The 56913-nt window shown below is 66.0% G+C and carries 52 protein-coding genes, 2 tRNA genes and 6 pseudogenes (2 of these 60 running past the window's edge); 24 read left to right on the top strand and 36 right to left on the bottom strand.

The annotated features are described in order from the left end of the window. A protein-coding gene (locus M5I08_RS05510) for an aldo/keto reductase (protein WP_370328617.1) crosses the window boundary here: on the top strand, positions 1 to 111 show its end. 732 nt of this gene lie to the left of the window's left edge; only the last 111 of its 843 coding nucleotides appear in the window; its start codon lies off the left edge, out of view; the stop codon is at positions 109 to 111. A gap of 6 nt (positions 112 to 117) precedes the next feature. After that, positions 118 to 963, top strand: coding sequence for an aldo/keto reductase (locus tag M5I08_RS05505; protein WP_219067221.1), 846 nt, complete (start codon positions 118 to 120; stop codon positions 961 to 963). A 32-nt stretch (positions 964 to 995) separates the two neighbouring features. Here M5I08_RS05505 and M5I08_RS05500 read toward each other — a convergent pair whose 3' ends face one another. The 3 genes from M5I08_RS05500 to M5I08_RS05490 are packed head-to-tail and all read right to left on the bottom strand — an operon-like array spanning position 996 to position 5577. After that, on the bottom strand, positions 996 to 1709 hold the full coding sequence (locus tag M5I08_RS05500; protein ID WP_219067185.1) for an HNH endonuclease family protein: 714 nt from the start codon (positions 1707 to 1709) through the stop codon (positions 996 to 998). Next, positions 1706 to 3928, bottom strand: coding sequence for an ATP-dependent DNA helicase RecG (gene recG / locus M5I08_RS05495; RefSeq protein WP_219067186.1), 2223 nt, complete (start codon positions 3926 to 3928; stop codon positions 1706 to 1708). Before recG ends, M5I08_RS05500 begins: the two co-directional genes overlap by 4 nt. A 2-nt stretch (positions 3929 to 3930) precedes the next feature. After that, positions 3931 to 5577 carry a DAK2 domain-containing protein gene (locus M5I08_RS05490; RefSeq protein WP_219067228.1) on the bottom strand — a complete coding sequence of 549 codons (1647 nt, stop codon included), beginning with the start codon at positions 5575 to 5577 and terminating at the stop codon, positions 3931 to 3933. A 280-nt stretch (positions 5578 to 5857) separates the two neighbouring features. Here M5I08_RS05490 and rpmB point away from each other — a divergent pair, with 280 nt between their 5' ends. Further along, complete coding sequence (gene rpmB, locus M5I08_RS05485) at positions 5858 to 6052, top strand: 50S ribosomal protein L28 (protein ID WP_219067187.1); 195 nt, start codon at positions 5858 to 5860, stop codon at positions 6050 to 6052. Between the two features lie 72 nt (positions 6053 to 6124). Here rpmB and M5I08_RS05480 read toward each other — a convergent pair whose 3' ends face one another. Beyond that, complete coding sequence (locus tag M5I08_RS05480; RefSeq protein ID WP_219067188.1) at positions 6125 to 6808, bottom strand: uracil-DNA glycosylase; 684 nt, start codon at positions 6806 to 6808, stop codon at positions 6125 to 6127. A 60-nt stretch (positions 6809 to 6868) separates the two neighbouring features. After that, the gene (locus tag M5I08_RS05475) at positions 6869 to 7783 is read right to left on the bottom strand and encodes a thiamine-phosphate kinase (protein WP_219067222.1); all 915 of its coding nucleotides are present in this window, start codon (positions 7781 to 7783) and stop codon (positions 6869 to 6871) included. 75 nt (positions 7784 to 7858) lie between these two features. Between M5I08_RS05475 and M5I08_RS05470 the strand changes: the two genes are divergently transcribed. After that, a complete protein-coding gene (locus M5I08_RS05470; RefSeq protein ID WP_219067189.1) occupies positions 7859 to 8389 on the top strand; it encodes a DUF3515 domain-containing protein in 531 nt (176 codons plus the stop codon). A gap of 70 nt (positions 8390 to 8459) precedes the next feature. Here M5I08_RS05470 and M5I08_RS05465 read toward each other — a convergent pair whose 3' ends face one another. Next, positions 8460 to 9581: a D-alanine--D-alanine ligase family protein gene (locus tag M5I08_RS05465; protein WP_219067223.1), complete on the bottom strand. Its 1122-nt coding sequence runs from the start codon at positions 9579 to 9581 to the stop codon at positions 8460 to 8462. Between the two features lie 68 nt (positions 9582 to 9649). Beyond that, the gene (locus M5I08_RS05460) at positions 9650 to 10651 is read right to left on the bottom strand and encodes an NAD(P)H-dependent glycerol-3-phosphate dehydrogenase (RefSeq protein ID WP_219067190.1); all 1002 of its coding nucleotides are present in this window, start codon (positions 10649 to 10651) and stop codon (positions 9650 to 9652) included. A gap of 100 nt (positions 10652 to 10751) precedes the next feature. Here M5I08_RS05460 and cofC point away from each other — a divergent pair, with 100 nt between their 5' ends. From cofC to mutT1, 3 genes are all read left to right on the top strand, one after another. Next, a complete protein-coding gene (cofC, locus tag M5I08_RS05455) occupies positions 10752 to 11408 on the top strand; it encodes a 2-phospho-L-lactate guanylyltransferase (RefSeq protein ID WP_219067191.1) in 657 nt (218 codons plus the stop codon). Positions 11409 to 11599: 191 nt separating this feature from the next. Beyond that, the gene (locus M5I08_RS05450; RefSeq protein WP_249763145.1) at positions 11600 to 13831 is read left to right on the top strand and encodes an RNA degradosome polyphosphate kinase; all 2232 of its coding nucleotides are present in this window, start codon (positions 11600 to 11602) and stop codon (positions 13829 to 13831) included. 100 nt (positions 13832 to 13931) lie between these two features. After that, the gene (gene mutT1 / locus M5I08_RS05445; RefSeq protein ID WP_249763144.1) at positions 13932 to 14834 is read left to right on the top strand and encodes an 8-oxo-(d)GTP phosphatase MutT1; all 903 of its coding nucleotides are present in this window, start codon (positions 13932 to 13934) and stop codon (positions 14832 to 14834) included. A gap of 76 nt (positions 14835 to 14910) precedes the next feature. Here mutT1 and M5I08_RS05440 read toward each other — a convergent pair whose 3' ends face one another. From M5I08_RS05440 to leuC, 3 genes are all read right to left on the bottom strand, one after another. Next, entirely contained in the window at positions 14911 to 15504 is a 594-nt protein-coding gene (locus tag M5I08_RS05440; protein WP_219067194.1) for an HU family DNA-binding protein, read from the bottom strand. Positions 15505 to 15714: 210 nt separating this feature from the next. Further along, entirely contained in the window at positions 15715 to 16311 is a 597-nt protein-coding gene (gene leuD, locus M5I08_RS05435) for a 3-isopropylmalate dehydratase small subunit (RefSeq protein ID WP_219067195.1), read from the bottom strand. A gap of 17 nt (positions 16312 to 16328) precedes the next feature. Next, positions 16329 to 17762, bottom strand: coding sequence for a 3-isopropylmalate dehydratase large subunit (leuC, locus tag M5I08_RS05430; protein WP_219067224.1), 1434 nt, complete (start codon positions 17760 to 17762; stop codon positions 16329 to 16331). An 81-nt stretch (positions 17763 to 17843) separates the two neighbouring features. On the opposite strand from leuC, the gene M5I08_RS05425 reads away from it, so the two are divergent. Next, on the top strand, positions 17844 to 18545 hold the full coding sequence (locus tag M5I08_RS05425; protein WP_219067196.1) for an IclR family transcriptional regulator: 702 nt from the start codon (positions 17844 to 17846) through the stop codon (positions 18543 to 18545). A 20-nt stretch (positions 18546 to 18565) separates the two neighbouring features. After that, entirely contained in the window at positions 18566 to 19075 is a 510-nt protein-coding gene (locus M5I08_RS05420) for a PPOX class F420-dependent oxidoreductase (RefSeq protein ID WP_219067197.1), read from the top strand. A gap of 72 nt (positions 19076 to 19147) precedes the next feature. Here M5I08_RS05420 and M5I08_RS05415 read toward each other — a convergent pair. The 4 genes from M5I08_RS05415 to M5I08_RS05400 form a co-directional block, all read right to left on the bottom strand. Next, a tRNA-Glu gene (locus M5I08_RS05415) sits at positions 19148 to 19220 on the bottom strand. A 141-nt stretch (positions 19221 to 19361) separates the two neighbouring features. Then, positions 19362 to 19433 (bottom strand) — tRNA-Gln (locus M5I08_RS05410). A gap of 108 nt (positions 19434 to 19541) precedes the next feature. Further along, positions 19542 to 21026, bottom strand: a complete 1485-nt coding sequence (gltX, locus tag M5I08_RS05405; protein ID WP_219067198.1) for a glutamate--tRNA ligase — start codon at positions 21024 to 21026, stop codon at positions 19542 to 19544. Beyond that, complete coding sequence (locus M5I08_RS05400) at positions 21023 to 21811, bottom strand: fumarylacetoacetate hydrolase family protein (RefSeq protein ID WP_219067199.1); 789 nt, start codon at positions 21809 to 21811, stop codon at positions 21023 to 21025. The genes gltX and M5I08_RS05400 overlap by 4 nt, the downstream gene beginning before the upstream one ends. A gap of 62 nt (positions 21812 to 21873) precedes the next feature. Between M5I08_RS05400 and M5I08_RS05395 the strand changes: the two are divergent. Beyond that, positions 21874 to 22902, top strand: a pseudogene (locus M5I08_RS05395) (MFS transporter); the annotation flags it as partial. A 181-nt stretch (positions 22903 to 23083) separates the two neighbouring features. Here the strand turns inward: M5I08_RS05395 and M5I08_RS05390 are convergent. After that, entirely contained in the window at positions 23084 to 24094 is a 1011-nt protein-coding gene (locus M5I08_RS05390; RefSeq protein ID WP_219067200.1) for a 3-isopropylmalate dehydrogenase, read from the bottom strand. A 49-nt stretch (positions 24095 to 24143) separates the two neighbouring features. Continuing rightward, complete coding sequence (gene serA / locus M5I08_RS05385) at positions 24144 to 25730, bottom strand: phosphoglycerate dehydrogenase (protein WP_219067201.1); 1587 nt, start codon at positions 25728 to 25730, stop codon at positions 24144 to 24146. 166 nt (positions 25731 to 25896) lie between these two features. Here serA and M5I08_RS05380 point away from each other — a divergent pair, with 166 nt between their 5' ends. Next, positions 25897 to 26373 carry a DUF4262 domain-containing protein gene (locus M5I08_RS05380; protein ID WP_249763143.1) on the top strand — a complete coding sequence of 159 codons (477 nt, stop codon included), beginning with the start codon at positions 25897 to 25899 and terminating at the stop codon, positions 26371 to 26373. A 6-nt stretch (positions 26374 to 26379) separates the two neighbouring features. On the opposite strand, the gene ilvC is transcribed toward M5I08_RS05380, so the two are convergent. From ilvC to M5I08_RS05365, 3 genes are read right to left on the bottom strand one after another with little or no spacing between them, the layout of a single operon-like run. Further along, complete coding sequence (gene ilvC, locus M5I08_RS05375; protein ID WP_219067225.1) at positions 26380 to 27381, bottom strand: ketol-acid reductoisomerase; 1002 nt, start codon at positions 27379 to 27381, stop codon at positions 26380 to 26382. A gap of 36 nt (positions 27382 to 27417) precedes the next feature. Further along, the gene (ilvN, locus tag M5I08_RS05370) at positions 27418 to 27930 is read right to left on the bottom strand and encodes an acetolactate synthase small subunit (RefSeq protein WP_219067202.1); all 513 of its coding nucleotides are present in this window, start codon (positions 27928 to 27930) and stop codon (positions 27418 to 27420) included. After that, a complete protein-coding gene (locus M5I08_RS05365; RefSeq protein WP_219067203.1) occupies positions 27930 to 29783 on the bottom strand; it encodes an acetolactate synthase large subunit in 1854 nt (617 codons plus the stop codon). Before M5I08_RS05365 ends, ilvN begins: the two co-directional genes overlap by 1 nt. 390 nt (positions 29784 to 30173) lie before the next feature. On the opposite strand from M5I08_RS05365, the gene M5I08_RS05360 reads away from it, so the two are divergent. Continuing rightward, a complete protein-coding gene (locus M5I08_RS05360; RefSeq protein WP_219067226.1) occupies positions 30174 to 30512 on the top strand; it encodes a PH domain-containing protein in 339 nt (112 codons plus the stop codon). 6 nt (positions 30513 to 30518) lie between these two features. On the opposite strand, the gene M5I08_RS05355 is transcribed toward M5I08_RS05360, so the two are convergent. Next, the gene (locus M5I08_RS05355) at positions 30519 to 31376 is read right to left on the bottom strand and encodes a DoxX family protein (RefSeq protein ID WP_219067204.1); all 858 of its coding nucleotides are present in this window, start codon (positions 31374 to 31376) and stop codon (positions 30519 to 30521) included. A gap of 168 nt (positions 31377 to 31544) precedes the next feature. Here M5I08_RS05355 and M5I08_RS05350 point away from each other — a divergent pair, with 168 nt between their 5' ends. After that, positions 31545 to 32666: a PQQ-dependent sugar dehydrogenase gene (locus tag M5I08_RS05350; protein WP_370328579.1), complete on the top strand. Its 1122-nt coding sequence runs from the start codon at positions 31545 to 31547 to the stop codon at positions 32664 to 32666. A 23-nt stretch (positions 32667 to 32689) separates the two neighbouring features. Here the strand turns inward: M5I08_RS05350 and M5I08_RS05345 are convergent, their stop codons facing one another. The 6 genes from M5I08_RS05345 to gatC form a co-directional block, all read right to left on the bottom strand. Then, entirely contained in the window at positions 32690 to 33199 is a 510-nt protein-coding gene (locus tag M5I08_RS05345) for a flavin reductase family protein (RefSeq protein ID WP_219067205.1), read from the bottom strand. Between the two features lie 247 nt (positions 33200 to 33446). Then, entirely contained in the window at positions 33447 to 34970 is a 1524-nt protein-coding gene (gatB, locus tag M5I08_RS05340; RefSeq protein WP_219067206.1) for an Asp-tRNA(Asn)/Glu-tRNA(Gln) amidotransferase subunit GatB, read from the bottom strand. Between the two features lie 48 nt (positions 34971 to 35018). After that, on the bottom strand, positions 35019 to 35948 hold the full coding sequence (locus M5I08_RS05335) for a MinD/ParA family ATP-binding protein (RefSeq protein ID WP_249763142.1): 930 nt from the start codon (positions 35946 to 35948) through the stop codon (positions 35019 to 35021). Between the two features lie 352 nt (positions 35949 to 36300). Then, positions 36301 to 37332, bottom strand: coding sequence for an ATP-dependent 6-phosphofructokinase (locus M5I08_RS05330; protein ID WP_219067208.1), 1032 nt, complete (start codon positions 37330 to 37332; stop codon positions 36301 to 36303). Positions 37333 to 37432: 100 nt separating this feature from the next. Continuing rightward, entirely contained in the window at positions 37433 to 38911 is a 1479-nt protein-coding gene (gatA, locus tag M5I08_RS05325) for an Asp-tRNA(Asn)/Glu-tRNA(Gln) amidotransferase subunit GatA (protein ID WP_219067209.1), read from the bottom strand. Next, entirely contained in the window at positions 38908 to 39207 is a 300-nt protein-coding gene (gene gatC / locus M5I08_RS05320) for an Asp-tRNA(Asn)/Glu-tRNA(Gln) amidotransferase subunit GatC (protein WP_219067210.1), read from the bottom strand. Before gatC ends, gatA begins: the two co-directional genes overlap by 4 nt. A 94-nt stretch (positions 39208 to 39301) precedes the next feature. Here gatC and M5I08_RS05315 point away from each other — a divergent pair, with 94 nt between their 5' ends. From M5I08_RS05315 to M5I08_RS05300, 4 genes and pseudogenes are all read left to right on the top strand, one after another. Continuing rightward, a complete protein-coding gene (locus M5I08_RS05315) occupies positions 39302 to 39961 on the top strand; it encodes an ACT domain-containing protein (RefSeq protein ID WP_219067211.1) in 660 nt (219 codons plus the stop codon). A gap of 225 nt (positions 39962 to 40186) precedes the next feature. Then, positions 40187 to 40800, top strand: a pseudogene (locus M5I08_RS05310) (IS66 family transposase); the annotation flags it as partial. A 380-nt stretch (positions 40801 to 41180) separates the two neighbouring features. Beyond that, a complete protein-coding gene (locus M5I08_RS05305; RefSeq protein ID WP_370328565.1) occupies positions 41181 to 41993 on the top strand; it encodes a transposase in 813 nt (270 codons plus the stop codon). Positions 41994 to 42206: 213 nt separating this feature from the next. After that, positions 42207 to 43604, top strand: a complete 1398-nt coding sequence (locus M5I08_RS05300; protein ID WP_219067214.1) for a ribulose-bisphosphate carboxylase — start codon at positions 42207 to 42209, stop codon at positions 43602 to 43604. Between the two features lie 59 nt (positions 43605 to 43663). On the opposite strand, the gene M5I08_RS05295 is transcribed toward M5I08_RS05300, so the two are convergent. The 4 genes and pseudogenes from M5I08_RS05295 to M5I08_RS05280 all read right to left on the bottom strand — a co-directional run bounded on the left by M5I08_RS05295 (position 43664) and on the right by M5I08_RS05280 (position 46685). Continuing rightward, positions 43664 to 43849 carry a hypothetical protein gene (locus M5I08_RS05295; protein WP_249763141.1) on the bottom strand — a complete coding sequence of 62 codons (186 nt, stop codon included), beginning with the start codon at positions 43847 to 43849 and terminating at the stop codon, positions 43664 to 43666. A gap of 40 nt (positions 43850 to 43889) precedes the next feature. Continuing rightward, a complete protein-coding gene (locus M5I08_RS05290; RefSeq protein WP_249763288.1) occupies positions 43890 to 45116 on the bottom strand; it encodes an IS110 family RNA-guided transposase in 1227 nt (408 codons plus the stop codon). A 272-nt stretch (positions 45117 to 45388) separates the two neighbouring features. Beyond that, a pseudogene (locus M5I08_RS05285) lies at positions 45389 to 46066 on the bottom strand (sensor domain-containing protein). A 43-nt stretch (positions 46067 to 46109) separates the two neighbouring features. Beyond that, positions 46110 to 46685 carry a sensor domain-containing protein gene (locus tag M5I08_RS05280; RefSeq protein WP_219066667.1) on the bottom strand — a complete coding sequence of 192 codons (576 nt, stop codon included), beginning with the start codon at positions 46683 to 46685 and terminating at the stop codon, positions 46110 to 46112. A 244-nt stretch (positions 46686 to 46929) separates the two neighbouring features. Between M5I08_RS05280 and M5I08_RS05275 the strand changes: the two genes are divergently transcribed. The 3 genes and pseudogenes from M5I08_RS05275 to M5I08_RS05265 all read left to right on the top strand — a co-directional run bounded on the left by M5I08_RS05275 (position 46930) and on the right by M5I08_RS05265 (position 48278). Next, positions 46930 to 47148, top strand: a complete 219-nt coding sequence (locus tag M5I08_RS05275) for a hypothetical protein (protein ID WP_219066668.1) — start codon at positions 46930 to 46932, stop codon at positions 47146 to 47148. A 461-nt stretch (positions 47149 to 47609) separates the two neighbouring features. After that, positions 47610 to 47705, top strand: a pseudogene (locus tag M5I08_RS05270) (amino acid-binding protein); the annotation flags it as partial. Positions 47706 to 47768: 63 nt separating this feature from the next. Further along, positions 47769 to 48278, top strand: coding sequence for a hypothetical protein (locus M5I08_RS05265; protein WP_219066738.1), 510 nt, complete (start codon positions 47769 to 47771; stop codon positions 48276 to 48278). A 7-nt stretch (positions 48279 to 48285) separates the two neighbouring features. Here M5I08_RS05265 and ligA read toward each other — a convergent pair whose 3' ends face one another. After that, positions 48286 to 50349: an NAD-dependent DNA ligase LigA gene (ligA, locus tag M5I08_RS05260; protein ID WP_219066669.1), complete on the bottom strand. Its 2064-nt coding sequence runs from the start codon at positions 50347 to 50349 to the stop codon at positions 48286 to 48288. A gap of 9 nt (positions 50350 to 50358) precedes the next feature. Continuing rightward, complete coding sequence (locus M5I08_RS05255) at positions 50359 to 50829, bottom strand: hypothetical protein (protein ID WP_249763140.1); 471 nt, start codon at positions 50827 to 50829, stop codon at positions 50359 to 50361. Between M5I08_RS05255 and M5I08_RS05250 the strand changes: the two genes are divergently transcribed. Further along, a complete protein-coding gene (locus tag M5I08_RS05250; RefSeq protein ID WP_370328578.1) occupies positions 50753 to 51394 on the top strand; it encodes a hypothetical protein in 642 nt (213 codons plus the stop codon). The genes M5I08_RS05255 and M5I08_RS05250 overlap by 77 nt on opposite strands. Before the next feature lie 227 nt (positions 51395 to 51621). Here M5I08_RS05250 and M5I08_RS05245 read toward each other — a convergent pair whose 3' ends face one another. Beyond that, positions 51622 to 52635 (bottom strand): uroporphyrinogen decarboxylase/cobalamine-independent methonine synthase family protein, encoded by a 1014-nt coding sequence (locus M5I08_RS05245; protein WP_219066670.1) that lies wholly within the window; start codon positions 52633 to 52635, stop codon positions 51622 to 51624. Positions 52636 to 52830: 195 nt separating this feature from the next. Here M5I08_RS05245 and M5I08_RS05240 point away from each other — a divergent pair. Then, positions 52831 to 52911 (top strand): annotated as a pseudogene (locus tag M5I08_RS05240) (sensor domain-containing protein); the annotation flags it as partial. Here the strand turns inward: M5I08_RS05240 and mnmA are convergent. From mnmA to M5I08_RS26590, 3 genes and pseudogenes are all read right to left on the bottom strand, one after another. Then, positions 52908 to 53990, bottom strand: coding sequence for a tRNA 2-thiouridine(34) synthase MnmA (gene mnmA / locus M5I08_RS05235; protein WP_219066671.1), 1083 nt, complete (start codon positions 53988 to 53990; stop codon positions 52908 to 52910). The pseudogene M5I08_RS05240 and the gene mnmA overlap by 4 nt on opposite strands. Next, positions 53987 to 55168, bottom strand: coding sequence for a cysteine desulfurase family protein (locus tag M5I08_RS05230; RefSeq protein WP_219066672.1), 1182 nt, complete (start codon positions 55166 to 55168; stop codon positions 53987 to 53989). The genes mnmA and M5I08_RS05230 overlap by 4 nt, the downstream gene beginning before the upstream one ends. A gap of 33 nt (positions 55169 to 55201) precedes the next feature. After that, positions 55202 to 55774 (bottom strand): annotated as a pseudogene (locus tag M5I08_RS26590) (lysophospholipid acyltransferase family protein); the annotation flags it as partial. Between the two features lie 50 nt (positions 55775 to 55824). On the opposite strand from M5I08_RS26590, the gene M5I08_RS26585 reads away from it, so the two are divergent. Beyond that, positions 55825 to 55986, top strand: coding sequence for a hypothetical protein (locus M5I08_RS26585; RefSeq protein WP_370328676.1), 162 nt, complete (start codon positions 55825 to 55827; stop codon positions 55984 to 55986). A gap of 234 nt (positions 55987 to 56220) precedes the next feature. Further along, positions 56221 to 56913: the start of a glycogen debranching protein GlgX gene (glgX, locus tag M5I08_RS05220; RefSeq protein ID WP_219066739.1), read on the top strand. 1425 nt of this gene lie beyond the right edge of the window; only the first 693 of its 2118 coding nucleotides appear in the window; it begins with the start codon at positions 56221 to 56223; its stop codon lies beyond the right edge, outside the window.

Raw genomic sequence — 56913 nt, 5'->3', positions numbered from 1 at the left:
GACGTGTTCGATTTCGAACTCAGCAGCAAGGACCTGGCGTCAATCTCTTCGCTCGACGATGGCAACCGGCTCGGTCCTGATCCACGAACTTTCGACTTCACAGGTAGGTGAATGACCTTGACGGGCAAGTCGGGCCCTGCGACTCCCAACGTAACGCTCAATGACGAGAACACGATGCCGGCGATTGGCCTTGGCGTTGCCGAATTGTCCGACGCCGAAACCGAGGGCGCGGTCTCGGCGGCGCTGGAAATCGGTTATCGGCTGATCGATACCGCCGCGGTGTATGCCAACGAAGCCGCGGTAGGCCGGGCTATCGCGGCGTCGGGGATCCCCCGTGCCGAGCTGTTCATCACCACCAAGCTGGCCAATGCCGACCAGGGCTTTGCCTCCTCGCAGAACGCCTGCAAAGCCAGCCTGGAGCGACTCGGCCTGGACTACCTCGACCTATACCTAATCCACTGGCCGGCACCACAATTGGGCAAATACGTGGATAGCTTCGGCGGTATGATCCAGTCACGCGGCGACGGCTATGTGCGCTCGATCGGCGTGTGTAACTTCACCGAGGAGCACCTGTCGACGGTCATCGATCTGACCTTCGTCACTCCCGCGGTCAACCAGATCGAGCTGCACCCGCTGCTCAACCAGGCCGAGTTGCGCGCCGCCAACGCCGCCCACCATGTCGTCACCGAGGCTTACAGTCCGCTGGCGGTCGGCAGGTTGCTGGACCACCCAACCGTGACGTCGATCGCCGCCGAATACAGCCGCACCACCGCGCAAGTGCTGATCCGGTGGAGTCTGCAGCTGGGCAATGTGGTGATTCCGCGATCGGCAAACCCCGAGCGCATCGCAAGCAACATCGATGTCTTTGATTTCGAGTTGGCCGACGAGCACATGGACGCGCTGGGCGGGCTCAACGACGGCACCCGAGTGCGCGAGGATCCGCTGACCTACACCGGAATCTAGCTAAGCGAGCTAGCCCCTGGCGCGCAGAAAACTTATCCGGCCGGGCAGGTGGCCGTGGCGTGGCGCAGTACATCGGCCGAAGCCTGGTCGATCGCAAGCGCATAACCGCGCGACACCGCGATGTATTGCATCGCGTATTGGCACCAAAACGCATTGTTGGGGGGCATCCACAGCGCCGGCTGAGAGTCGCTTTTGTCCTCGTTTGCCTTACCCGACACCGCCAGCAGGTTGGCCGGATCGTTGGCGAAGCGCACCCGCTCGGATTCCGGCCAGTCGTAGGCGCCCATGTCCCACGCCAGCGCCAACGGCACGATGTGGTCGATTTGTACCGACGCCCCGATGCCGGCGCCGCGATGAAAGTTGATGGTGGCGTTGGTATAAGGGTCGTGCAGGGTGCCGGTTTCGACGGCGTCGGGGCAGCGTTTGATGAACACGTACGTCTTGTCGACCAGGTCGCGGCCGAGAATGTCGTCGCGAGTGTCGCATCCGTTGCGCCCGCCGGGTGCATCGTTGTCGTCGGTCCAGGCGTCGCCATAGGCCGCACGACGATAGTCGTAGCGGTGAATTCTGCTCGGCACCAAGGTGGTTCCGCTCAGCGCATCGACGCCAGGTGGCACGGTCGGAACGTCTGCCCGCGCCGCGAACTCCCGGGCACGCTCCCCCGCTGACGTCGCCGCCACCTGATAGGCGACCAGCACCGCGAGCGCGGCGGTCGCCGACAGCCACAGCAGAGTCTTCCGGGTCATGACTTGTCCAGGTAGGCGATGCGTTCCGTGCCGGTGAACGGTGCCGCCAGCAGCGCCAATCCCGGATTGGCCGCGTCGTCGTCGTAAACCTGCTCACAGAACTCCCGGGCCGCTTCGATGACGTGCTGGTGGTCGATGAGCGACAGCAGTTGCAACGTGATCGCACGCCCGGACTGGCTGCGGCCCAGCACATCTCCTTCCCGGCGCTCTTTGAGATCCAGGTCGGCCAAGGCGAACCCGTCAAGGGTGGCGGCGACGGCCTTCAATCGCTGGCCTGCCCGCGAACCAGGCGCCACCCAACTCGCCAGCAAACACAGGCTCGCGTGCGCGCCCCGGCCAATGCGGCCACGTAACTGATGCAACTGGCTGATTCCGAACCGGTCGGCGTCCATCACCAGCATCACGGTCGCGTTCGGAACGTCGACGCCGACCTCGATGACGGTGGTGCACACCAGCACATCGATGTCGCCGGCGCGAAACGCCGTCATCGCGGCGTCCTTCTCCTCGGCGGACAGCCGGCCGTGCATGAGTCCCAGCCGCAGACCGGAGAGTTCGTTACGGCGGAGCCGGGCGTATAGCTCTTCGGCTGTGGCCGAAGGCCTGCCGTCTTGCTCGGTCTGGCCGCGGTTATCGGTCTCGTCGATTCGTGGCGCCACTACGTAAGCCTGGTGCCCCCACGCAACCTCCTCGATGATCCGCCGCCAGGCCCGGTCCAGCCATTTCGGCTTGTCCTTGACGAAGACGGTGGCCGTGGTGATCGGCTGCCGGCCACGGGGCAGCTCACGCAGCGTAGACGTCTCCAAGTCGCCGTACACGGTGAGAGCCACGGTCCGCGGTATCGGCGTCGCGGTCATCACCAGCAGATGCGGTGTGATGTCGGCAGGAGCCTTGGCCCGCAACTGGTCTCGCTGCTCAACACCGAACCGGTGCTGCTCGTCGACGACTACCATGCCCAGCCGGTGGAACTCGACCGCGTCTTGCAGCAGCGCGTGGGTGCCGACGACGATGCCGGCCTGACCGCTGGTGATCTCCGCCCGAACTTGGTTTTTCTGAGCCGCTGACATCGAGCCGGTCAGCAGCGCCACCCGGGTGGCGTTGTCGGCGCCACCGAGCTGGCCGGCCGTCGCCAGCGGTCCCAGCACGTCGTTTATCGACTTAAGATGTTGTCCGGCAAGCACTTCCGTCGGAGCCAGCAGCGCGCACTGGTAGCCGGCGTCGACCATCGCCAGCATCGCCAGCACCGCGACAATCGTCTTGCCCGAACCCACCTCGCCTTGCAGCAAACGGTTCATCGGGCGGGTGGAGCTGATTTCGGCAGAAAGCACCTTCAGCACCTCATGCTGGCCGGCGGTCAGCTCGAATGGCAACCGCTGCAGGAGTTCTTGCTGCAGCCCATCCTGGCGCGGTGGCGCTGCCGGTCCGGACTGGGCCAGTTCGCCGTGGCGTCGGCTGACCAGCGCCCACTGCAGCCCGACGGCCTCGTCGAAGGTCAGCCGTTCTCGTGCCCGCCGCCGTTCGGCGCTGTCTTCGGCCAGGTGGATAGCACGCAGCGCCTGGTCTTCAGAGATCAGATTGTGCTTGGCGCACAGCTCTTTTGGCAGCGGGTCGGCCACCGGGTCGAGCACTTCGAGCACCTGGCGAACACAGTTGAAGATGTCCCAGCTCTGCAGTTTGGTACTCGCCGGATAGATGGGGTAGAAGCGACGTTCGAACGCCTCCTGCAACACCTCGCCATTGACCGCGCGCGAGGCGTCGGCGATATTACGCAGCGAGCGGCTGCCGTGGTCCTTGCCGTCGGGCGAGTCCAGAACAAGGAAGTCGGGGTGGGTGAGTTGCATGGCGCCCCGGAAATATCCGACCTCCCCGGACAGCATGACCCGGGTTCCTCTGGCGAGTCTGTCCTCGATCCATTTCTTAGCGTGAAAGAACGTGGCCGTTACCGTGGTTCGTCCCGAGCCGATGGTGATGACCAGATACTTCTCGCCCGGGCGTTTCGGCATCGGCTTTGATACCGCCGCGGTGATTTTGTCGACAAGCGTGACGTGCTCGCCTTCGGTCGGGCGCTCGTCGCCGACGCCGCGCACGCCGGCGCCCTCGACATAGGTGCGGGGGTAGTGGCGGAGCAGGTCGTCGACGGTGCGGATACCGAACACCTCGTCGAGCGGGTTGGCGGCTTTGGCGCCAAGCAGGTAATCCAGCCGCTCACTGAGCGCGACCACGGCTACTCGACCCCGATCAACAGCGCGTCGCCGCGATGCCCGGTGTGGTAGGTGACCAGCTCGATGCCGGGGTGGCGGTCATGGACATGGGCTTGCAGCCCGTCTCTCACGGCAGCCGCGTCGACATTGCCGTCAATGTCGGCGCCGACCAGCACCGTCACCAACTCACCGCCGGCGGCCACCAGCAGATCGATCAGGCCGATCGCCGCCGACGCGACGTCAGGCGCCACGATCACCACCTCGTCGCCCGCGATGCCCAGCCCATCGCCGGGGTGACAAGTGCCGGCCCAGGTCAACGCCGTTTCGGTCGCGATGCGCACCGACCCGTGCTTGGCTTCGCCGGCGGCGCGGGCCATCGTGTAGCCGTCGTCGACGGCTGGCCGGCCGGGTTCATGTACGGCGAGCGCGGCCAGCCCCTGCACCATCGAGCCGGTCGGCAGCGGCACCACGTCGATACCCCACCCGATGGCCGCGGTGCAGCCGGCAGCCAGCTCCTCGGCGGCCAGGTAGCCGTTGGGCAGCACCATCACCTGCGCCGCCTCGGTGTCCACCACGGCGCGCAGCAGCTGCTGGGCGCTGATGTCGGTCGTCGGGTCGGCGGCATGCAGTCCGGGGCGCAGCACGCAGGCGCCCTCGCCGGCGAACAACTCCGCCGCGCCGTCGCCGTCGACAACCGCCAACACCGCGCGCTCGCGGCTCCAGCTGCCCGGCGGTAGTCCGCCGGTGGCGCCGGTCAGCGCCGAGATTTGGATCCGCCGCGGGTTGCCGAACGCCAGACCCGCTTCAACGGCCGCACCCGCGTCGTCAGTGTGGACATGGACCGAATAACCGCCGACCACGCCGGATGTCGCGATCGCCACCGACTCACCGAGGTCGTCTAGCCGTTCGCGCAGCTGGTCGGCGCCCTCGGCGTCGCATCCGCCCAGCAGATACATCACCTCGAATTGCGGCGCCGGGGGTTGCGCGACCGGCTCGACCGCTTGCGGGCGCGGCGCCGGCTCGTACAACGTGCGGTTCGGCGCTTGCCCGGTGATCGTCGAGCGCAATGCGTCCAGCAGGACAAGCAGCCCCCGCCCACCGGCGTCGACCACACCGGCGGCGCCCAGCACATCAAGTTGCTCCGGCGTCTTCTCCAGGGCGACCACCGCGGCGTCGCCGGCGGCGACGATCGCACGGGCCAGGCCCTCGGCGGCACTCTGCTCGACGGCGTCGGCGGCCGCCCGCAACACCGAGACGATCGTGCCGGGGACCTCCTGGCCGCCCATCGATCTGATAACCAGATCCACGCCGTGGCGCAATGCCGCCCCGAGCAGTCCGGCGTCGACGGCGTGCAGCTGATCACCGGACTCGCCGACCGCACCGGCGGTGACGTCGGCGATGCCGCGCAGAATCTGCGACAGAATCACACCCGAGTTGCCGCGCGCGCCGTTCAGCGCGCCCGCCGATAGGGCGGCGGCCACTTGCACGACATCACCGGAGGCTGCCTCTGTGTTGGCCTCGGCCAGCGCCGAGCGCATGGTGAACAGCATGTTGACGCCGGTGTCGGAATCGGCGACCGGGAACACGTTGAGCCGATTGATCTCGTCGATGTGGGTGATCAGGTCACTAACAGCGGTGTGTGCCCAGTCACGCAGCGCGGACGCGTCCAATGAGCGATCCGCCCTAGCCGGCCCCGACGACACCTGAATCCCACCTCCTCGCGCCGCTCTCGGTGGGCGCCAGCCTATCCATTCCGGCCGACAGCACCGGTCACCTGACACCCGGCAGTGTTGATCGTTTTGGCGGTTCTGCACCGCGGCGGCTATTCTGGCCAGGTCGCCAGGTCGCCGGGCCGCCCGTAAGGTCGCGCACTGCGACGACGCAGGCCTCAATGGCCTACAGAGGAGCAGGGCAACCAGCCCTTGGGCCCAGATCTGAGGAGTTTCACGTATGGCTGCCGTCTGCGATATCTGCGGGAAAGGCCCCGGCTTCGGCAAGTCCGTGTCGCACTCCCATCGCCGGACCAGCCGCCGATGGAATCCCAACATTCAGAGCCTGCGCATTGCTAACCGGCCCGGCGGTAACAAGCGCCGCATCAACGTCTGCACGTCGTGCATCAAGGCCGGTAAGGTCACGCGCGTCTAGCCGATTCTCGGCCTCATGAGCGGGTCGGCAACCGAAGATTGATTCCGCGGTGCCGCCCTCCACCTTGAGAAGCTAAGGCAGCTGCCAATCAATCGGCTCGCCGCCCATCTGCGTCAACAGTTCGTTGGCGCGGCTGAACGGCCGCGAGCCGAAAAATCCGCGCGACGCCGAAAGCGGCGAGGGATGCGGCGACTCGATCGCAACGCACTCTTGGCCGGCCAACATCGGTTTGAGCGTCGAGGCGTCTTTACCCCACAAAATGGCCACCGTCGGCTGCCGGCGATCCACCAGAGCGCGAATCGCGCACTCGGTGACCGCTTCCCAGCCCTTGCCGCGGTGAGACGCCGGGTTGCCGGGCCGCACGGTGAGTACGCGGTTCAGCAGCAGCACCCCACGCTCGGCCCACGGCGTGAGGTCGCCATTGGACGGCATCGCATGGCCGAGGTCTTTGGCATATTCGGCAAAGATGTTCTCCAGGCTTCGGGGTAGCGGCCGCACGTCGGCGGCTACCGAAAAGCTCAGGCCGACGGCGTGCCCGGGCGTCGGATACGGGTCTTGGCCGACAATCAGCACCCGAACCTGGTTGAACGGAAAAGTAAAGGCGCGCAAGATATTCGGCCCAGCGGGTAGGTAGCCGCGGCCTGCTGCGACCTCCTCACGCAGAAACTGGCCCATCTTGGCTACCTGGTCGGCGACCGGCTCCAATGCAGCCGCCCAACCGTCCCCGACGAGTTCGTGCAACGGCCGGGCGGTCACCGGGTCACCCTACTGTCCAATTGCCCGCTTCCTCCTCGGGCCGCGCCGCGGCCCGCGTCGTCATCGGGCGCCAAACGACTGCCAGCCCGTGTAGCCGTGCCACTGGGCGCCGTCGACGAGCACCCGCGCCGGCCCGTCGAGCACCCGCCCGATCACCCGCCACCCCGCGGGAATGGGGCCGGCGAATGCTGCGACCAGCGCGTGGTCTTCTCCCCCGCCGAGGACCCACGTCCACGCGTCGACCCCCGCGGCTTCGGCGGCGCCCAGCAATGCGTCGCGATCGGCGCTCAGCGCTTCGGTGCCCAGGTCGACGGTCACGCCGGATGCTTCGGCCAGATGCCCCAGGTCTGCTATGAGACCGTCGGATATGTCGATCATCGCCTGCGCATCGGCATCAGCGGCCGCGCTTCCCTGCCCGTAGGGCGGTTGCGGCACCAGATGGCGATGCCGTAAGTCGTCGAATCCCTCAATACCCTTGTGCCACAATGTATATCCGGCAGCAGACTGCCCCGCCTGCCCGGCGACTGCGAGCCGCGAACCCGGCCGCGCTCCCGACCGTAATACCGGGCCTCGGCCGTCCAAATCGCCCAGCACGGTCATTGACACCACCCATTGCGGGCTGCTGACCAGATCTCCGCCGACGATGCCGGCGCCCAGCCGCCCGGCCTCCTCCCACATGCCGTCAGCGAGCGCGCTGACCTGTTCGGCCGGCGTTTCCGGCGGTGCACCGAAGCCGACGACGAACGCCGTGGGCCGCGCGCCCATCGCTTCGATGTCGGCGGCGTTCTGCGCCACGGCTTTACGGCCGACGTCGTGCGGTGTCGACCAGTCCAGCCGGAAGTGCCGGTTCTCGATGAGCATGTCCGTCGACACCACGACGCGACCGTCGCCGGCCAACAGCACAGCAGCGTCGTCGCCCGGTCCGACAGCGACGGCGTCCGGCTGGCGACGGCCCGCAATCAGCCGCGCGATCATTCCGAACTCGCCGAGTTCGCCCAGCGTGCTCACACCACCTCCTGGCGGGTACGTTACGACTCCGGGAGTGTAAGCATGGTCGACGAGTACGACGGGCCGCGGCGTGCCCTGCTGATCGCCGCATTGGTGGTGGCGGTCGGCGCCGTCGGCGCCATCCTGGCGATCGCGGCGACCCGTCACCCGCGGCCGAATCCGTTGGCGATCGCGGCTGTCCCCGCTGTCCATGCCCAGGATCCACCGTGCCGGGCGCTGCTGGAAGCACTGCCGCAGCGACTCGGCGACTATCAGCGTGTGCCTATCGTGCAGCCGGCGCCTGCGGGCGCCGCGGGCTGGCGGGCGGCAAGCGATAGCGAAACGGTGGTGCTGCGGTGTGGACTCGACCGTCCGACCGATTTCGTGGTTGGTTCGCCAATCCAGCTCGTCGACCGGGTGCAGTGGTTTGAGGTGCGCCAAGATGACCGCTCGACCTGGTACACGGTCGACCGACCGGTGTATGTAGCGCTCACGCTGCCGCCGGGTTCTGGCCCGACGCCGATCCAGGAGCTTTCAGAACTGGTCGACCGCACCATGCCGGCGGTGCCAATCAGCCCGTCGCCGCTCCGCTGAGCTGGCCGAGTGTGGGGTTATGTCACGCATTTCGGACAAACCCGTGCGTCAAGCCCACATTCGACGCGCGTCAGCGCAGACCCGTCCCCCGCGCGAGCGCCGTTTCGACCATGGTCGCCACCAAGGTCGAATAATCCACGCCGCTTGCTGCCCACATCCGCGGGTACATCGAGATCGTGGTGAAGCCGGGCATCGTGTTGACCTCGTTGATCATTGGTCCGTCATCGGTGAGGAAGAAGTCCACTCGGGCCAGGCCCTGGCAGTCGATCGCCTTGAACGCCCGGATCGCCAAGTCCCGCACCGCGTCGCTCACCTCGTCGTCGATTTTGGCGGGGACGTCGAGCTCGGCGTCGTCGTCGAGGTATTTGGTTGCGAAGTCGTAAAAGGAGTCCTCTCGGCCGCGGACCCCGGCCACTCGGATTTCTCCGACAGTGCTCGCTTGCACTGTCCCGTCAGGGAATTCGAGCACGCCGCATTCCAACTCACGGCCGACAACGGCGGCCTCGACGATCACCTTCGGATCATGCTGGCGCGCACGGGCAATGGCCGCGGGCAGCTGCTCCCAGCTGGTCACGCGGCTGACGCCGATCGACGAGCCGCCGCGCGCGGGCTTGACAAACACTGGTAGCCCGAGGCTTTCGCGCTGCGGGTCGTCCAGCGTCGACTGCAATGCTCGCAGCACCGCATGCGCGCCGATCGGAAGCCCTTCGGCGAGTGCCAACTTCTTGGTGAACTCCTTGTCCATCCCCGCCGCGCTGGCCAACACGCCCGCGCCGACGTAGGGCACGCCGGCCAGTTCGAGCAGGCCTTGGATGGTGCCGTCTTCCCCGTAGGGTCCGTGCAACACCGGGAAGACGACGTCGACGGACGCCAACACTTCGGCCCCGCCAGGCGACAGCGATACCAGCTCACCGGCTCGCAGCGGATTAGCGGCCAGAGCCAGCTCCGTGCCCGAATCGGAGCTCACCCCCGGCAGCTGACGATTGACGATCGCCAGCGCGTCGGGGTCGCCGTCGGTGAGCACCCACGACCCGTCCGGGGTGATGCCGACCGCGAGCACGTCGAACCGCTCGGGATCGAGGTTGCGCAAAATACTGCCCGCCGAGACACAGGAAATGGCGTGCTCGCTGCTGCGTCCGCCGAATACAACGCCGACGCGGACGCGGCCGTGGTCGGTCGTCTTGGCGGGGATAGGGGCACTCACAACCTAGAGACGCTACCGCCTGGGTGCTGCGGTACTTGTTACGGCGAGGTCAGCGCTCATTCCGGTTTGGTGCTGCGCCCTAACAGCAGCACCACCGCCTGGTCCACCGACAATCCCTTATGACAGACCCGATGCACCGCGTCGGTCAGCGGCATCTCGACGTCGTAACTCGAGGCCAGTGCCGACACCGACGCGCATGACGTCACCCCTTCGACGACGTGGCCGCCGCGGGCCTGGAGGGCTGACTCGATCGTCTGGCCCCGCCCCAGGCATTCGCCGAACGAGCGGTTACGCGAGCGAGGCGAGATGCAGGTGGCGACCAGATCTCCGACGCCGGCCAGACCCGCCAGCGTCGCCCCTTTGGCCCCGACGGCTATCCCGAATCGCATGATCTCCGCCAGTCCGCGGGTGATGATCGCCGCTGCGGTGTTTTCGCCCAGGCCCACCCCCGCCGCCATTCCGCAGGCCATCGCGACGACGTTCTTGCATGCGCCGCCGATCTCGGTGCCGATCACGTCGGCATTGGTGTAGGGGCGGAAGTATCCGGTGTTCAGCATCCGCTGCAGGGCGACCGCGCGACCGGAATCGCTGCATGCGATGACGGTGGCAGCGGGCTGCTCATCGGCTATCTCACTCGCCAGGTTGGGCCCGGATATGACCGCGACCTGCGACGGGTCGAAGCCGGTGACGGCAATGACGACCTGGCTCATCCGCATCAGCGTGTCCAACTCGATGCCCTTGGCGGCGCTGACCAAGGTCGCGCCGTCGGCGAACAGGTTCTTCCAGTGTTCGAGATTGCCCCGCATCGTCTGCGCCGGCACGGCCAGCAGCACCGTCGACGCCGCGCTCAGCGCTTCGCCCGCATCCGCGGTGGCCCGGATACCCGGCGGCAACTGGACGCCGGGCAAGTAGTCAGGGTTGTGACGGCCGGCGTTGATCTCCGCGGCGAGGTCGGATCGCCGCGCCCATAGCGTGACCTCGCCGCCAGCGTCGGCGAGCAACTTGGCCAGCGCCGTACCCCATGCGCCGGCCCCCATCACTGCTGTCGTGCTGGCCATCTGCCCTGGTCCCCGTCTCGTTGAATTGCGCCACTGTGCAGGCAAACCGTAGCCCAGGAGCCTAAGCGGGAAGGAGCCTTGGCACTGGCAGGATGGATTTATGCATGGCAGCCGAGCCGACGTCGGCTTGATCGTCGCCGTCAAGCGACTGGCCGCCGCCAAGACCCGGCTCGCGCCGGTGTTTTCCGCCCAGACGCGGGAAAATGTGGTGCTCGCCATGCTGGTTGACACCCTGAACGCTGCCGCACGAGTCGGTTCCGTACGCGACATCACCGTCATCACGCCCGACGACGCCGCCGCGGCCGCGGCAACTCAACTCGGCGCGAAGGTGCTGTTGGATCCCACGCCGGAAGGTCACCCCGACCCGTTGAACAATGCGATCGCCGCCGCCGAGCCAGTGATAGCCGAATCGGTATCCAATATCGGTGTGCTACAAGGGGATTTACCCGCATTGCAGACGCAGGAACTCGCCGAGGCGATCGCCGCGGCACGACACCACCAGCGCAGTTTCGTTGCCGACCGGCTCGGCACGGGCACGGCGGCACTCTTTGGTTTCGGAGCCGCGCTCGGCCCGCGGTTCGGGCCGGATTCCTGCGCGCAGCATCGACGTTCGGGCGCGGTCGAGCTCACCGGGGCATGGCCCGGATTGCGCTGCGATATCGACACCCCCGCTGACTTAGCTGTGGCACGCCGCCTCGGGATAGGCCCGGCGACCGGTCGAGCCGTCGCCGCGCGTGTCCGACGATTCGGGCCGTAGAGCGGCCCCAGGAAAACCAGAGGAAACTCGAGGAAACCAGAGGAGTAGCCGAGGAAAACGCGAGGAAAACCCGAGGAAAAGGCGCGCGAGCAGACGCAAGCCGATAACGACGCGTGCACGGCTGCGCAACGGCGAACCGACGTCGGCTAGTCGGTGGCAGTACCACCTAATCATGAGGAATGATCGCAAGGGTGACCGAAATCGAAGCTACCGAAGCTATCGAAGCTACCGAAGCTACCGAAGGCGGCGCCGAAGCCGTTACGGCCACCTCAGGCGAGGCGCGGCCCGACGGGCGCGCATGGCGACCGGACGACTCGGCGCCGGCCGCACCGCCCGCTGCCACCGCAGCCTTGATCGAGGACGAACTTCCCGAGCACCGCTACCTCAACAGAGAACTAAGCTGGCTGGACTTCAACGCTCGCGTATTGGCGCTGGCCGCCGACACCTCGCTGCCGCTGCTGGAGCGGGCAAAGTTCCTGGCGATCTTCGCCTCCAACCTCGACGAGTTCTACATGGTTCGCGTCGCGGGGCTGAAGCGGCGCGACGAAATGGGTCTGTCGGTACGCTCCGCGGACGGTCTGACCCCGCGTGAGCAACTGCGTCGCATCGGCGAGCAGACCCAATACATCGCCAGCCGGCACGCACGGGTCTTCCTCGATTCCGTGCGGCCCGGGTTGGTCAAGGAAGGTATCCATGTCGTCACGTGGGCAGATGTGGACGAGGCTGAGCGGCACCGGCTATCGACCTACTTCACCGAGCAGGTGTTTCCCGTCCTCACGCCGCTGGCCGTCGATCCCGCTCACCCATTTCCCTTCGTCAGCGGCTTGAGTCTCAACCTCGCGGTTACGGTCCGAAAGCCTCAGGACGGCGGCCAGCACTTCGCCCGGGTCAAGGTGCCCGACAACGTCGATCGTTTCGTCGACCTCGATGACGGGCAACGCAACAACGGCAAGACAGAAGTCCGGTTCTTGCCGATGGAAGAGCTGATCGCGGCCTTCCTCCCGACGCTGTTCCCCGGTATGGAAATTGTCGAGCACCACGCGTTCCGCATCACCCGCAATGCCGATTTCGAGGTCGACGAGGATCGCGACGAGGATCTGCTGCAGGCCCTCGAGCGGGAGCTGGCGCGTCGACGGTTCGGATCGCCGGTGCGCCTCGAGGTGGCCGACGACATGACCGAGCACATGTTGGAACTGCTGTTGCGCGAACTCGACGTGCATCCCGGTGACGTCATCCAAGTGCCGGGGCTGCTTGACCTGTCGTCGCTATGGCAGATCTACGACATCGACCGGCCGGCACTGAAGGATCCCACATTCGTTCCGGCCACCAACCCGGCGTTCGCCGAGCGGGAAACCCCGAAGAGCATTTTCGCGACACTGCGCGAGGGCGACGTGTTGGTACACCACCCCTACGACTCGTTCTCCACTAGCGTGCAACGATTTGTCGAGCAAGCGGCCACCGATCCCGATGTGCTGGCGATCAAACAAACGCTGTACCGAACGTCGGGTGATTCACCGATCGTTCGGGCGCTGACCGAAGCCGCCGCCGCCGGAAAGCAAGTCGTGGCGCTGGTCGAGATCAAGGCACGATTCGACGAGCAGGCCAACATCCGGTGGGCACGCACGTTGGAGCAGGCCGGAGTTCATGTGGCGTACGGCCTTGTTGGCCTGAAAACGCATTGCAAGACTTGTCTGGTGGTGCGCCGTGAAGGCTCGGCGATCCGGCGCTACTGCCACATCGGGACCGGCAATTACAACAGCAAGACCGCCCGGCTCTATGAGGACATCGGCCTGCTGACCGCCGACCCCGACATCGGCGCCGACCTGACCGACTTGTTCAACTCGCTGACGGGCTATTCGCGCAAGCTGGACTACCGCAATCTTTTGGTGGCACCGCACGGTATTCGCACCGGCATCATCGAACGCGTCGAGCGAGAGATTGCCGCCCATCACCAATCCGGCAATGGATGGATCCGGCTCAAGATGAACGCGCTTGTCGACGAGCAAGTCGTCGACGCGCTCTATCGGGCCTCCCGAGGCGGAGTGCGCGTCCAAGTGGTGGTGCGCGGAATTTGTGCACTGCGCCCCGGCGTCGAGGGCTTCTCCGAAAACATTTCGGTGCGCTCGATTCTGGGCCGTTTCCTGGAGCACTCGCGAATCCTGCATTTCCGCGCCCTCGACGAATTCTGGATTGGCAGCGCCGACATGATGCACCGCAACCTCGATCGCCGGGTCGAAGTGCTGGCTCAGGTGAAAGACCCCAGGCTGACCGCACAACTCAACGACATATTCGAATCGGCGCTGGACCCGGCCACCCGCTGCTGGGAACTGGGGCCCGAAGCACAGTGGACGGCGTTACCGCACGCGGGTCACACGGTTCGCGACCACCAGGTTTCGCTGATGGAACGACACCGAAGCTCCTGATGCCGCCTGTACCATGTCGACGATGTCCATCAGCCGCGCAGGAACGAATTGACTTGCCAGCGTTACGGTGCCGACCCACATCCAGTGGGATGACTTGAGTGTGAGCGAGAAACTCATTTGCGCCGCCGGTGCGGTGCTCTGGCGACCCGGCCCCGGCGGATCGCTCGAGGTCGCGATCATCCATCGCCCTCGCTACGACGATTGGTCGCTGCCAAAGGGCAAGGTGGATCCCGGCGAAACCGAACCGGTAACTGCGGTCCGAGAAGTTTTCGAGGAGACCGGTCATCGCGCACAACTTGGTCGCCGACTGCACAGCGTGAGCTATCCGGTCGACCAAGGTATCAAGCGGGTTCACTACTGGACGGCGCGCAGCCTCGGCGGAAAATTCGCTCCCGGCCGAGAAGTCGATGATCTGATCTGGCTGTCGACCGCCGACGCGATCGGGAAAGTGTCCTACCCGCATGATCGAAAGGTCTTGCGCCGGTTCGCTAAGTTTCCCGCGGACACCCAGACCGTGCTAGTGGTCCGGCACGGCACCGCGGGCAGCAAGTCTCGATTCTCCGGTGATGACAAAATGCGACCGCTGGACAAGAACGGCCGCGCGCAGGCCGAGGCACTGGTCGGGCAGCTGTCTGCGTTCGGACCCACCGACGTGTACGCAGCTGATCGCGTGCGCTGCCACCAAACGGTGGAGCCGCTCGCCGAAGAGTTGGGCGTGATCATCTGCAATGAGCCCACGCTGACCGAGGAGGCGTACGCCGAGAACCCTAAACGCGGTCGAAAGCGGGTTCTGCAGATTGCCGACTTGCACCGCACACCGGTGATCTGCACGCAGGGCAAGGTGATCCCCGACCTGATCGCTTGGTGGTGTGCGCGCGACGGGATACGTCCGGACAAGTCACGCAACCGCAAGGGCAGCACGTGGGTGCTGTCGCTGGTGGATGGCCAACTGGTCGCCGCCGAGCACATTGGCAGTGCGCTGGCCACCAACGTAGTGACTTAACACAACGATTCGCCGCGGACGTCTCAAAAGAGCCGGCCCCGCGGGCGAATCTTTGGTGCTGAGTGTTGTTTAGTGCCTACCGACGGCCGCGACGGGCAGTTGCCTTCTTGGCGGGCGACTTCTTGGCTGCAGTCTGGCGAGCTGGAGCCTTCGTTGCCGTCCTCGCCGTCGACTTAGTGGCTTTCCTTGCCGTCGATTTGGTGGCCTTCTTAGCAGGCGCGCGCTTGGTTGCCGCCTTCTTGGCAGGCGCCTTCTTGGCAGCGACTTTCCGGGCCGGAGCCTTCTTCGCAGCCTTCTTGGCAGTTGACTTGGTCGCTTTCTTGGCCGGCGACTTCCTGGCACCGCCAGCGACGACGCCTCGCTTCACCGCTGGTCCTTCCGCTGGGAGGCGCTGTGCGCCAGAGACAACCGCTTTGAATTGTGCGCCCGGCCGGAACGCAGGCACAGACGTTGGCTTTACCTTTACCGTCTCACCGGTGCGCGGGTTACGGGCTACCCGTGCCGCGCGACGGCGCTGTTCGAAGACACCGAAGCCGGTGATGGTCACGCTGTCGCCCTTGTGCACCGCCCGCACAATAGTGTCGACGACGTTCTCGACGGCGGCGGTTGCCGACCGACGATCTGAGCCCAATTTCTCTGTGAGCACATCAATGAGCTCTGCCTTGTTCATGCAAATCCTCCGCTGCTAGCGGTCCATGTTGGACCGACTAGAGGACACGGTAAACCCTAAGACGGCTGATTTCCAAGAGCCGCGCGCAATTTCAATCGGTTCTGGCGAACTTTTTTAGGAATCCGGTTGCCGCGCTTGATAGGTGGCTTGAGAGAGGACGAGCCGTCAAGTACACCGTAGCGGCGCACAAATTCGGGGCCAATCGAGCCGTCAGGAAGTTGACAATGTCTGCGGCTTCCAGGCCGGCCGAGCCGTCTCAAAAACTTCAATCTGGTCCTGTTTTCGCAGCGTAAGGGCTATATCGTCGAGGCCTTCCAACAGACGCCAAGCGGTGTAGTCGTCAATCTTGAACGGCACCACCACCGTTGCGGCGGCCACATTCCGATCTTGAAGATTGACAGTGATTTCCAACCCGGGGCTGGCTTCGATGAGCTTCCAGAGCAGTTCCACACCGTCTTGGGCAACTTCGGCGGCCAGCAGCCCGGACTTCCCCGCATTGCCGCGAAAAATGTCGCCGAACCGCGCCGAGATGACCACTCGGAATCCGTAGTCCATTAGCGCCCACACCGCATGCTCCCGAGAGGACCCAGTGCCGAAATCGGGACCGGCAACCAGTACTGAACCCCTGTCAAAAGGACTGAGATTGAGCACAAACGACGGATCGTTACGCCACGCCGCGAACAATCCGTCTTCGAAACCTGTTCGGGTCACCCGCTTCAAATAGACCGCCGGAATGATCTGATCGGTGTCGACATTCGACCGCCGCAACGGCACTCCGATGCCCGTGTGGGTGTGAAAAGCCTCCATTAGAGTTCTCCCTCTTCTCAGTTCAAGTCGGCCGGGGCCGAGAGCTTCCCGCGCACCGCGGTGGCGGCAGCGACGGCCGGCGACACCAAATGCGTGCGGCCGCCCTTGCCCTGGCGTCCTTCGAAATTGCGGTTCGACGTTGCCGCGCACCGCTCCCCCGGCGCCAGCTGGTCTGGATTCATCCCGAGGCACATCGAGCAGCCGGCCTGACGCCATTGGGCACCGGCAGCTGTGAAGATCTGGCCCAGCCCTTCGCTTTCGGCCTGCGCACGTACCCGCATCGAACCCGGCACGACCAACATCCGCACCCCGTCGGCGACCTTGCGGCCCCGCAACACGTCGGCCACCACGCGCAAATCCTCGATCCGCCCGTTGGTACACGATCCGACAAACACCGCATCCACCGCGATATCACGCATCGGGATGCCCGGGTGAAGGTCCATGTACGCCAGCGCTTTCTCGGCGGCCTGACGCTCGTTGTCATCGCTCATCAGCTCGGGGTCAGGCACCGTCGCCCCCAACGGCACTCCCTGCCCCGGATTTGTCCCCCAGGTGACAAACGGCGTCAACGAAGCGGCATCCAGATAAACCTCGGTGTCGAACTGGGCGCCTTCGTCGGTAGCCAGCCGATTCCAATAGGCCACCGCCGCATCCCATTGCGCACCGGTCGGAGCATGCGGGCGTCCGCGCAAGAAGTCGTAGGTGGTGGTATCGGGCGCCACCATCCCCGCCCGGGCCCCGGCTTCGATGCTCATATTGCAGATCGTCATCCGGGCTTCCATCGAAAGCGATTCGACGGCCCTGCCGCGATACTCGATGACATGTCCCTGGCCACCGCCGGTGCCGATTTTCGCGATCACCGACAAGATGATGTCCTTGGCGCTCACACCGGGCGGCAGTTGCCCGTCGGCGTTGACGGCCATCGTCTTGAACGGGCGCAGCGGAAGTGTCTGGGTGGCCAGCACATGCTCGACCTCCGAAGTGCCGATTCCCATTGCCAATGCGCCGAATGCGCCGTGCGTCGAGGTGTGGCTGTCACCACACACGATTGTCATTCCCGGCTGAGTCAGACCGAGCTGCGGGCCCACGACATGCACGATGCCCTGATCGATATCGCCCATCGGGTACAGCCGGATCCCGAATTCGGCGCAGTTGCGCCGCAGCGTCTCGACCTGATTGCGCGAAACGGGATCGGCGATCGGCTTGTCGATATCGACGGTCGGCACGTTGTGGTCTTCGGTGGCCAGCGTCAGGTCGGGTCGGCGCACCGGACGCCCGGCCAGCCGCAGACCGTCAAATGCCTGGGGACTGGTGACCTCATGGACCAGGTGCAAATCGATGTAGATCAGGTCGGGCTCGGCGCCACCACCGGAGACCACCACATGATCGTCCCAAACCTTCTGCGCCAGTGTGCGCGGGCGCCCGGCATCGGTGTCGGCTGAAGTCTTCATCATGCGGTCATCCCTCGGTAGTGACCCGCCATCGCGGGCGTCATAACGTGATCCCACTATATGAGACGCTAGTATCTGTATGTGAGACAGAATAGCGGCATCGGCGTCCTCGACAAAACGATAGTGGTGCTGCGCACGATCGCGGAATCGCCATGCGGGCTGGCCGAATTGTGCGACCGCACCGGTCTACCCAGAGCCACCGCACACCGATTGGCCACCGGCTTGGAGGTACATCGCTTACTGGCGCGCGACGGTGACGGCCGTTGGCGGGTGGGCCCCGCGGTAAGCGAGCTGGCCGCTGCGGTCAATGACCCGCTGCTGGCGGCCGGCGCAGCGGTGCTGCCCCGGCTGGGCGAGATCACCGGCGAAAGCGTGCAACTGTACCGCCGCGAGGGCAGTTGGCGGATCTGCGTCGCTGCCGTGGAACCTTTTGCAGGCCTTCGCGATACAGTTCCGGTCGGAGCGCGCCTGCCGATGACGGCCGGTTCCGGCGCCAAGGTGCTACTGGCATACGGCGACGACGCCACTCGCCAAGCAGTCCTACCCACCGCGAAATTCAGCGACCGGGCGCTGGCCGAAGTCCGGCGCCGCGGTTGGGCACAAAGCGCAGGCGAGCGCGAGCCGGGAGTGGCGAGTGTGTCGGCGCCGGTGCGCGATACCAGCGGTGCGGTGATCGCCGCCATCTCGGTGTCGGGTCCGATCGACCGCATTGGCCGTCGCCCCGGAGCGCGTTGGGCGGCTGATCTGCTCGCGGCGGCCGACGCCCTGACCAGCCGGCTGTAACAACCTGACACACTGTCGCCATGGGAACCAAGCAGCGGGCGAGCATCGTCATGTCTTCCGACGAGATCGCCGATTTTGTCGTCAAGAGCCGCACCGGGACGCTGGCCACCATCGGCCCCGACGGGCAGCCGCATTTGACCGCGATGTGGTACGCCGTGGTTGACGGCGAAATCTGGCTGGAGACCAAGGCCAAGTCGCAGAAAGCGGTCAACCTCACGCGTGACCCGCGGGTGAGCTTTCTGATTGAGGACGGCGACACCTACGACACGTTGCGCGGAGTGTCGTTCGAAGGCGTCGCCGAGATTGTCGACGATCCCGCTGTCTCGCACCGCGTCGGAGTCAGCGTGTTCGAGCGCTACACCGGGCCCTACAGCGACGAAATGAAGCCGGTCGTGGAGCAGATGATGAACAAGCGCGTCTGCGTGCGCACCGTGGCCCGTCGCTCGCGTTCCTGGGATCACCGCAAGCTGGACTTGCCGGCCATGCCGGTCGGTGGTTCGACAGCGCCGGCCGTGCTGGGGACCGGCTAGCGCCAGCAGACACAGAATCGCATCGAACTGATCGGATCCGTGCGATTCTGCGTCTGCTCGCCCGTGGGTAAGTAGCCCCGATGGGATTCGAACCCACGCTACCGCCGTGAGAGGGCGGCGTCCTAGGCCGCTAGACGACGGGGCCAGAACCGATTCAGAAACGGTCCGAGGTGCCAGCATAGCTCACCGGCATGTGTCCGCCCAATTGCTTGGCGGTATTGGCGGTATTGGCGGTATTGGCGGTATTGGCGGTAGAGGAACCGTGGACAAAGCCTGCAAAACACTGCTGGGGTACCAGGACTCGAACCTAGAACGGCTGAACCAGAATCAGCTGTGTTGCCAATTACACCATACCCCACTGGCCGCCTAAAACAGCTGGTCAAAGACTTCCCGCAGACGACGTGACAGTCCTGCGGCCAGCTGCCCAAGGGCCGACGTGCAGACTACCAAACAATTTGGGAGGTTCTCACGCCTCGGTCGCCGGACGCCCGAGGCACTCACGCGCTCTCCGCAGCCGGCGCAGGCTGCGGTCGCGGCCAAGTAGCTCGACGGATTCGAACAGCGGCGGGCTGATCAACGATCCCGTGATGGCGACCCGGATCGGACCGAAAGCCTTGCGCGGTTTGAGCCCCAGCCCCTCGACCAATGCGCTTTTGAGGGCGGTCTCGATATCGGCCAGCGTCCAATTCGCCAGCCCGTCCAGCGCTGTTATCGCGGCGTCGAGCACCGGGCCGGCGTCGCTACCCAGTTCCTTGGCCGCCGCTTTGGGGTCGATGGTGTATTGGTCGTCGTTGAAAAACTTCAGCAGGTCCCACGCGTCACCCAGCACGACGATGCGGGTTTGCACCAGGCCGGCAGCCACCGCGAACCGTGCGTCGTCCAGTCCGGTGTGCTGCCCATGCGTATTGAAGTGGTCGCGCAGCCGGCCGGTGAAATCGTCGGCGTCGAGAAGTCTGATGTGTTCGGCGTTGATCGCGTCTGCTTTTTTCTGGTCGAACCGCGCCGGGTTGGCGTTGACGTCCACGACGTCGAAAGCGGCCACCATTTCGTCGAGGCTGAACACGTCGCGGTCGGCGGCGATCGCCCAGCCCAGCAACGCAAGGTAATTCAGCAGCCCTTCCGGGATGAAGCCGCGGTCGCGGTGGGCGAACAGATTCGACTGCGGGTCACGTTTCGACAGTTTCCTGGTGCCTTCGCCCAACACCGTTGGCAAATGGGCGAATTGCGGAACCCGATCAGCAATCCCAGCGCGGATCAGCGCCTGGTAGAGCGCGATCTGCCGCGGCGTCGACGGCAACAGGTCCTCACCGCGCAACACATGCGTGATCTTCATCAAGGCGTCGTCGACCGGGTTGACCAAGGTGTACAACGGATCACCGGTTGCGCGGGTCAATGCGAAATCGGGCACGACGCCCGCCGCGAATGTCGTCGGTCCGCGGACCAGATCGTCCCAGCCCAGGTCTTCATCGGGCATCCGCAACCGCACCACCGGTTTACGGCCCTGCGCCAGATATGCCGCTCGCTGCTGGTCCGTCAGATCACGATCGAAGTTGTCGTAGCCCAGCTTTGGACTGCGGCCCGCGGCCAGATGGCGCGCCTCGACTTCGGCAGGCGTCGAGAACGCGTGGTACGCCTCGCCCGAGGCGAGCAGCTGGCCAACCACGTCGCGGTAGATGTCGCTGCGCTGCGACTGCCGATACGGGCCGTAGGCTCCGCCCACCTCGGGGCCCTCGTCCCAATTGAGCCCAAGCCAGCGCAGCGCATCCAACAGCGCCTGGTAGCTTTCCTCGCTGTCACGTTCGGGATCGGTGTCCTCGACGCGGAATACGAAGGTTCCGCCGGTGTGTCGAGCGTAGGCCCAGTTGAACAGCGCGGTGCGGATCAAGCCGACATGCGGTACACCGGTTGGCGACGGGCAGAACCGCACCCGCACGCCGATTGCTTCAGTCACGACTTTCCTTTGCGGACAACGGGATTGGTCAACGTTCCGATTCCGGCGATGGTGATGCTGACGGTGTCGCCGCCTTCGATGGGCCCGACACCCGCCGGCGTGCCGGTGAGAATGAGATCACCTGGCAGCAGCGTCATTACCGCCGAAACCCATTCCACGATCGCACCAATGTCGTGGATCATCAACGAGGTACGGCTGTGCTGCTTGGCTTCGCCGTTGACCTCGGTACACAGTTCGAGGTCGGACGGATCAACGTCGGTGACGATCCACGGCCCGACGGGGCAGAACGTGTCGTGGCCCTTCGCTCTTGTCCACTGGCCATCAGCGCGCTGTTGGTCGCGGGCCGACACGTCATTGGCGACGGTGTAGCCCAGGATGGCATCGGGCGCGCGCGCGGCCGTGACGTCCTTGCAGGGCCGACCGATAACGGCCGCCAGCTCGCCCTCGAAATGCACCGGCGATGCGTTAGCGGGCAATTGAATCGGCACGTTGGGCCCGATGATCGCGGTATTGGGCTTGAGGAAAATGATCGGGTCGCCCGGCGCTTCACCGCCCATCTCGGCGATGTGCTCGGCGTAGTTCTTGCCGATGCAGACCACCTTGCTCGCCGGCACCGGAGCCAGCAGTCGGGTGTCGGCCAGCGGCCACGAGCGGCCGGTGAAAGTCGGAGTGCCGAAGGGATGCTCGGCGATCTCACGGGCCGTCATCCAGTCGGGCTCACCCGCGTCGCCGTCGATGCTGACGAATACGACGCCGTCAGGACTCGCAATTCGGCCAAGGCGCATTCGCCTGAGCCTAGTGACCGTCGGCCGCGACCTGCGCGGGTGGGCTGTGCGAGCATGGATTGATGCCGAGGGAGCTGACCGGCACGGTCATCCTCAGTGCGGGCCGACGCTGGTCGATCGTCGTCGTCTCGCTGACGGTGACGGCAAGTGCGTTCGTCTTCATCAACGGGGTCGCTTTCCTGATCCCCGCCCTGGAGGACGAGCTGGGCACGCCGCTGGCCGAGGCGGGCGTGCTATCGTCGATGCCGAGTTTCGGCATGGTGGCGACGCTGATCCTGTGGGGCTATCTGCTCGACCGGGTGGGCGAACGCATCGTGTTGACGCTCGGTTCAGCGCTGACCGCGGCAGCCGGCTACGCGGCGACGACAGTCCACTCGATGGTGGCGTTCGCTGCGTGGCTGTTCGTCGGCGGTATGGCGGCAGCCAGCTGCAACTCGGCCGGTGGGCGCTTGGTGTCCGGGTGGTTCCCGCCCGAGCAACGCGGTCTGGCGATGGGTATTCGCCAAACTGCGCAGCCGCTCGGAATTGCCTTGGGCGCGTTGGTCATCCCCGGACTCGCTCAGCGCAGCCCGTCGGCGACGTCGGCCCTGATATTTCCGGCCGTGCTGTGTGCCGCATCGGCGGTGACCAGCGCCGTCGCGGTTGTCGACCCGGCCCGCACGCGATGGCACGCGGCCACTGAGCGGGAGCTGGCCAACCCCTACCGCGGATCGTGGGTGCTGCGTCGGATTCACGCCGTCTCGGCACTGCTGATGGTCCCGCAGACGGTGACCGTGACGTTCATGCTGATCTGGCTGATCACAAACTATCGCTGGTCGGTTGCCTCGGCGGGCGCGCTGGTGACGCTCTGCCAGTTGCTCGGGGCCGTGGGCCGGGTCTTGGTTGGCCGGTGGTCGGACCGGGTCGGCTCGCGGTTGCGTCCGGTGCGCATCATGGCCGTGGTGGGTGTCGTGGTACTGGCCGGCTTGGCGTTGGCCGATCACCTGCGCTCATCAGTCGCCGTACCGTTGATGGTCGCGGCAGCGGTGGTCGCGATCCTCGACAACGGGCTGGAATCCACCGCAATCACCGAATATGCCGGACCGTTTTGGAGCGGGCGCGCATTGGGTCTGCAGAACACCTATCAGCGGTTGATGGCGGCGGGCGCGCCTCCGGTGTTCGGCGGGCTGATCACTGCCCACGGTTACTCGTTGGCGTTCTTGGTCTGCGGACTTTCCCCGCTGCTGGCCGTGCGGATCGTGCCGGTCAAGGTGCTGCCGCCCGGGCTCGAGGTTAGAGCGCGGACGCTATCCTTTCGCCGACTTCGACGGTGGATAGCCGTCCGGTCGGGCGACTGGCCAGATGGGACGCCACGGCCCGGTCCACTCGCGCGGCGGCAGCGTCTTCGCCGACGTGGGAAAGCAGCAGCGCCACCGACATGATCGCGGCGGTCGGATCGGCGATCCCCTGACCGGCGATGTCGGGGGCGCTGCCGTGCACGGGCTCGAACATCGACGGGTTGGTTCGAGTGGCGTCGATGTTGCCGCTCGCGGCCAGCCCGATGCCTCCGCTTACCGCGGCGGCCAAATCGGTGATGATGTCGCCGAACAGGTTGTCGGTGACGATCACGTCGAACCGGCCCGGGTCGGTGACCAGGTGAATGGTCGCGGCGTCGACGTGCTGGTAGGCCACTTCGATGTCTGGGTACTTCTCGCCGATTTCGTCAACGGTCCGAGACCACAGCGATCCGGCGAACGTCAGCACGTTCGTCTTGTGCACCAGGGTCAGGTGCTTGCGGCGCTGGGTCGCCCGCTCGAAAGCGTCTTGCACAACCCGGCTGACACCGAACGCGGTGTTGATACTGACCTCGGTGGCCACCTCGTGGGTGGTGCCGGTCCGAATCGCGCCGCCGGTGCCGGTGTACAGACCTTCGGTGCCCTCGCGGACCACCACGAAATCGATACTGGGGTTACCGGCGAGCGGGCTGCGCACGCCTGGATACAGCCGGGCGGGACGCAGGTTGATGTGGTGGTCCAGCTCGAAGCGCAGCCGCAGCAGCAGACCCCGCTCGAGCACGCCGCTGGGCACCGATGGATCCCCAATAGCACCAAGCAGAATCGCGTCGTGTGCCCGTAGTTCGGCCACCGCCGCCTCGGGCAGTACTTCACCCGTCGCGTGGAACCGCCGCGCCCCCAGGTCGTAATTCGTCTTCTCCACACCGGGCAGCACCGCGTCAAGCACCTTGACTGCTTCGGCGACGACCTCCGGCCCGATGCCGTCGCCGGGAATCACTGCCAATCTCATCGGCGCCGCTTCTCCTCATTGCTCCGCTTCGCATCGTCGCCGACGCGTCTTACGAGAGGTCAACCACTTCGAACTTGTAGGCATCGACAGCCGCGCTGATCGCGTCCCGCACATTGGCGGGCGCTGCACGGTCCACGCGCAACACGATCGTCGCGCCCGGGCCCTCGGCGTCTTCGGACAGCTGGGCGGCGTGGATATTGACCCCGGCATCACCGAGCAGGGTGCCGATCTTGCCCAGCACTCCCGGCCGGTCGACATAGTGGATCACCACGTTGGTGCCCTGGGCGCGCAGGTCGAAGTTGCGGCCGTTGATTTGCACGATCTTTTCCACCTGCTGCGGCCCGGACAACGTACCGGCGACATTGACGACCGAACCGTCGGAAGCCACGCCCCGCACGTCGACGACGCTGCGGTGGTTAGGACTTTCGGTGGCCGTAGCGAGATCGGCTGCCACGCCGCGCTCTTGCGCGATCGCCGGGGCATTGACGAACGTCACCGGATCCTCGATGACCGCCGAGAACAGCCCGCGCAACGCCGAAAGGCGCAGCACCTCAACATCTTCGCCGGCCAACTCGCCGCGCACCTGCACCGACAGCGACACCGGCAGCTCCTCGGAAAGCACACCCACCAGGAGGCCAAGCTTACGCACCAGGTCCAGCCAGGGTGACACCTCCTCGCTGACCACCCCGGCGCCGACATTGACCGCGTCGGGAACGAACTCTCCGGCCAGCGCGAGCTTCACGCTGGCGGCCACGTCGGTGCCGGCGCGGTCCTGTGCCTCCTCAGTCGAGGCGCCCAGGTGCGGGGTGACCACCACTTGCGGCAGGTCAAACAGCGGGCTGTCGGTACAGGGCTCGGTGGAGAACACATCGATGCCCGCGGCCCGAACGTGTCCGCTGCTGACTGCGTCGGCGAGCGCGGCCTCGTCGACCAGACCGCCGCGGGCGGCGTTGACGATGATCACCCCGGGCTTGGTTTTGGCCAGCGCGTCCTTGTCGATCAGACCCGCTGTCTCAGGCGTTTTAGGCAGATGCACCGAGATGAAGTCGGCACGGGCCAGCAGCTCGTCAAGCGGAAGCAGCTCGATACCAAGCTGGGCGGCGCGGGCCAGCGACACGTAGGGGTCGTAGGCCACGATGTTTGTTTCGAAAGCCGCTAACCGCTGCGCCACCAACTGCCCGATGCGGCCCAGCCCGACCACCCCGACGGTCTTGCCGAAGATTTCGATACCCGAGAACGACGACCGCTTCCAGGTGTGCTCGCGCAGCGAGGCGTCGGCCGCGGGGATCTGGCGCGCGGCGGACAGCAACAGCGCCAGCGCGTGCTCGGCGGCGCTGTGGATGTTCGACGTCGGGGCGTTGACGACCAGCACACCGCGTTCGGTGGCGGTCTCGACGTCAACGTTGTCCAGCCCGACACCGGCCCGGGCGACGATTTTCAGCTTGGGTGCGGCGACCAACACTTCGGCGTCGACGGTGGTGGCCGAGCGCACCAGCAGGGCGTCGGCTTCGGGTACCGCCGCCAGCAGCTTTTCCCGCTCCGGGCCGTCGACCCAGCGCACTTCGATGTCGTCGCCCAGCGCGGCGACGGTTGATTGGGCAAGTTTGTCAGCAATCAGAACGACAGGCAGGCTCACCCGGCCAGCCTAAGCGGTGATCGCCAGCGCGGCGGAGCCGGGATCGCACACCAGTGGCGTGTCGGTGCCCCGGTGGATCCTGTCGGTAACCATGACGGCCGGAGGACAAACACCTGGAAATGCGATCACCCTGAGGCCAGGGTGCAGGAGTGGCTGGAGGCCATGCATGAGGCGGTGGGAAAGCAAGGGTTGGGTGGTGCAACTCGTGGAGAGCGACCGCGCGCCGTACGCCTACACGGTCGGTTTGCACGAGCGCGGCCTTCCCGAGCTGTTGGTGACAGGGCTGTCGCCGCAGCCGGCGGCTCGGATGCTCAACAGCGTCGCCGACTATCTGGTGGCTGGCGGAAGGCCGATTCCAGGCGAGCTGATCTCAATAGCCGGTGACGTACTACTGGGGGTTGTTCAGGTGCAGCATCCCGATGCCCACATGGACGTGGCGGTCGCGTTCTATGGCAGCGAGCTGCGGGCATTACAGCTGGTGTGGCCGGATGACCGGGGGCACCGACCGTGGTGCCCCGCATTCAGCAACGGTGACCTCCGGCAACCGGTGCTCGGCGTGCGAGCGGAACGGCCCAATCCGCCGAACGTGAAACCGTTGCGGGAATTCGCCAGAAAACTCGCAACAGCTTCACGTTCGCCGTAGCGGGGGCTAGGCCGTTTCGGTGATGGGGCGGTCCACCCAGCTCATCAGATCGCGCAGCTTTTTACCGACGACCTCGATGGGATGCTCGGCGTTTTCTTTGCGCAACTGCTCGAGCTGCTTGTTGCCGCCTTCGACGTTGGCGACCAGCTTCTTGACGAAGCTGCCGTCCTGAATGTCGCGCAGGATGCCGCGCATCCGCTCCTTGGTGTCGGCGTCGATGACTCGCGGACCCGACAGGTACCCACCGAACTCAGCGGTGTCGGACACCGAGTAGTTCATCCGGGCGATGCCGCCCTCATACATCAGGTCGACGATCAGCTTGAGCTCATGCAGCACCTCGAAATACGCCATCTCCGGCGGGTAGCCCGCCTCCACCATGACGTCGAAGCCGGTTTTCACCAATTCCTCTGTGCCGCCGCATAATACGGCTTGCTCGCCGAATAGATCGGTTTCGGTCTCGTCTTTGAAGGTGGTCTTGATGACGCCGGCGCGGGTGCCGCCGATGCCTTTGGCGTAGGACAGCGCCAGCACCTCGCCGTTACCGTCCGGGTCCTGGTCGACGGCGATCAGGCACGGCACACCCTTGCCGTCGACAAACTGGCGACGAACCAAGTGTCCCGGTCCTTTCGGGGCGACCATTGCCACGGTCACGTCGGCAGGCGGCGTGATCAAGTCGAAGTGGATGTTGAGGCCATGGCCGAAGAACAGTGCATCGCGGGGCTTCAGGTTGGGCTCGATCTCGTTTTTGAAGATGTCGGCCTGGGCGGTGTCGGGGGCCAGCAGCATGATGACGTCGGCCCACTTGGCCACCTCGCCGGGCGTGTCGACGGTCAGGCCCTGCTCGGCGACTTTGGCGCGGGACTTTGAGCCTTCCTTGAGCCCGACGCGCACCTGGACGCCGGAATCACGCAGGCTCAGCGAGTGCGCGTGCCCCTGGCTGCCGTACCCGATGACGCCGACCTGGCGGCCCTGGATGATCGACAGGTCCGCATCGTCGTCGTAAAACATCTCTAATGCCACTGTGTGTTCCTTCTCCTCGATGAACTATTTGGCCGTGCCGATGCTGCGTGGCCCGCGAGACAGCGATACCAGGCCGGACTGCACGATCTCGCGGACACCGAAGGGCTCCAGCACCCGCAGGAGCGCCTCCAACTTGCTCTGGTCACCCGTGGCTTCGATGGTCAATGACTCCGGCGACACGTCAATAACCTTGCCGCGAAACAAGTTGACCGCTTCGATGACCTGACTGCGAGTGCCGGCGTCGGCCCGCACCTTGATCAGGGCCAATTCCCGTGCCACCGAATTGTGGTCATCTTGCTCGATGATTTTGATGACGTTGATGAGCTTGTTGAGCTGCTTGGTGATCTGCTCGAGCGGCGTTTCCTCGGCGGAGACGACGATCGTCATCCGCGACATGTCTTTTTGCTCGGTGGCCCCCACCGCAAGCGATTCGATGTTGAATCCGCGGCGGGAGAACAGCGCAGCCACGCGCGCGAGCACACCGGGTTTGTCTTCGACGAGCACCGACAATGTGTGCGTCTTCGGCGATCCGGTCATTAGGCGTGCCCTTCGGATTCGTCGTCGAACAGCGGGCGGATGCCACGGGCCGCCTGGATCTCGTCATTGCTGGTTCCGGCGGCAACCATCGGCCAGACCTGAGCGTCGGCGCCCACGATGAAGTCGATCACCACCGGCCGGTCGTTGATCGCCCGCGCCTGAGCAATGACGTCTGCTACATCTTCCATACGCTCGCAACGCAATCCGACACAGCCCAGCGCCTCGGCCAACTTGACGAAGTCCGGGATGCGGTGCGAGTGGGTGGCGAGGTCGGTCTGCGAATAGCGCTCCTGATAGAACAGCGACTGCCATTGACGGACCATGCCCAGGTTGCCGTTGTTGATCAGCGCCACTTTGATTGGCGCGCCCTCGATCGCGCAGGTGGCCAATTCCTGGTTGGTCATCTGAAAGCAGCCGTCGCCGTCGATCGCCCACACTTCTGCATCCGGGCGGGCGAGCTTGGCGCCCATGGCCGCCGGGATGGCGAACCCCATGGTGCCCAGACCGCCGGAATTCAGCCAGCTACGCGGTTTTTCGTACTTGATGAACTGTGCGGCCCACATCTGGTGCTGGCCGACGCCGGCGACATACACGGCCTCCGGGCCGGCGATCTCACCCAGCTTCTCGATCACATACTCGGGGCCCAGACTGCCGTCGCTTTGCGGCCCGTAGCTCAATGGGTAGGTGGCCCGCACCTCATCGAGGTAGTCCCACCAGGCGGCGATATCGATGTTGGCCGGCACGCGAGCGTGGCGCAGCGCCTCGATCAGATCGGCGATGACAGCCTTGACGTCACCCACGATCGGCACGTCGGCGCGTCGGTTCTTGCCGATCTCGGCGGGGTCGATGTCGGCGTGGATGACCTTGGCCTCGGGCGCGAACGAGTCGAGGTTGCCGGTCACCCGATCGTCGAAACGGGTGCCCAGCGCGATCAACAGGTCGCTGCGCTGCAGTCCCGCCACCGCGGCCACCGTGCCGTGCATGCCGGGCATGCCCAGGTGCTGACGGTGGCTGTCCGGGAACGCACCGCGCGCCATGAGCGTGGTCACCACCGGAATGCCGGTCAGCTCGGCCAATTCGCGCAGCTGCTCGCACGCCTCGCCGCGGATGACGCCGCCACCGACGTAGAGCACAGGTTTGCGCGCTGCGGCGATCAACCTGGCGGCTTCGTGGATCTGGCGATTGTGCGGTTTGGTGTTCGGCTTGTAGCCGGGCAGGTCCATGCGTGGCGGCCAGCTGAACGTGCACCGGCCTTGCAGCACGTCTTTAGGGATATCGACGAGCACCGCCCCGGGCCGGCCGGTAGCCGCGAGATGAAAAGCCTCGGCCAGCACCTGGGGGATGTCATCGCCGTTGCGGACCAGAAAATTGTGTTTGGTGATCGGCATGGTGATGCCGGAGATGTCGGCCTCCTGGAAGGCGTCAGTCCCGATCAGCGAGCGACCGACCTGCCCGGTGATCGCGACCACTGGGATGGAATCCATTTGCGCGTCGGCCAGCGGAGTCACCAGGTTGGTGGCGCCGGGACCCGAGGTGGCCATGCAGACGCCGACTTTTCCGGTGGCGTGTGCGTAGCCGCTGGCAGCGTGACCGGCGCCCTGCTCGTGGCGCACCAGCACATGGCGCAGCTTCTGCGAATCGAACAGCGGGTCGTAGACCGGTAATACGGCGCCGCCAGGGATTCCGAAAATGACGTCGACGTCGAGCTCTTCCAACGACCTGATTACCGATTGCGCACCGGTGAGTTGTTGTGGCGCAATGCGTTTCGGTTGAGGCGTGGGCGTCTTTGCTTTGGCCCGCGTGCCGTTGAGGGGTTGCGACGGCTGTGGCTGTCGCGTGGTGGGAGCGCTCACTGGTTCCTCTTTACATCCTGATGGTTGGCGTCGGAGGTTGACAAGCACTGCCAACAAAAAACCCCCGCCAGCTCAGCGGCTGCACGAGGGTTGCGCGTTGGTGCTCGAAAAAGCTACTCCCGGCTTGGGAATAACCCGGTCTAATCAGCCACCGACGCGCCGACCGAGTACTACGAGCATTTCACGGCTGTCCATAATGCCCGACGGTATCCTCCGCACAGGTCAGCAGTCAAATTTGGGCTTGGCAGGCCACCCAGGCGTTGAGATTGCGTCCACGGTCGTGCGTTCCGCTCCCGGCACAGCCCTCGTTGCAATTTCAAGGGATGACATGATGCCAGTGTGGCGAAAGATTCGCTGGAAACACCGCCAGTGGTGATCAACATTTCGCCGATGGCCCACTTCGCGGTGGGTTTTTTCGCGCTCGGCCTGCTGGTGCCCGTCTTGACCTGGCCGGCGACCGCACCGCTGCTGATCGTTCCGGTGGTGTTGTCGGCATTGATTTTTCGGCTTCGCACGCAGGCCGATCAAGACGGCGTGACAGTGCGCACGCTGCTGGGCAGTCGCGCCGTGCGGTGGGAGGACATCGACGGGCTGCGGTTCAGCAGAGGCTCGTGGGCGCGCGCGCAGCTCAAAAACGGCGACCAGTTGCGGTTGCCTGCGGTCACCTTCGCGACCTTGCCGCAATTCACCCAGGCCAGCGGCGGCCGAGTGCCTAATCCGTACAGCTGAGCCGGCTCAGGTCACCGGGTTGGCGCCGTTGAGCAGCGCCCACAGCGCGATGCCGGCGCCGACGCCCCCGATCAGCGCCGCAAACGACCCGATGAACGGCCGCCGCGCCCAGCCCCGACCAGCGTCGAAGCCGTAGCGTCCCGGGCCGACGAGGACCACGGCGGTGGCCATCGCGATCAGCGTGATGTCGTATTCATGTCCGTTCGGCAGGAAGAACGGCAACGACTTCCCATGGTGCGCAGCCGACATCCCGGCCAGCAGGCCGTTGATCAGGTAAGCCAGCGCGCCCGCGGCGGCCAGCGGCGTGAATAGCCCCAGTACCAGCAGCACGCCGGCGGCGATCTCGCCGCCGGCGGCGCAGTAGGTGAGGATGTCGGCGTGCTGGTAGCCGATATCGGACAGCGAGTTCTTGAATCCGCTCAGTCCCTGCCCGCCCCACCAGCCGAACAGCTTCTGCAGCCCATGCGCGACGAACACCGAGCCCAGGCCGACCCGCAGGATCAGCAGACCGAGATGCTGCGTGCCGCGACGGCCAGCGGCGCGCACCCGCTCGTCGTCGTCCTCGTTACGCTCGTCGATGCCCTCCGGGCCGAACCCCGAGTGTCGGCCGGTGGATGAGTGCGGCTGGTAGGGCAACGGCTCCTGGCCCCCGATCAGCCCGTACCCCGTACTGGCCGGGCGCGCATTGCTGGAGGCACTGGAGTCGTAGTGCGGGATGGTGGTCGTCTCGAAATCGCCTGCATACGTGGCTGACGGCAGGTCGTCCTCCGGGTCGACCAGGCTTGCCGAGCTCGGCCGCGCCGGAGTTCGCGCCGCGGTATCCTCTGGCCGCTGCCACGGTGCGTCATTCGGTTGACTGGTCACTCGTGTCAGGGTAAGGGCAATTCGGCCCGAATTGGGGATTTGAGCGGCGCTTTCGCTGTGCCGATTAGCGTGTCGCCGCACGCGACTGCTCGTTTGCGGGCAATCCGGGGAAGACGCGCGCCACCCCGTCGCGGGCAACCAAGCCGAGATGTCCGTAATCTGGCCGCTATGCAGTTGTGGTGGTCGAGGCGGCGCGGGTTGGCCGCGCTCTGCTCAACGCTGCTGGTTTTAGCCGGTTGCGCGCAGTTCAACGATGCCGCATCGCAGCCGTTCACCACCGAGCCCCAGCGTCATCCGCCGCCGAGCTCGACACCTCCCCCGCCACCACCGCTGCCTGACAAGCCATTCCCCAAAAAGTGCCCTGCACCAGGGGTGATGCAGGGCTGCCTGGAAACCACCAGCGGCCTGCTCATGCAGCCTGACAGCAAGTCCGCGCTGGTGGCCGAACGGACCACCGGCGCTGTCAAAGAGGTGTCGGTCAGCGCCGAGCCGAAGGTGAAGACCGTCATCCCGGTCGACCCGTCCGGCGACGGTGGGCTGATGGACATCGCGCTCTCACCGACCTATTCACAGGACCGGTTGATGTACGCCTACATCAGCACGCCTGTCGACAATCGGGTTGTCCGCATCGCTGACGGCGATATCCCGAAGGACATCTTGACCGGGATCCCGAAAGGCGCCACCGGCAACACCGGTGCGCTGCTCTTCACCAGCCCCACCACGCTGGTCGTGCTCACCGGTGATGCGGGCAACCCGGCGATGGCCGCCGATCCGGCATCGTTGGCCGGCAAAGTCATCCGTATCGAGCAGCCGACCACGCTCAACCAGGCACCACCCACCACCGCGCTTAGCGGTATCGGCGCGGGCGGCGGGCTGTGCACCGACCCCGTCGACGGCTCGCTCTACGTCCTCGACCGCGCCCCCACCGCCGACCGGTTGCAGCGGATCAGAAAGGACTCCAAGGTATCCACGGTGTGGACGTGGCCGGACCGGCCGGGTGTGGCCGGCTGCGCGGCGTTGGACGGCACCGTGCTGGTCAACTTGATCAACACCATGCAGACGGTGGCCGTCCACCTCGCCCAGGGAACCGGTGCTGTCACCGGCCCGCCTGACGTCGTCCGTAAAGACACTCACGGGCACGCGTGGGCGCTGCGGATGTCGCCGGACGGCAACGTCTGGGGGGCAACGGTTAACAAGACCGACGGCGACGCCACGAAGCTCGACGACGTGGTGTTCCCCCTGTTCCCGCACGGCGGCGGTTTCCCGCGGGCCAACGAGGACAAGACCTAGCGAGCAGTTCGACGTAGGCCGCTTCAGGCCTGGTGACCCGGCTCCATATCAGCGACGTCGGAAAAGCTGACCAGATCGTTGGCGGCTTCAACGGCATCTCCGGTGAGAGGTGCCAACAGGTAACCGATGTGGTCGCCGAGATCGAACCGCTTGAGCGTCCTGCCGACGAACCATGCCACCGCGTCGTCGAGAATCGGCATGCCCTCCGGGCCGGTGCGCCATGAGCAGTGATCGAATTTGTCGACCTGGTCGCCGGTCTGGCCCCCGAACAGATGCGCCAACCCGATATGCCTGCGCGCCAACACGTGCACCGCCAGGTGGTCAGATCGCGCCGCCACCCGAGTGGTGTGGTTGTTCTTGGACAGTCCGACCAGAAACCGCACAGGCCGCATGCTGGTCTGGGTGGCGAAGCCGACCAGGCAGCCCGAGGGATGACCGTCGGCTTGCGTCGTCACTACGAACATCGTGTAGTCCAGCATCCCGACCAGTCGGTCGAAAGAGTCGTCGCCCACATCGCCATCATCACCCAACATCGCCGAAATGCCCGCCAAGTTCGGCTAGTTACGTTGGGCCAGAGTCATGTTCGTCTTGCAACAGGAACTCCTCGACGAGAGTGCTCACTAGTCTTGGATCTTCCAGACCGGCCAGATGAGCCACCCCGTCGAGCATACGAATCGACGGGTTCGGGATGGCGTCGGCCATCGCCCCTCGCGCGGGAAACAAGTAGCCGTCGGATGTGATGACGATTGCGCTGCCGTCGGCGTAGAACCCCGCCAGCCGCTAAGTGCAGGCTTTGAGCACCAGCTCGCGCACCCGCGCTGCGTCGGCTTGACCCTTGGTGGCCTTCATGACCGCGCCGACGATCGCGCCTGCGGCCTGAACTTTGCCGCCCCGGATCTTCTCGGCGACATCGGGATTGGCCGCCAATGCCTGGTCAACCGCGGCTTGAATCAATGAATCGTCGCGCACCACGGCCAATCCCCGCGCGGTCATCACCGCTTCAGGTTCGCCCTCGCCGGCGAGCACACCCTCGACGACTTGGCGGGCCAACTTGTTGGACAGCTTGCCTTCGTCGACCAACGCCACCACGGCCGCGACTTGAGCTGGGGTGATCGGTAATTCATCGAGTTCCACGCCCGCCTCGTTGGCCTTTTGCACCAGGAAGTTGCCCCACCAGGCGCGGGCCTTCTCGCTGGAAGCGCCGTGCTCGACGGTCGCGGTCACCAGTTCGACGGCCCCGGCGTTGACGAGATCGCGCATCACCTCGTCAGAGACGCCCCACTCCCGCTGGACCTGCTTGCGGCGCAACCACGGTAATTCCGGAATGGTCTGACGCAACCGCTCGACGAGCTCGCGGCTGGGCGCCACCGGTTCCAGGTCGGGCTCAGGAAAGTAGCGGTAATCCTCGGCGGTCTCCTTGGTACGGCCCGGGCTGGTGTAGCCGGACTCGTGGAAGTGGCGCGTTTCCTGGGTGATCCGTCCTCCGGCGGTCAAAACGGCGCCCTGCCGCTGCATCTCGTAGCGGATGGCGACCTCGACGCTTTTGAGCGAGTTGACGTTCTTGGTCTCGGTGCGGATGCCGAATTCGCTGGCGCCGATCGGTTTCAGCGACACGTTGGCGTCGCAGCGCATCGAACCCTGATCCATCCGGACATCGGAAACACCCAACGCGCGCAACAGGTCTCGCAAGGCTGTCACATAGGCCCGCGCGATTTGCGGGGCCCGTTCACCGGTCTCCTCGATGGGCTTGGTGACGATCTCGATCAACGGCACGCCCGACCGGTTGTAGTCGATCAGCGACGTCGTTGCTCCGTGGATGCGGCCTGTTTCGCCGCCCAAATGGGTCAGCTTGCCGGTGTCTTCCTCCATGTGTGCACGTTCGATCTCGACTCGCCAGCTGGTGCCGTCCTCGAGCGGCACATCCAGATAGCCGTTGACGGCGATCGGCTCGTCATACTGCGAGATCTGGTAGTTCTTCGGCATGTCCGGATAGAAGTAGTTTTTCCGGGCGAACCGGCACCACGGCACGATCTCGCAGTTCAACGCCAACCCGATCCGGATCGCGGATTCCACCGCGGCCGCGTTGAGCACCGGCAGCGAACCAGGTAGGCCCAGGCATACCGGGCACACCTGGGTATTGGGCTCGGCGCCGAACGCGGTGGCGCAGCCGCAGAACATCTTGGTGGCGGTGGACAGCTCGACATGCACTTCCAAGCCGAGCACCGGCTCGTAGCGGACGATGACATCGTCGTAGTCGAGCAGTTCCGCATTGGGCGCCTTGGCAGCACTCACGGCAGAAGTCATACGCTCGATCCTAATGGGCGACGTTCGACCGACGCCTGACTGGCGGCGCTAGTGCGCCGGCGTTCCCATATCGCGTCTGGGGAACATGTCGGCCAACGCGGCGGCCATCTCCAGGTAGCCTCGGCTGCCCCGCTTGCCCAGCTGCCCGAGAGCGATTTCTTGGCCCTGGTGCACATGCCGGTCGAACGGGAGGTTCACCACACGTTCGGGCGCGAACTGGTCCGACAGCTGCTGAAGCCGGTTGCTCACCGGGCCGCTGGCCTTGCCTTGTTCGGTGTGGTTGATCGCCAGCACCGTCGACTCGATCTGTCGCCGATATCCGTTTTTGGACAACCACTTAATTGTGGTTCGAGTCTTCTCGATTGCGTCGACCGAAGCGTTGGTGACCACCACAAGGGCTCGCGCCTCGGACAAAACCGCTTCCGTCACAGCGGATTTGAGCGCCTTGCCGCAGTCCATCAACACCACGGAGTAGTGATTCCGGAGTATCGAAAACGCTCTACGGACGTCGTCGCGATTGAGGAGCCAGTCGGTGTCTGAATAGTTCGGCAGCGCCAGCAGCTCCAGGCCGGCACGGTTGCGTCGGGTGTACGCTCGCACGTCCGGATACCTCGTCACCGACCGATTGGCGAGCAGATCGACCAGGCTCAGCTGGTTTTCGTAGCCATGCCGGTCGGCGAGATCTCCGCCGTCGAGGTCCAAGGCGATCACCCGGTCGGTGCGTGCATCGGCGAATGTTGAGCCAAGAGCCTCGACGACCGATGTTTTGCCGACGCCACCTTTGAGGTTCAAGACGGCGATGGGAAACGCGCTGCCTAAGGGCGCCCGGACCCGACCACGCAGCTCGAGTTCATAGCTCTCGCTTCGGCTCGGACCCAGGTGGATTCCGGTGAGCCGGGTTAGCAAGCTTCGCCAGCTGAATTCCGGCGGCGGTTCGGCGTATGGATCTTCCAGGCTGTCGAGTGCGATCCTGCGCACCGGGCGCGGCGACCCAGCCGGCGGCGTCTTTGCCTGGACTGCTGGAACAGTGGCTGTCCCGATCGGCGGTTGAGCCGGCCATGGCGACCGCTGATCGCCGGGACCGGCGGGGTGGGCCGGCCGTGGCTGACCCGTCGAAGTTCGGTGGTGCGGCGGGTAACTTTGCCGCACCACCCTGGGCGGTGATCTGTGAATTACACCGCGATCAAAATCGCGGGGATTCATGTCTTCGACGGTAGCACTGCGACTGGGCGCGGAACACCTGAGACGGGCGCTGAACTGGCCGATCCTCAGTGGCGTGCGGGTGAACCCGAGCCTGCATGAACGTAAAGCGGGGGTGACGTTCCCGGGGTTAACCGAAGAAGGCGGCGGCGTCGTCGTAGCGACTTTGCGGTACCAGCTTGAGCTGGCGCACCGCGTCTGCCAGTGGCACCCGGCCGATGTCCTGGCCTTGCAGCGCCACCATATTGCCGAACTCGCCGGCGTGTGCGGCATCGGCCGCGTTGACACCGAAGCGGGTGGCCAGCACCCGGTCGTAAGCGGTCGGCGTGCCGCCGCGCTGGACATGGCCGAGCACAGTCACCCGGACTTCCCTGTTGATGCGCTTCTCCACCTCTGCGGCCAACTGGTCGGCCACGCCGGTGAACCGCTCGTGGCCGAATTCATCGAGGCCGCCTTCACGCAGCGTCATCGAGTCGGGGGCCGGTTTGGCGCCTTCGGCGACCACGCAGATGAAATGCGAGTCGCCGCGCTGGAATCGCCATTTGACCAGCCGGCACACCTCTTCGACGTCGAAGGGCTTTTCGGGGATCAGCGTCATGTGAGCGCCGGACGCCAGCCCGGCGTTGAGCGCGATCCAGCCGGCGTGCCGGCCCATCACCTCGACCAGCATCACCCGCTGGTGCGACTCGGCGGTGCTGTGCAACCGGTCGATCGCGTCGGTGGCCACCGTCAACGCCGTGTCGTGGCCGAAAGTTGCGTCTGTGCAGTCGATGTCGTTGTCGATGGTCTTCGGCACGCCGACAACCGGGACGTTCTCCTCGGAGAGCCAGTGCGCGGCGGTCAGCGTTCCCTCGCCGCCGATCGGGATCAGCACGTCGATGCCGTTGTCGTCCAGCGTCTGCTTGATCTGGTCTAGTCCGGTCTTCAGTTTGTCCGGGTGTACCCGGGCGGTGCCCAGCATCGTTCCGCCCTTGGTCAGCAGTCGGTCGTTGCGGTCGTCATTGCGCAGTTGCATGCGCCGGTTTTCCAGCAGCCCGCGCCATCCGTCCTGAAATCCGACCACCGACGACCCGTATCGCGAGTCGCAGGTGCGCACCACCGCACGGATGACGGCGTTGAGCCCGGGACAGTCCCCGCCGCCGGTAAGAATTCCGATCCGCATGCCCCTCATCTTGCCTGGTTGTCGCCCGGGTGGCGCGAGCAGACGCAGAATCGCACGCGCTAGGCGATTTTTTACGCGATTCTGCGTCTGCTCGCGCCAGTTAAATGGCTGACGGCAGAGGTCCGCGGGCGGCCTCGTAGGCCGCCGCCACCCGGTAGATCCGGTCGTCGGCCAGCGCCGGCGCCATGATCTGCAGCCCGACCGGCAAATTGTCGTCCGGCGACAACCCCGACGGCACCGACATTCCGCAGTGGCCGGCCAAATTCAGCGGCAGCGTGCACAGGTCGAACAAATACATCGCCAGCGGATCGTCTACCTTCTCCCCCAACCGGAATGCGGTCGTCGGCGTGGTAGGCGACACCAGCACGTCCACGCATGCATAGGCAGCGTCGAGGTCACGGGCGATCAACGTGCGCACCTTCTGCGCCTGGTTGTAGTAGGCGTCGTAGTAGCCCGCCGACAGCGCGTAGGTGCCGATCATGATGCGCCGCTTGACCTCTGGCCCGAACCCGGCCGCCCGGGTAAGAGCCATCACCTCCTCGGCGCTGTGCGTGCCGTCGTCGCCGACCCGCAGCCCGTAGCGCATGGCGTCGAAGCGGGCCAGGTTGCTCGACACCTCCGACGGCAAGATCAGGTAGTAGGCGGCCAGCGCGTGATCGAAGTGGGGACAGTCGACTTCGGACACGTCGGCGCCGATCGCGGTCAACTGCTCGACGGCACTGTTGAACGATTCCAGCACACCGGGCTGATAACCCTCGCCGCGCAACTGCCGGACCACGCCGACGCGGACACCGCTCAGATCTCCCGCGGCGCCGGCCTTCGCGGCGCCGACGACATCGGGAACGTCGGCGTCGGCGGAGGTGGAGTCTTTCGGATCGTGTCCGGCGATCACCTGATGCAGCAGCGCGGTGTCGAGCACGGTGCGCGCACACGGACCGCCCTGATCCAGCGATGACGCGCAAGCCACCAGGCCGTAGCGGGACACCGTGCCGTAGGTGGGTTTGACGCCGACGGTCGCCGTCAGCGCGGCCGGCTGGCGGATCGAGCCGCCGGTGTCGGTTCCGACGGCCAGCGGTGCCTGAAACGCCGCGAGCGCGGCAGCGCTGCCGCCCCCGGAGCCACCCGGAACCCGGTCGGTGTCCCACGGGTTGCGAGTCGGGCCGTAGGCGGAGTTCTCCGTCGACGAGCCCATCGCGAACTCGTCCATGTTGGTTTTGCCCAGGATCGGGATACCGGCTGCTCGCAGGCGCGCGGTCACCGTGGCGTCGTAGGGGGAACGCCAGCCCTCGAGGATCTTCGACCCGCAGGTGGTCGGCATGTCGCGGCTGGTGAACACGTCTTTGAGAGCTAACGGCACTCCTGCCAGCGGTGACGGCGACTCGCCGGCGGCTATCGCCTTGTCGACGGCTGCCGCGGCCGACAACGCCGCATCGGCCGCCACGTGCAGGAAGGCGCCGTAGCGTCCATCGGTCGCCGCGATCTGGTTCAGGAACGCTTGGGTGACCTCGGTGGACGACAGCTCCTTGGCGGCGATTTTGCCGGCCAGCGTCGCGGCGTCGAGCCGGATGATGTCGGTCATTGCGGTTCCCCGAGGATCTGCGGGACAGCGAAGCGCCCGTCCACGGCTTCAGGCGCCTCGGCGAGCGCTTCCTGCTGAGTCAGGCACGGTGTGATCTGGTCGGGGCGGGCGACGTTGACGTCTTTGAGCGGGTTGTCGGTTGGCTCGACACCGGTGACGTCGACGGCTTGGACCTGGCTGACATGGGTCAGGATGGCGTCGAGTTGGCTGGCGTAGGTGTCCAGCTCGGCATCGGTCAATGCCAGCCGGGCCAGACGGGCCAGATGGGCCACCTCGTCGCGGGAGATCTGGGACACGACGCAAGAGCCTATCGGGCTGTCCGAATATGACGCTGGCAGCACACTCGCCGCCGACATGCCGCGGGCGCGTGGCTGTGCAACAGTGTTGCAGGTGCCTTCCTATCTGCTGCGCATTCAGCTTGCCGACCGGCCAGGCAGCCTCGGCTCGCTGGCCCTGGCCCTGGGCTCGGTGGGCGCCGACATCTTGTCGCTGGATGTCATCGAACGCGGGTCCGGCTACGCGATTGACGACCTCGTGGTCGAGCTGCCGCCGAGAGCCATGCCCGACACGCTGATCACCGCTGCCGAAGCACTCAACGGGGTGCGGGTGGACAGCCTGCGACCGCACACCGGCCTGCTGGAAGCCCACCGGGAACTGGAACTGATTGACCACGTCGCCGCCGCCGGCGACACCGCGGGCAAGCTAAAGGTGCTGGTCGCCGAGGCGCCGCAGGTGCTGCGGGTGAGCTGGTGTGCGGTGCTGCGCAGCTCCGAGAACGGGATCCGGCCCGTGGTCGGCAGCCCGGGCGCGCCGGAAACCCGACTCGACGCCGTCCCGTGGATGCCTATCCAGCACCCCACTGCCCTGGACGCCGGCGACGACTGGGTGCCGCAGGTCTGGCGTGAGCTGGACACCACGCTGGTCGCCGCGCCGCTGGGATCGCCCGATACGGCGGTGATGCTGGGCCGGCCGGGCGGGCCGGTATTCCGGCCGTCAGAGGTGGCGCGGCTGGGCTACCTGGCCGGAATCGTCGGAACCCTGTTGCATTGAAATATTCGGCTCTCCTGACGTCGATGTGGATCATCGAGCGTGTGGTATGGGGCGAGGAGGGTGAGCGGGGGCGCACGGACGTGATCTAGGTTCGAGGGCTCTAACCCCAATCGATCCCGGAGCCGTCCGTGCGCGCGTCACCCCTACTCAATGCCCTCTTCGAACTGCCCGGCGCGCGTGTCGGCAAGGCCGCGGTCGAGGACGGCGAGCTACGGGTGACGGCCAGCTTGTGCCGGCGGCGCCCTGTCCTACGTGCACGTCGCCTGCACCGAATACCTGACCTTGATGCACGTCGGGCACCGCTGGGCCGCCACCATCGGCGAGGGCGGCGTGCTCACCGAATACACCGGGGTGCTGGTACGCGACGGCTACGCCGGCCACAGCCATCTGCCCGCGATCCACGCCTGGTGCGCCGCGCATCTGCTGCGCGACCTGCGCTCGATCTCCGACGCCGACCCCGACCACCAGCAATGGGCACTGGCCCTGGCCGGCGTGCTGCTCGACGCCCACCACGCCGCCACCGCCGCCCGCGCCGCTGGCGCCGAAGCCCTCGACCCGGCCGTACTCGCGGCCATCCGCAACCACTACCTGGGCGCGCTGGCCCACGGCAGCGACGAAAACCGTCGCCAGCACACCGAACTCGCCGCCAAGGCCGCACCCTGATCACCCGGTTCCGCCGCTATGAGGACATGATCCTGCGCTTCGCCACCGACCTGTCGGTGCCGTTCACCAACAACGACGCCGAACGCACCCTGCGCCCAGTCGAAATCCAGCAACGCAGCTCCGGCGGCTGCCCGCGCACCGTGGAAGGCCTCGCCGACTTCGCCATCGTGCACTCCTAACCGGAACTAGCGGGCCGGTCCATCGGGCAGACTCGCTAGCGGTAGCGGCCGGCGGGTGAGCACTGTTAGCTCCTGGACTTCGAGTCCTAGCTAGAGGTAGATCGTTGCCCCCGCCGGTTAGCTCGGGAGGAGGGATCGCTGATGGGATGTCGTGCCCGCCGCATGTGGCGTGAGCACTGGTTCATTAGGTTGCCGGCAGTTCGCCCGCACGTTACCGAATCATCCATTGGTGTCGAACCAGGAGGATTGGTTTTGTTATTCGTGGAAGACGATTGGGCGGAGGATCATGGCTGACATGGTGCGCACCGACGCGCATTCAGCTGCGGTCCGTCGCAGCCGACAGTTCTCAGGTTCAGGCGATCAAAGTGGTTGCCCGCGTGCATAAGACGCTGATTTGGGAACGCACTCGCCATGTGCTGCGTCTGCGGCATGCGCTGCGCGAGTACTTCCCGGCCGCGTTAGAGGCCTTCGAAGACCTCGACGCCGCTGACACGCTGCAGTTGCTGACCAAGGCGCCCGGCCCGGCCTCGGCGGCCAAGCTGACTGGCCCCCAGATCCGGGCTGCGCTCAAAGGCGCCCGCCGCCGCGACATCGACACCAAAACCGCGCGTATTCAGGACGCTCTGCGCGGCCGGCAGCTCGGCCGCCGCGAGGCGATGGCCGGCGCGTACGCGGCTACCACCCGCTCCATCGTGGCAGTCCTTCGTACGCTCAACGAGCAGATCGAGGTCTTGCAAGGGCAGGCGGAGGCCCATTCTGGCCGGCACCCGGACGCTGAGATCATCATGTCCCAGCCCGGCATGGGACCGTTGCCCGGCGCCCGGGTGCTCGGCGAATTCGGTGATGCCCCAGGGCGTTACACCGATGCCAAGGCACGCAAGAACTATGCCGGCACCAGCCCCATCACCCGTGCGTCGGGCAAGAAGAAGGTCGTGGCACACCCGGTTCGTGCACAACCACCGGCTCATCGACGCGCTCATGCTCCAAGCCCAGTCCGCGCTACGCGCCTCACCCGGCGCCCGCGCCGACTGCAACAAACAACGCGACCGGGAGCTGAGCAACAACGCCGCACCACGCCAGCTCTCCAACCGGCTCGTCGGCATCCTGCACGGCTGCCTCAAAATCCGCACCAACTACAACGAATCAACCGCATGGCCCCAACCCAAAGACCCAGGTCAACAATAAAATAACCCAGATCAACAAAATGCCGCTTGACAAACCAGTTTCATGGGATGTCTACATCGACACCGCCAACAAATGGGGCATCAACAAACTCCATGAAACTCCACGCCCTCCGCCAGCTCTTCGCCACCGGCGCCTGGCTACCCCCAGCGCTAGCCCCCAGCTGAATAGCTACATACAAGCACCGTATAATCCGCTTATACACCAAAGGAGTATTACAGATGGCTTATGACCAGTCACATCGCTACAGCAACCTGAAGCTGGAAGAGGGCAGGCTCATTGCGGAGGGCAACCACGTTCTCTGCACGTACCGGCTCCAGCCAAAGCCCGGCCACGGCTTCCTGGCGACGGCGGCGCACGTGGCTGCTGAATCCTCCACCGGAACCAACGTGGAGGTGAGCACGACCGACGACTTCACCCGTGGCGTGGATGCCTTGGTCTACGCCATTGACGAGCAGGCGTTCGGCGAGGCCGGCGGCTTGATAAAGCTGGCCTATCCGCTGGAGCTCTTCGACCGCAACATTACCGATGGGCGGATGATGCTCTCGCAGTTCACCAGCCTGATCGTTGGCAATAATCAGGGAATGGCAGATTTCATCAGCCTGCGCCTCATGGATGTCTACGTGCCTCCCAAGGCTTTGCTCCTTTTTGATGGCCCGGCGCTCAACATCAGCCAACTTTGGCGCGTTCTGGGGCGATCTCCTGTGGATGGCGGTTTCGTGGTGGGCACCATCATCAAGCCCAAGCTGGGCCTGCGTCCCAAGCCTTTTGCCGATGCCGCTTATGACTTTTGGCTGGGCGGGGATTTCATTAAGAATGACGAGCCCCAGGGCAACCAGCCATTCTGTCCGATGCGGGAAGTCGTTCCGCTCTTGGCCGACTCGATGCGTCGCGCCCAGGACAAGACGGGCGAAGCCAAGCTATTCTCGTTCAACATTACGGCTGATGATCCCAGGGAAATTATCGCTCGCGGCGAATACATCCTCCAGGTTTTCGGCAATGATGCGAATAAGGTGGCCTTTCTCGTGGACGGTTTTGTCGCCGGGCCAAGCGGTGTCGCCACAGTGCGCCGCCATTTCCCAAATGTCTTCCTTCATTACCATCGGGCCGGCCACGGAGCCATCACATCGGGGGTCAATCCCCGCGGTTATACCACCTTCGTCCACATCAAGTTGTCACGGCTCCTGGGGGCATCCGGAATTCATGTGGGGACTATGGGCTACGGCAAGATGGAAGGCGGCAAGGATGACCGGGCCATTGCCTACATGATCGAGCGGGACAGCGCCGATGGCCCTTATTACCATCAGGAGTGGCACGGCATGAGGGCGACGACGCCGATCATCTCCGGTGGAATGAATGCGGTTCGGACCCCGGGCTTCTTTGATAATTTGGGGCACGGGAATCTCATCATGACGGCGGGAGGCGGATGTTACGGGCACGTCGATGGCCCAGCCGCTGGTGCCAAATCCTTACGTCAGGCCTATGAGTGCTGGAAGGCAAAGGCCGACCCGTTGGCGTGGGCAAAAGAGTATCGGGAGTTCGCCCGTGCTTTTGAAAGCTTTCCCCACGACGCCGACGCCCTCTACCCGAATTGGCGCAAGCAGCTCAAGGTCGCTTGACGCCTGCGTCAGGAGCCGGGCGATCGCTAATGAGTAGCCGGGGTGGGCGGCGTAGCTGTTCAGCTGGGGACGAGCATTGGGGGTAGCCACGCGCCGGTGGTGAAGAGTTGGCGGAGGGCGTGGAGTTTGTTGATGCCCCATTTGTTGGCGGTGTCGAGGTAGACATCCCATGAACTAGGTTTGTCAAGCGGCATTTTGTTGACCCGGGTTATTTTCTTGTTGACCTGGGTCTTTGGGTTTGTCACCAATTCCTGAGCTATGTCAGACATCCCAGGAGCTTAAATGTCAAGCGGCGGTTTGTTGATCTTGATTGTGGGACGGCCAGGCGGTGGCTTCGTCGTAGAGCGTGCGGGTCTTGAGGCAGCCGTGCAGGATTCCGACGAGCCGGTTGGCGAGCTGGCGCAGCGCGGGGTTGTGGCCGAGGCCGCGGGCGCGTTGCTTGTCGTAGTAGGCGCGTGCGCCGGGCGAGGCGCGCAGCGCGGAGAACGCCTGCGTCATCAGCGCGTCGATGAGCCTGTCCTGATGCACGAACCGCGCGAGCACGACCTTCTTCTTGCCGGAGGCGCGGGTGATCGGGCTGGTTCCGGCGTAGTTCTTGCGGGCCTTCGCGTCGGCGTACCGTGCTGGGTCGTCGCCGAATTCGGCGAGCACCCGGGCGCCGAGGATCGGTCCCAGGCCGGGCTGCGACAGGATGATCTCAGCGTCCGGGTGCCGGTGAAAATGCTCCTCCACCTGCTCTTGCAGGATCGCGATCTGCTCGTTGAGGGTGGTGAGCACGGCCACGATCGAGCGGGTGGCAGCCGCGTACGCGGTGGTGATCACCGGGTCGCGGCCGAGCTGCTCGCCGCGCAGCGCGTCCTGGATCCGGCTGGTCTTGGTGTCGATGTCGCGGCGACCGGCGTGTTTGAGCGCGGCCCGGATCTGGCTGCGGTTCAGCTTCGCCGCCGACGCGGGGTCGGGGGCTCTGCCGAGCAGTTCCAGCGCATCGGCCGCGTCGAGATCGTCGAAGGCTTCCAGCGCGGCGGGGAAGTACTCGCGCAGCGCGTGCCGCAGCCGCTGGGTGTGGCGGGTGCGGTCCCAGATCATCGTCTTGTGCGAGCGGGCAACAACTTTCACCGCCTCGGCTGCCGCGCTGTCGCCGGCCACCGGGCGCAGCTGGTGCGAGTCGGTGCGGACCATGTCGGCCAGCGTGTGTGCGTCCGCCGGGTCGCTCTTGGCGCCGGAGACGCTGTGCCGCTCCCGGTACCGGGCCACCGACAGCGGGTTCACCGCGTACACGGTGTATCCGGCCGCGATCAGCGCGGCCACCCACGGGCCCCGGTCGGTCTCGATTCCGATCGCCACCTCGGCCATGTCGGCGTCGGCGCCCAGCTCGGCGCCGATCATCGCGTGCAACCGCGCGATCCCGGCCGCGCCCTCGGGCAGCCGCGCCCTGGCCAGCCTGCGTCCCGCCGAGTCCATCAGTTCGACGTCGTGATGATCTTCCGCCCAATCGTCGCCCACGTACAGCAATTTCGCCACTCCTCGCTCCTGTCTGCAGTTGTCCGGGTTACAGCCGGCAGCGTGCGGGAGAACTCTCGGCGACCTAATGAAGCAGTGCTCACGCCACGCGGGCGGGCACGACATCCCATCAGCGATCCCTTCTCCCGGGCGAACCGGTGGGGGCGACGATCTGACATCAGGACTCGAAATCCAGGAGGCATCAGTGCTCACCCACCGGCCGCTACCGGTAGCAAGTCTGCCCGAAGGCCGGACCCGCTAATACTCATTAGGAGTCCTGGTATTCAGTGCGGCATCTTGTTGGCGATCGCGTTGACCACCGCCACCGCCTTGTCGGCCGTCATGGCCATCCCCGCCACATACACATCGATCACCACGTTGGAGCGCGACGCGATCGCGCGCCCATGCGTGTGTCCTTCCCCGCCTTCAAGCGTGTCGACGATGGTCGAAATATTGTCCGAAGGCTGGGCAAACCCCACCGTGTACCAGTCCACTTCCGGATCCGGTGAGGCGTTAGGTGGAGCTCAAATGCACATCGGCGCAGCGCTGCCAATCAAGCACCACGCGAACCACAACCGGGTCGCCGCATCGGCGGTAGGAAACGACACCACACCCTGATCAATGTCGTGCGGATGTTTGTCGCCGGGCTCGCCCACTTTGCGGCCCGCCGCCCCGCTGTAGCCGGTGCCGTCGTAGGCGGTCCACATGGTGTTCCACACCGCCTCTGCGCACGACTGGTCTGAGTATGACTCGCCCTGCGGTGGCGTTATGCCGGTGTAGGGATCGAACGTCACCAGCGGCCCGACCCCGATGATGTCGCTGATCTGCGCATCCGACAGCAACAGTTTGGGCAGATCAGCCGGCGCCGCCACCGGCGCTTTGCCGTCGCGGGCTGGGAGCGGTCGCGCAGTGCCAGCCACCGTGGTCGAACACGCGGCAGCAACCGCCGCACATGACAGCATCCCGGCCGCGGTATGCCCAATTCTCGTTACCCGTCGCATGTCTCTAGGTCACCGGCACTTTCGCTGCGATCGCGGTGGCCAAGGCCTGCGCCTGGCCCGTGGGCCGCCGGCCACATACCTGGATGTCGACGGCAACGTTGTTGCGGACCGTCAACGCCCGCTCGCAACCCCATCCGGTGTCGACCGCTTCCTCGGTGCTCGACATCGTCAACATGCCGTCACGCTCGTCGGCCTGGCCGAAATCGTAGAACTCTTCGGGCCCGGCCGGGGCGTCGAGGTATCGCTGTTCCAAGCGCCGATCGTTGCACGTGCGCCAGGCGGCGATCTGTTTGGCGTAAAACGCGTTGGCGTCCACCGGCAGCGGAAACGACACCACGTCCTGCCAAACCCGCAGCGTGGCGCCGTCGGGCGGATCCTCAAAGAACCGGAGACGCGGCGCAACCCAGCCGCTCCCCTCGTACGCCGGCCACCACGCAACCCGCCACACCGCCGCACAGTCATCTGCGGCGGTTTTGCCCCCCTGGCCGGTTGTGCTTGAATCGTCTAAGACCAGCCCCTCCGTGAGCAGCACCGCGTTGAGTTGCTCCGGTGGCAGCAGCAAACCGTCTAGGGCCGCCACAGACACCGTGGGGGGTCATGGCCCAAATCGGTGGCCGGGACCGCCACCCCATCAGCGACCGACGTGCAGCCAGATGTCAGCACCGCCAGCCACCCGCAGCGGCCAACCCGCGGTGACCGCCACGCCACGTCACGTGTCGACGTGGGTGCATTACCCCAACCTCTACCGCAGACGTGTCCGTGAGACACCATACGAAGCCATCGTGTGACCAGCTCCCGAAACCGATTTACACCGCACTAACGCGGTGGCCGCAAAGCCGCTGACCGGGCTCGTCGCACCTTCGACGACCATGGCGGTCAACCACAGCGCCAATCTCGCCGCCGGACCGCTCAGCCAGGAAAACCTGCGCGAATGGTTCACCGGTCGACCCGTCTTCGGCCGCGTCCACGGCGAGAGCGCATCACGCGTCGAGATCGCGACGCTATCGCGCTGGCGGGGGTCCAGTGAGCGCAGGGGCCCATAGCCTGCGCCCATGCCGGGTCCCCGGCCCCTGACTCGGGCCTTCGCGCGGTTACCACGGCCGGGGGCGCCGGCCGCGGAGTCGGCGGAGGTGGCGGCTGCTGCCGCTGTGCTCTCCGCTGCGGGGACCGAATTCTTGTCGCTTCCGTCGTCTCGACGGGACCGACCGGGGTCGGGCCGCCGTGCCCGCCGCCACGAGACCAATCAGTCACAGCCAACCTCTTTCCGACAACCCGACACCTTCGCATCCTGCAGCAAACATCAGCGTCAATTTTGCTGCATCCACGACTACCTCTCGATCACTCATTTACCGCGCACCGCCGCCGTATCGCTGCGACGGCCGCCACGCATCGCCAGGCCAGCGACAAGCTGCGCGGTTGACCTGACTCGAGAGTCTTTACGGTCGTGCGCGGGCCGTTCGCGAGCATTGAACGCTAACCGTATCCAAAAGGCTCCGACCAAGGTATTCAGTTGGGCCGCCCCGGCAGGCCGGTTTTCCGGCCATCAGAGGTGGCGCGGCTGGGCCATCTGGCCGGGATCGTCGGAACCCTGTTTCATTGACAGTGCCGAAAAACGGGGTACTGAGCAGATGTGGTGCTGTTATCCGATACCCAGATCGCCGTGATGTCCCCGGACGAACGGCGTCAACTCATACACCGACTTGAGCGGCCGCTCTCCGATCGGCTGCCGGTAGATGCGGTGCACCGGACTCGCCGGGGCTGGCTGGGGCTCATGATCGGCGGGACGCTGGTGCTGATTCCCTGGATCGTCTATCTCTCGTTCGCGCTGCCCGACGTCTACCTGGTGCACGACTGGACGGCGACCTGGGTCGGCTTCGACCTGCTGCTGCTCGCTTTGATGGCGGCTACCGTCGTGTTCGGCCTGTTGCGCCGACAGGTGATGCTGCTGACTGCGTTCGCGACCGGCATGTTGCTGATCTGCGATGCGTGGTTCGACCTGATGACCGCCGGACCCAGAGACTTCCTGGTGTCGGAGCTGACCGCGACGGTGGCAGATTTGCCGCTCGCAGCGATACTCATCACCGGCACACTGCGACTGTTCCGGTTCAGCGCTATCCGGATGTGGCTGCTGGAGCCGCATACCCCGCTGTGGCGGCTGCCACTGCTGCCCTGATCATTCATCAAGGCCCGTCGGCCAACAGCTCTCGGAATCCGTCCTCGTCGAGGATGGGCACGCCGAGCTCAACTGCCTTGTCGTACTTCGATCCCGGGGAATCGCCGGCGACGACGTAGTCGGTCTTCTTCGACACCGAACCGGCGGCCTTGCCGCCCCGCGCCACGATGGCCTCCTTGGCGTCATCGCGGGAGAAGCCGGTCAACGAGCCGCTCACCACGATCGTCAATCCTTCCAGCGTCCGGGGCACGCTGGCGTCGCGCTCGTCGGCCATCCGCACGCCCGCCGAGCGCCATTTGTCGACGATGGCCCGATGCCAGTCGACGGTGAACCATTCGGTCACCGCGGCGGCAATGGTCGGGCCGACCCCCTCGACGGCGGCCAGCTGCTCGGTCGAGGCGGACGTGATGGCGTCCAGGCTGCCGAACTCGGTCGCCAGTGCGCGGGCAGCGGTCGGACCGACGTGGCGAATCGACAGCGCCACCAGCACCCGCCACAGCGGCTGCTTCTTGGCCCGGTCCAGGTTAGCCAGCAGCCGCTTGCCGTTGGCCGACACTGCCCCGCTTTTGGTGGTGAACAACTCGGTGCGCAGCAGGTCGTCTTCGGTCAGGCCGAACAGGTCACCCTCGTCGCCGATCACGTCTGCTTTCAGCAGCGCGATGGCCGCCTCGTAGCCCAGGCCTTCGATGTCGAAGGCGCCGCGACCGGCGACGTGAAATACCCGTTCACGCAATTGCGCCGGGCAGGCCCGCGCGTTGGGGCAGCGGATGTCAGCGTCGCCCTCCTTGGCCGGCGCCAGCGGAGTTCCGCATTCGGGACACGTTGTCGGCATGACGAATTCGCGCTCGGAGCCGTCGCGCAGGTCGACCACCGGACCCAGCACTTCGGGGATCACGTCGCCGGCCTTGCGGATCACCACCGTGTCGCCGATCAACACACCCTTGCGCTTGACCTCGGCGGCGTTGTGTAGGGTGGCCAGCCCGACCGTCGATCCGGCAACGGTGACCGGTGTCATGAACGCGAACGGCGTGACCCGGCCGGTGCGCCCGACGTTCACCCGGATGTCGAGCAGCCTGGTCTGTACCTCCTGCGGCGGGTATTTGTAGGCGATCGCCCACCGCGGTGCCCGCGAGGTGGATCCCAGCCTGCGCTGCAGCGTCACATCGTCGACTTTGACGACGACGCCGTCGATTTCGTGGTCGACGTCGTGGCGGTGCTCGCCCCAGTAGGCGATGCGCTCGAGGGCGCCGGCAGCGCTTTGCACCCGCGTGGTGTGTTCGGAGACGGGCAGGCCCCAGGCGCCCAGCGCCAGGTACGTGTCGTGCAGGGTCGGTGGCCGAAACCCTTCGATGTGTCCCACCCCGTGGCAGATCATCCGCAGCTTGCGGCGCGCGGTGACCGCCGGGTCCTTTTGCCGCAGCGACCCGGCCGCGCTGTTACGGGGGTTGGCGAACGGCGTCTTGCCGTCTTCGACCAGCGCCGCATTGAGCGCTTCGAAATCGGCGACCCGGAAAAACACTTCACCGCGCACCTCGAGCACGTCGGGCACCGGGTAGTCGTCGCTGGCGGTGAGCCGCTCGGGGACGTCGTCGATGGTGCGAGCGTTGAGCGTGACGTCCTCGCCGGTGCGGCCGTCGCCGCGGGTCGCGGCCCGCACCAGCCGTCCGTCGCGGTACACCAAAGCCAGTGCGACACCGTCGATCTTGAGCTCGCACAGAAACGGCACATCGTTACCGACCTCGGCGTGGATGCGCGCCGCCCACACGTCGAACTCGTCGGTGCTGAACACGTTGTCCAGCGACAGCATCCGCTCCAAATGGTCGGCCGAGGTGAAATCGGTGGCGAAGCCTGCGCCGCCGACGAGTTGGGTCGGCGAGTCGGGCGTGCGCAGCTCGGGATACTGCTCCTCGAGTGTCTGGAGCCGACGCAGTAGCTGGTCGAAGTCCGCGTCGGAAATGATCGGCGCGTCGCGCACGTAGTAGCGGAACTGGTGTTCGCGCACCTCGTCGGCCACTTCGCGCCAAAGCCTGCGGACTTCCGGCGCTATCGCGTCAGCCTCTGCTGAGCTCACCCTGGCAGGTTATCGGAGGGTGCCGAGATTGCCGTCGTGGTCGTGAGGCGGGCCGCTTGAGCATGCCGGTGGCAGCGTAGATCGGTTCCTTAGGGCTCGCGCCCATAAGTTCGTCGGGGGTCGTGTCCAGGCGGTTGGGTCGCCGAGGTAGAGGCCGCAGGCGGTGTCGAGGGCGTCTTCGGGTGAGCCTGCTGTGTGGCCGGTGGGTAGTACTGAGTCTTGGTAGCCGTTCTTGCTGGCCAGGTAGATCGCGAAGCCCCAGCGGGAGGCTGATCCGCCGTAACGCAGCCGCATCAGGCCGCCCGCCGACCGGATCACGTTGACCGGGCCGCAGCGGCGCGGACTGCGCCGCCTGGTGCGGGCCGGGCGCACCGAGCAACGCCTGGTCACGCGGGCCAAGATCGTGCTCGCCGCGGCCGAGGGAACCCCGAACGCGGTGATCGCAGCGTCGCTGCGGGTCTGTGCGGAGACCGTGCGCAAATGGCGGCGCCGCTGGTGCGCGGCACCCGGGGCGGCCTCGCTGGGCGGTGCGAAACGCTGCGGGCGCCCGCCAGTGTTCACCGCGGCGCAGATCGCCCAGGTCAAAGCGGCCGCGCGCATCCCACCAGCCGATGCCGGGCTGGCGTGCCCGGAAACTGGCCCACTACGCCACCACGAGCGGAATCTGCGCTTCGATCTCATCGGCCACCATCGGCCGCTGGCTGTCCGAGGACGCGCTCAAACCCCCGCTGCCGCTGCCATCCCACGCTCCCGCCCGGGGTGGCGCGCACGATGCGGGTCGACCACGACTACGACCGTGGCGGCGCGCTGGCTTACCTGGCAGCCTACGACGTGCACCGCGCGTATGTCGTCGGCCGCTGCGAAGACACCACCGGCATCGAGCCGTTTGCCCGGCTCGCCGCCCAGTTCCCCAACGCGATCCCGGTGCGCACTCCGGCGCATGGGTCCTGGCTCAATCAGATCGAGATCTACTTCTCTATCGTTCAGCGAAAAGCGCTCTCGCCCAACGATTTCACCGACCTTGACGCCATCATCGACCGCCTGAACGCCTTGGGGGCCAGCTACAACCAGTACGCACGGCCATTCAAATGGAAATTCACCACCACCGACCTCGACGAACCGCTAACCAGGCTCGACTGCCATCAACGCGAGCACAGCCCCATCCAGCCCCGCGCCGCTTGAACGCCACCCCCGACGAATTTACGAGCGCGACCACTTAGGTTGGCGAGACCATCGGGTCGAGCGCCACTCATCTAGCCTGCGACGCGCAGGCTAGATGGCGTCGGGGTCGTCGGCGAAGGCCTCCGCGGCGCGCCGAGCCAGCCCGATGGCAGTGCGCGCCCACTGCGGGGTCGCCGCGGCCAGACCGCACGCCGGGGTGACACCGATGCGGTCGCGCAACGCCGAGCGACCGAACCCGAGCCGGTCGGTGACCGCCACGACGGCGGCGGCAACCTCCTCCGCCGAGGGGTGTCGCGTCGGTGCGCTGGGCGACACTACGCCGAGCATGACGGTGCGGCCCGATTCGACGAATTCGGCGACGGCATCGATATCGGCGGCCCCAAGGGTCGCCACGGCGATCGAAATCGCCGCAATATTGCTGTTTTGCAACACTTTCCACGGTAACTCCGCGTCGCAGCTGTGCACCGACACCTCGGCGCCAGCGGTGGCCGCACAGGTGTCGAGCATGGCGGTGGCAAACGTCTCGTCGATGGGGGCGACCGGGCTCAGCGCGGTCACCCCGGCGAGCCGCCCGGTTACCGCCGCCGTCAGCAACGGCTCGTCGAACTGCACCACCACGGGCGTGTCGAGTCGACGCGACACCTCGGCCCGGTGTGCGGCGACGCCTTCGGCCAGTGAGGCGACGATATCGTGCACGGCGCCAAGATCGCTGATCGCGCGATGCCCGTTGGCCAGTTCCAGCTCGGCGGCCAGTGTGATCGGCCCCGGCGCCTGCACCTTGACGGGTCGCCCGCTGCCCCGCAACCCCGCGGTCTCCCACGCCTCTTCCAGCGCGTCGATATCCTCGGCGAGCAGGCTGATCGCACGCCGCGTCACCGCGCCGGGCCGGGCCGCGATGCGGTAGCCCCGTGGCACCGTGTCGATGGCCATGTCGATCAGCAGCGCACCGGCGCGGCCGACGCTGTCGGCGCCCACTGCCCGGGCGGGCAGCTCGACGATGTGGGCCATCGCGGCGCCCAACTCACCGACGACCACCTCGGCCGCTTGGCGCGCAGCGGTGCCGGGCCACGACCCGGTCCCACTGGCGGTTGCGAAAACGCTCACCAGCCAACCGTATTCGATCGAGTTCCGGGCGCGACGCGCCAGGGCCCGCCGGCACGATTAGGCTCGGATAAACGGAAGCTGGAAAACGATGACGTCACGAGTGCTGGTGTTGTTCGCTGCGGCCCTGCTGGCCGCAGCCTGCACCCGCATGACGGACGGCACCGCGGTACCGGCATCCGGCGCCCGACCCCACCGATGGAGGTCACCTTCTGCGGGTTCCCGGAGTCGGTGTCGACGATCGTGATCACCAACATCGCCGCCAACGTCCCCGGCTAGCGCCGCGGCGCCGCACGCGTAATAGTGGCGCTGCCGATCACCTCGTCGCCGTCCGGGTCACGGCGGTAGCACACCAGCGTCTGGCCGGGCGCCACACCGCGCAGCGGGGTGCGCAGACGGACCACAAGGTCATCGCCCGCCAACTCGGCGACCGCGTCGACGGCCTCGCCGTGCGCGCGCACCTGCACCGCGCACTCGACGGGTCCGCTCGGTGACGTCCCGGCGGTGAAAACGGGCTGCCGGCCGGTCAGCTGCCGAACATCCAGGTCGGCCGCCGAGCCCACCTCGATGGTGCCACTGTCGGCGTCGATCGCGGTGACATAGCGCGGCCGGCCGTCCGGCCCCGGGCCGGCAATGCCCAGTCCTTTGCGCTGGCCGATGGTGAAACCGTGCACCCCCTCGTGGCTGGCCAGCACGCTCCCCCGCTGGTCGACGACCGAACCGCGGCGCACCCCGATCCGCTCCCCCAGGAAAGCACGGGTGTCACCCGACGGGATGAAGCAGATGTCGTGGCTATCCGGCTTGTCCGCGACCGCCAGCCCGCGCCGAGCCGCCTCGGCGCGAATCTGTGGTTTCGGGGTGTCCCCGATCGGGAACGCGGCATGGCGCAGTTGATCGCAGGTCAGCACCGCCAGCACATAGGACTGGTCCTTGTCCGGGTCGACGGCACGGCGCAGCCGCCCGCCGGACAGCCGAGCGTAGTGCCCGGTGGCGACCGCATCGAAACCCAATGCCAGTGCACGTGTCGCCAGCGCGGAGAACTTGATCCGCTCGTTGCATCGCACACACGGGTTCGGGGTCTGTCCGCGAGCGTAGGACGACACGAAGTCGTCGATCACGCCTGCCTTGAACTCGTCGGCGAAATCCCATACGTAGAAGGGGATTTCGAGGACATCGGCGACGCGGCGGGCATCGCCGGCGTCCTCCTTCGAGCAACAGCCCCGCGAGCCGGTCCGCAATGTGCCCGGGACATGCGACAACGCCAGGTGGACGCCGACCACATCGTGGCCGGCATCGACCATGCGCGCGGCGGCGACCGACGAATCGACGCCGCCGCTCATGGCGGCCAGAACCTTCATCGTGACGCCCCGGCGGCGGCCAGTGCGGCTTGCCGGGCGCGGGCCACGGCCGCAGGCAGCACTCGTAGCGCGGCGTCCACATCGGCCTCGACGCTGGTGTGGCCCAGCGACAATCGCAACGACCCGCGAGCAGTGGCAGGCTCAGCGCCCATGGCAAGCAACACGTGCGAGGGCTGCGCCACTCCGGCGGTGCACGCCGACCCTGTCGAGCATTCGATTCCGTTGGCATCCAACAACATCAGGAGTGCATCGCCCTCGCACTCGTCGAAGGTGAAGTGTGCGTTGCCCGGCAGCCGTCGCAGGCCGAGCGCACCGTTGACCCGGGCGCTCTCGATGCCTGCCAGCACACCGTCGATGAGACGGTCGCGCAGTAGTCGCAGCCGCGCGCTGTTGGCCTCCAGCCCGTCCACGGCAAGCCGCATCGCCGTTGCCATGCCGACGGCACCGGCGACATCGGGAGTGCCAGAACGAATGTCGCGTTCCTGACCACCGCCGTGCGACAGCGGCGCGCAGCCGACGTCGCGACGCAGCAACAGCGCACCCATCCCGGGAGGGCCGCCGAACTTGTGTGCGGCCACGCTCATCGCGGATAGTTGGCTGGCGCCGAAGACGACCGGCAGCTGCCCCACCGCCTGGACGGCGTCGCTGTGCATGGGTACGTCGAATTCGGCTGCGACAGCGGCGAGTTCGTCTATCGGCATGATCGTGCCGACCTCGTTGTTGGCCCACATCACCGAGACCAGCGCGACGTCGTCGTGGCGCTGTAGCGCCTCACGCAGCGCGGCGCCCGACACCGATCCGTCGGCGGCGGTGGGCAACCAAGTGACCTCGGCGCCTTCGTGGTCAACCAGCCAGTTCACCGAGTCCAGCACCGCATGGTGCTCCACCGCGGTGGTCACAATGCGCCGGTGGCGCGGCTGGGCGTGGCGGCGCGCCCAGTAGATCCCCTTGACGGCGAGATTGTCGCTCTCGGTGCCGCCGGCGGTGAAGATCACCTCGGACGGACGCGCATCCAGCTTGGCCGCGATCAACTCGCGGGACTCCTCCATTCGGCGTCGGACGGCCCGACCCGTGGTGTGCAGCGACGAGGCATTACCCACCGCGCTCAGCGCGGCCGTCATCGCCTCGATGGCGACGGGGTACATCGGGGAGGTCGCGGCGTGATCCAGGTAGACCATGACCCGCCCAGGATACCGGCACCTGCGGCGCCCTCATGAGGCCAGCACGGGCCGACGTGGCTGATGAGCCGGGTGCGACGCCGCCGTCGTGCTGATAGCGGCCTGGCAGCGGCGGGCCAGCTCACGCCGACCGGCACCCGGCAGCTGCAGTGCTTCGACATAGACCTGCGCCACCGTGCGGCGAGCGACCAGCACCCGGCCGATCGAACGCAGCAGCGTGTCGTCGCCGACATAGGCCGGGACGGTCGAGACGCTGCCGTCGCGGTGGTGGCAGCGCAGCCGCAGCGGCTGGACCGGTCGGCCGGTGTCGACGGCGGCTTGGAACATCGCCGGATAGAACGGCCCCGACCCGCGGTGGGATTGCCCCGCTTCTCCTCCGGCAGCGTCGCGGCCGGCATCGTCGCGCGGCAGACCACACCAGGTGGTGCCCTCCGGGAACGCGACCACCGTCTGACCCGCGCGCAAGCGAGCGGCCACGGTGTCGACGACGCCAGGCAGCTGCCGCAGGCTGGCTCGGTCGATCGGGATGACCTCGATGATGCAGGCCATCATCCGCACCGCGAGATTGGCGGCGACGTCGGCGCGGCCGACAAACGACGTGGGTAACGCGTCGACGCGATTGTGACCGATGCGGCCACCGCCGAGGCGCTCAAGCCGTGGTACGGCTGCTACTGCGCTACTGCAACGGCGAGGGCCACGCGGATGCGCGGTTGGACCAGGACAGCTTCTTTTTCGGCAACCCAACCGAATACGCCGACATCCTCGAGGCGTGGCGAGACACGGGCGACTCGACGGACTCGCGAAGCGGGCTTCGGTAGTTACCGGCGGACAACCTCGCGCGAGCAGACGCAGAATCGCACGCGAAAGGCTCGCGTAGTGCGATTCCGCGTCTGCTCGTGCAAGCGAAGTCAGGTGTGATCCACCGCGCGGTGGGTATCCCCCAGCATGCAATTCAGGTCGGGGCCAGGCCGTCGCAACGCGGCCCATCGGCGAAAGAGGGCGCTGTGACGGAAACGGTCGGGTCGGTCGACGCAAAGCCGGTGGCGTCCACGATGGAGCAGTGGCCCGGGAAGGCCTACCCGCTGGGCGCGACCTACGACGGGTCGGGCACCAATTTCGCGATCTTCAGCGAGGTCGCCGAGCAGGTCGAGCTTTGCCTTTTCGACGCCGACGGCGCCGAGTCCCGAGTGCCGCTGATCGAGGTGGACGGATTCGTCTGGCACGGCTTTTTACCGGCTGTCGAACCCGGCCAGCGCTACGGCTACCGGGTGCACGGGCCCTACGCTCCGGCGGCCGGGCATCGGTGCAACCCGAACAAGCTGTTGATCGATCCGTACGCCAAGGCGATCGACGGCAACTTCGAATGGCACCAGGCGCTGTTCAGCTACAACTTCGGCGACCCCGACAGCCGCAACCATGACGACTCAGCGCCGCGCATGCCGAAGTCGGTAGTGATCAATCCGTTCTTCGACTGGGGCAACGACCGTCCGCCCGGCCACGAGTACGCCGACACAGTCATTTACGAGGCGCACGTCAAAGGGCTGACGCAACTACACCCCGACATTCCAGAGCGGATGCGGGGCACCTACGCCGGCATCGCGCATCCTGTCATCATCGAGCACCTGAAGGCTCTGGGCGTCACTGCGATCGAACTGATGCCGGTGCACCACTTCGCCAACGACTCCACGCTGGTGGAAAAAGGTCTGTCAAACTACTGGGGATATAACACAATTGGCTTCTTCGCC

Source organism: Candidatus Mycobacterium methanotrophicum (assembly GCF_023515995.1).
GTDB classification, from domain to species: domain Bacteria; phylum Actinomycetota; class Actinomycetes; order Mycobacteriales; family Mycobacteriaceae; genus Mycobacterium; species Mycobacterium methanotrophicum.
The sequence above is the reverse complement of the archived record's forward strand: the minus strand, read 5'-3'. Positions and strand labels throughout refer to the sequence as shown.

What these genes read in the sequence shown, in the direction of transcription:
- M5I08_RS05500 (WP_219067185.1), bottom strand. Translation starts at nt 1,709, where the DNA reads ATGACCCGGAAGACTCTGCTGTGGCTGTCGGCGACCGCCGCGCTCGCG.
- rpmB (WP_219067187.1), top strand. Translation starts at nt 5,858, where the DNA reads ATGGCTGCCGTCTGCGATATCTGCGGGAAAGGCCCCGGCTTCGGCAAG.
- M5I08_RS05475 (WP_219067222.1), bottom strand. Translation starts at nt 7,783, where the DNA reads ATGATCGCGCGGCTGATTGCGGGCCGTCGCCAGCCGGACGCCGTCGCT.
- M5I08_RS05470 (WP_219067189.1), top strand. Translation starts at nt 7,859, where the DNA reads ATGGTCGACGAGTACGACGGGCCGCGGCGTGCCCTGCTGATCGCCGCA.
- M5I08_RS05460 (WP_219067190.1), bottom strand. Translation starts at nt 10,651, where the DNA reads ATGGCCAGCACGACAGCAGTGATGGGGGCCGGCGCATGGGGTACGGCG.
- cofC (WP_219067191.1), top strand. Translation starts at nt 10,752, where the DNA reads ATGCATGGCAGCCGAGCCGACGTCGGCTTGATCGTCGCCGTCAAGCGA.
- M5I08_RS05440 (WP_219067194.1), bottom strand. Translation starts at nt 15,504, where the DNA reads ATGAACAAGGCAGAGCTCATTGATGTGCTCACAGAGAAATTGGGCTCA.
- leuD (WP_219067195.1), bottom strand. Translation starts at nt 16,311, where the DNA reads ATGGAGGCTTTTCACACCCACACGGGCATCGGAGTGCCGTTGCGGCGG.
- leuC (WP_219067224.1), bottom strand. Translation starts at nt 17,762, where the DNA reads ATGAAGACTTCAGCCGACACCGATGCCGGGCGCCCGCGCACACTGGCG.
- M5I08_RS05420 (WP_219067197.1), top strand. Translation starts at nt 18,566, where the DNA reads ATGGGAACCAAGCAGCGGGCGAGCATCGTCATGTCTTCCGACGAGATC.
- M5I08_RS05400 (WP_219067199.1), bottom strand. Translation starts at nt 21,811, where the DNA reads ATGCGCCTTGGCCGAATTGCGAGTCCTGACGGCGTCGTATTCGTCAGC.
- M5I08_RS05390 (WP_219067200.1), bottom strand. Translation starts at nt 24,094, where the DNA reads ATGAGATTGGCAGTGATTCCCGGCGACGGCATCGGGCCGGAGGTCGTC.
- M5I08_RS05380 (WP_249763143.1), top strand. Translation starts at nt 25,897, where the DNA reads ATGAGGCGGTGGGAAAGCAAGGGTTGGGTGGTGCAACTCGTGGAGAGC.
- ilvC (WP_219067225.1), bottom strand. Translation starts at nt 27,381, where the DNA reads ATGTTTTACGACGACGATGCGGACCTGTCGATCATCCAGGGCCGCCAG.
- ilvN (WP_219067202.1), bottom strand. Translation starts at nt 27,930, where the DNA reads ATGACCGGATCGCCGAAGACGCACACATTGTCGGTGCTCGTCGAAGAC.
- M5I08_RS05360 (WP_219067226.1), top strand. Translation starts at nt 30,174, where the DNA reads ATGGCCCACTTCGCGGTGGGTTTTTTCGCGCTCGGCCTGCTGGTGCCC.
- M5I08_RS05350 (WP_370328579.1), top strand. Translation starts at nt 31,545, where the DNA reads ATGCAGTTGTGGTGGTCGAGGCGGCGCGGGTTGGCCGCGCTCTGCTCA.
- M5I08_RS05345 (WP_219067205.1), bottom strand. Translation starts at nt 33,199, where the DNA reads ATGTTGGGTGATGATGGCGATGTGGGCGACGACTCTTTCGACCGACTG.
- gatB (WP_219067206.1), bottom strand. Translation starts at nt 34,970, where the DNA reads ATGACTTCTGCCGTGAGTGCTGCCAAGGCGCCCAATGCGGAACTGCTC.
- M5I08_RS05330 (WP_219067208.1), bottom strand. Translation starts at nt 37,332, where the DNA reads ATGCGGATCGGAATTCTTACCGGCGGCGGGGACTGTCCCGGGCTCAAC.
- gatA (WP_219067209.1), bottom strand. Translation starts at nt 38,911, where the DNA reads ATGACCGACATCATCCGGCTCGACGCCGCGACGCTGGCCGGCAAAATC.
- M5I08_RS05300 (WP_219067214.1), top strand. Translation starts at nt 42,207, where the DNA reads ATGGCTTATGACCAGTCACATCGCTACAGCAACCTGAAGCTGGAAGAG.
- M5I08_RS05265 (WP_219066738.1), top strand. Translation starts at nt 47,769, where the DNA reads ATGTCCCCGGACGAACGGCGTCAACTCATACACCGACTTGAGCGGCCG.
- mnmA (WP_219066671.1), bottom strand. Translation starts at nt 53,990, where the DNA reads ATGAAGGTTCTGGCCGCCATGAGCGGCGGCGTCGATTCGTCGGTCGCC.
- M5I08_RS05230 (WP_219066672.1), bottom strand. Translation starts at nt 55,168, where the DNA reads ATGGTCTACCTGGATCACGCCGCGACCTCCCCGATGTACCCCGTCGCC.